This is a genomic window from Corynebacterium confusum (assembly GCF_030408715.1).
Lineage (GTDB): Bacteria > Actinomycetota > Actinomycetes > Mycobacteriales > Mycobacteriaceae > Corynebacterium > Corynebacterium confusum.
Map to the genome: position 1 here is coordinate 2,351,347 of NZ_CP047202.1, position 56,550 is coordinate 2,407,896.

At 64.7% G+C, this 56,550-nt stretch carries 53 protein-coding genes, 3 rRNA genes and 1 pseudogene (1 of these 57 only partly in view); 24 read left to right on the top strand and 33 right to left on the bottom strand.

Annotation, left to right across the window (positions count from 1 at the left end):
* The first annotated feature begins 221 nt into the window (after positions 1-221).
* The gene (locus CCONF_RS10835) at positions 222-2,135 is read left to right on the top strand and encodes an N-acetylmuramoyl-L-alanine amidase (RefSeq protein ID WP_290223634.1); all 1,914 of its coding nucleotides are present in this window, start codon (positions 222-224) and stop codon (positions 2,133-2,135) included.
* 163 nt (positions 2,136-2,298) lie between these two features.
* On the opposite strand, the gene CCONF_RS10840 is transcribed toward CCONF_RS10835, so the two are convergent.
* The 5 genes from CCONF_RS10840 to serS all read right to left on the bottom strand — a co-directional run bounded on the left by CCONF_RS10840 (position 2,299) and on the right by serS (position 7,947).
* Entirely contained in the window at positions 2,299-3,342 is a 1,044-nt protein-coding gene (locus CCONF_RS10840; protein WP_290223637.1) for an HNH endonuclease signature motif containing protein, read from the bottom strand.
* An 84-nt stretch (positions 3,343-3,426) separates the two neighbouring features.
* A complete protein-coding gene (gene glpK / locus CCONF_RS10845) occupies positions 3,427-4,893 on the bottom strand; it encodes a glycerol kinase GlpK (protein WP_290223639.1) in 1,467 nt (488 codons plus the stop codon).
* Between the two features lie 3 nt (positions 4,894-4,896).
* Positions 4,897-5,712 (bottom strand): Cof-type HAD-IIB family hydrolase, encoded by an 816-nt coding sequence (locus tag CCONF_RS10850; protein ID WP_290226392.1) that lies wholly within the window; start codon positions 5,710-5,712, stop codon positions 4,897-4,899.
* Positions 5,713-5,717: 5 nt separating this feature from the next.
* Positions 5,718-6,665: a lysophospholipid acyltransferase family protein gene (locus tag CCONF_RS10855; RefSeq protein ID WP_290223641.1), complete on the bottom strand. Its 948-nt coding sequence runs from the start codon at positions 6,663-6,665 to the stop codon at positions 5,718-5,720.
* 22 nt (positions 6,666-6,687) lie between these two features.
* Positions 6,688-7,947: a serine--tRNA ligase gene (gene serS, locus CCONF_RS10860; protein ID WP_290223643.1), complete on the bottom strand. Its 1,260-nt coding sequence runs from the start codon at positions 7,945-7,947 to the stop codon at positions 6,688-6,690.
* Positions 7,948-8,049: 102 nt separating this feature from the next.
* Between serS and CCONF_RS10865 the strand changes: the two genes are divergently transcribed.
* The 3 genes from CCONF_RS10865 to CCONF_RS10875 are packed head-to-tail and all read left to right on the top strand — an operon-like array spanning position 8,050 to position 10,235.
* Entirely contained in the window at positions 8,050-8,802 is a 753-nt protein-coding gene (locus CCONF_RS10865) for a GntR family transcriptional regulator (RefSeq protein ID WP_290223645.1), read from the top strand.
* A 24-nt stretch (positions 8,803-8,826) separates the two neighbouring features.
* Positions 8,827-9,876, top strand: coding sequence for a septum formation family protein (locus tag CCONF_RS10870; RefSeq protein WP_290223647.1), 1,050 nt, complete (start codon positions 8,827-8,829; stop codon positions 9,874-9,876).
* Positions 9,877-9,887: 11 nt separating this feature from the next.
* A complete protein-coding gene (locus CCONF_RS10875; protein ID WP_290223649.1) occupies positions 9,888-10,235 on the top strand; it encodes a metallopeptidase family protein in 348 nt (115 codons plus the stop codon).
* On the opposite strand, the gene CCONF_RS10880 is transcribed toward CCONF_RS10875, so the two are convergent.
* Entirely contained in the window at positions 10,232-10,909 is a 678-nt protein-coding gene (locus tag CCONF_RS10880; protein ID WP_290223651.1) for a histidine phosphatase family protein, read from the bottom strand. The genes CCONF_RS10875 and CCONF_RS10880 overlap by 4 nt on opposite strands.
* Before the next feature lie 19 nt (positions 10,910-10,928).
* Positions 10,929-11,833, bottom strand: a pseudogene (gene pheA / locus CCONF_RS10885) (prephenate dehydratase).
* A 33-nt stretch (positions 11,834-11,866) separates the two neighbouring features.
* Here pheA and CCONF_RS10890 point away from each other — a divergent pair.
* The 3 genes from CCONF_RS10890 to CCONF_RS10900 are packed head-to-tail and all read left to right on the top strand — an operon-like array spanning position 11,867 to position 15,135.
* The gene (locus CCONF_RS10890) at positions 11,867-13,018 is read left to right on the top strand and encodes an amidase (RefSeq protein ID WP_290223656.1); all 1,152 of its coding nucleotides are present in this window, start codon (positions 11,867-11,869) and stop codon (positions 13,016-13,018) included.
* A complete protein-coding gene (locus tag CCONF_RS10895; protein ID WP_290223659.1) occupies positions 13,015-13,785 on the top strand; it encodes a CPBP family intramembrane glutamic endopeptidase in 771 nt (256 codons plus the stop codon). The genes CCONF_RS10890 and CCONF_RS10895 overlap by 4 nt, the downstream gene beginning before the upstream one ends.
* Before the next feature lie 33 nt (positions 13,786-13,818).
* Positions 13,819-15,135, top strand: coding sequence for an LCP family protein (locus CCONF_RS10900; RefSeq protein ID WP_290223660.1), 1,317 nt, complete (start codon positions 13,819-13,821; stop codon positions 15,133-15,135).
* Here the strand turns inward: CCONF_RS10900 and CCONF_RS10905 are convergent.
* Positions 15,132-16,049: a DUF5926 family protein gene (locus CCONF_RS10905; protein ID WP_290223663.1), complete on the bottom strand. Its 918-nt coding sequence runs from the start codon at positions 16,047-16,049 to the stop codon at positions 15,132-15,134. The genes CCONF_RS10900 and CCONF_RS10905 overlap by 4 nt on opposite strands.
* A gap of 21 nt (positions 16,050-16,070) precedes the next feature.
* On the bottom strand, positions 16,071-16,775 hold the full coding sequence (locus tag CCONF_RS10910; RefSeq protein WP_290223666.1) for a glycerophosphodiester phosphodiesterase family protein: 705 nt from the start codon (positions 16,773-16,775) through the stop codon (positions 16,071-16,073).
* Positions 16,776-16,885: 110 nt separating this feature from the next.
* Here CCONF_RS10910 and CCONF_RS10915 point away from each other — a divergent pair, with 110 nt between their 5' ends.
* Complete coding sequence (locus CCONF_RS10915; protein ID WP_290223668.1) at positions 16,886-18,685, top strand: alpha/beta-hydrolase family protein; 1,800 nt, start codon at positions 16,886-16,888, stop codon at positions 18,683-18,685.
* A 25-nt stretch (positions 18,686-18,710) separates the two neighbouring features.
* Here the strand turns inward: CCONF_RS10915 and msrA are convergent, their stop codons facing one another.
* Positions 18,711-19,364 carry a peptide-methionine (S)-S-oxide reductase MsrA gene (gene msrA / locus CCONF_RS10920; RefSeq protein WP_290223670.1) on the bottom strand — a complete coding sequence of 218 codons (654 nt, stop codon included), beginning with the start codon at positions 19,362-19,364 and terminating at the stop codon, positions 18,711-18,713.
* A 151-nt stretch (positions 19,365-19,515) separates the two neighbouring features.
* On the opposite strand from msrA, the gene CCONF_RS10925 reads away from it, so the two are divergent.
* The 3 genes from CCONF_RS10925 to CCONF_RS10935 all read left to right on the top strand — a co-directional run bounded on the left by CCONF_RS10925 (position 19,516) and on the right by CCONF_RS10935 (position 21,084).
* Positions 19,516-20,118: a superoxide dismutase gene (locus tag CCONF_RS10925; RefSeq protein ID WP_290223673.1), complete on the top strand. Its 603-nt coding sequence runs from the start codon at positions 19,516-19,518 to the stop codon at positions 20,116-20,118.
* Positions 20,119-20,428: 310 nt separating this feature from the next.
* Complete coding sequence (locus CCONF_RS10930) at positions 20,429-20,887, top strand: hypothetical protein (RefSeq protein ID WP_290223675.1); 459 nt, start codon at positions 20,429-20,431, stop codon at positions 20,885-20,887.
* Positions 20,888-20,892: 5 nt separating this feature from the next.
* Positions 20,893-21,084 (top strand): helix-turn-helix transcriptional regulator, encoded by a 192-nt coding sequence (locus tag CCONF_RS10935; RefSeq protein WP_070769141.1) that lies wholly within the window; start codon positions 20,893-20,895, stop codon positions 21,082-21,084.
* Between the two features lie 19 nt (positions 21,085-21,103).
* Here CCONF_RS10935 and CCONF_RS10940 read toward each other — a convergent pair whose 3' ends face one another.
* Entirely contained in the window at positions 21,104-21,979 is an 876-nt protein-coding gene (locus CCONF_RS10940) for a LysR family transcriptional regulator (protein ID WP_290223678.1), read from the bottom strand.
* Positions 21,980-22,061: 82 nt separating this feature from the next.
* Between CCONF_RS10940 and CCONF_RS10945 the strand changes: the two genes are divergently transcribed.
* Positions 22,062-23,219, top strand: coding sequence for an MFS transporter (locus CCONF_RS10945; protein ID WP_290223680.1), 1,158 nt, complete (start codon positions 22,062-22,064; stop codon positions 23,217-23,219).
* Between the two features lie 12 nt (positions 23,220-23,231).
* Positions 23,232-24,563 carry a copper oxidase gene (locus tag CCONF_RS10950; protein WP_290223682.1) on the top strand — a complete coding sequence of 444 codons (1,332 nt, stop codon included), beginning with the start codon at positions 23,232-23,234 and terminating at the stop codon, positions 24,561-24,563.
* Here CCONF_RS10950 and CCONF_RS10955 read toward each other — a convergent pair.
* A complete protein-coding gene (locus CCONF_RS10955; RefSeq protein ID WP_290223683.1) occupies positions 24,508-25,992 on the bottom strand; it encodes a TM0106 family RecB-like putative nuclease in 1,485 nt (494 codons plus the stop codon). The two genes, CCONF_RS10950 and CCONF_RS10955, sit on opposite strands and share 56 nt — an antisense overlap.
* 106 nt (positions 25,993-26,098) lie before the next feature.
* On the opposite strand from CCONF_RS10955, the gene CCONF_RS10960 reads away from it, so the two are divergent.
* The gene (locus CCONF_RS10960) at positions 26,099-26,734 is read left to right on the top strand and encodes a DUF6474 family protein (RefSeq protein WP_290223684.1); all 636 of its coding nucleotides are present in this window, start codon (positions 26,099-26,101) and stop codon (positions 26,732-26,734) included.
* 113 nt (positions 26,735-26,847) lie between these two features.
* Here CCONF_RS10960 and CCONF_RS10965 read toward each other — a convergent pair whose 3' ends face one another.
* Both CCONF_RS10965 and CCONF_RS10970 read right to left on the bottom strand, forming a co-directional pair.
* Positions 26,848-27,486, bottom strand: a complete 639-nt coding sequence (locus tag CCONF_RS10965) for a LuxR C-terminal-related transcriptional regulator (protein WP_070769145.1) — start codon at positions 27,484-27,486, stop codon at positions 26,848-26,850.
* 43 nt (positions 27,487-27,529) lie between these two features.
* On the bottom strand, positions 27,530-28,726 hold the full coding sequence (locus tag CCONF_RS10970; protein ID WP_290223686.1) for a sensor histidine kinase: 1,197 nt from the start codon (positions 28,724-28,726) through the stop codon (positions 27,530-27,532).
* Between CCONF_RS10970 and CCONF_RS10975 the strand changes: the two genes are divergently transcribed.
* Entirely contained in the window at positions 28,725-29,315 is a 591-nt protein-coding gene (locus CCONF_RS10975) for a DUF2020 domain-containing protein (protein ID WP_290223689.1), read from the top strand. The two genes, CCONF_RS10970 and CCONF_RS10975, sit on opposite strands and share 2 nt — an antisense overlap.
* Positions 29,316-29,329: 14 nt before the next feature.
* Here CCONF_RS10975 and CCONF_RS10980 read toward each other — a convergent pair whose 3' ends face one another.
* Both CCONF_RS10980 and CCONF_RS10985 read right to left on the bottom strand, forming a co-directional pair.
* Positions 29,330-29,482: a hypothetical protein gene (locus CCONF_RS10980; RefSeq protein WP_168166959.1), complete on the bottom strand. Its 153-nt coding sequence runs from the start codon at positions 29,480-29,482 to the stop codon at positions 29,330-29,332.
* 5 nt (positions 29,483-29,487) lie between these two features.
* Positions 29,488-30,231: a class E sortase gene (locus CCONF_RS10985; RefSeq protein WP_290223692.1), complete on the bottom strand. Its 744-nt coding sequence runs from the start codon at positions 30,229-30,231 to the stop codon at positions 29,488-29,490.
* Positions 30,232-30,300: 69 nt separating this feature from the next.
* Between CCONF_RS10985 and yidC the strand changes: the two genes are divergently transcribed.
* Positions 30,301-31,410, top strand: a complete 1,110-nt coding sequence (gene yidC, locus CCONF_RS10990; protein ID WP_290223694.1) for a membrane protein insertase YidC — start codon at positions 30,301-30,303, stop codon at positions 31,408-31,410.
* A 12-nt stretch (positions 31,411-31,422) separates the two neighbouring features.
* On the opposite strand, the gene CCONF_RS10995 is transcribed toward yidC, so the two are convergent.
* From CCONF_RS10995 to CCONF_RS11010, 4 genes are all read right to left on the bottom strand, one after another.
* Positions 31,423-32,031 carry a TetR/AcrR family transcriptional regulator gene (locus tag CCONF_RS10995; RefSeq protein WP_290223696.1) on the bottom strand — a complete coding sequence of 203 codons (609 nt, stop codon included), beginning with the start codon at positions 32,029-32,031 and terminating at the stop codon, positions 31,423-31,425.
* A gap of 74 nt (positions 32,032-32,105) precedes the next feature.
* Positions 32,106-32,372 carry a GlsB/YeaQ/YmgE family stress response membrane protein gene (locus tag CCONF_RS11000; protein WP_290223698.1) on the bottom strand — a complete coding sequence of 89 codons (267 nt, stop codon included), beginning with the start codon at positions 32,370-32,372 and terminating at the stop codon, positions 32,106-32,108.
* Positions 32,373-32,541: 169 nt separating this feature from the next.
* Entirely contained in the window at positions 32,542-33,438 is an 897-nt protein-coding gene (locus tag CCONF_RS11005) for a universal stress protein (protein ID WP_290223701.1), read from the bottom strand.
* Between the two features lie 82 nt (positions 33,439-33,520).
* Positions 33,521-33,658: a hypothetical protein gene (locus tag CCONF_RS11010; protein WP_290223703.1), complete on the bottom strand. Its 138-nt coding sequence runs from the start codon at positions 33,656-33,658 to the stop codon at positions 33,521-33,523.
* Between CCONF_RS11010 and CCONF_RS11015 the strand changes: the two genes are divergently transcribed.
* Positions 33,657-34,637 (top strand): pseudouridine synthase, encoded by a 981-nt coding sequence (locus tag CCONF_RS11015; protein WP_290223706.1) that lies wholly within the window; start codon positions 33,657-33,659, stop codon positions 34,635-34,637. The two genes, CCONF_RS11010 and CCONF_RS11015, sit on opposite strands and share 2 nt — an antisense overlap.
* Before the next feature lie 181 nt (positions 34,638-34,818).
* Here CCONF_RS11015 and rrf read toward each other — a convergent pair.
* From rrf to CCONF_RS11045, 6 genes are all read right to left on the bottom strand, one after another.
* Positions 34,819-34,937: ribosomal RNA gene (rrf, locus tag CCONF_RS11020) — 5S ribosomal RNA — on the bottom strand.
* 123 nt (positions 34,938-35,060) lie between these two features.
* A 23S ribosomal RNA gene (locus CCONF_RS11025) occupies positions 35,061-38,144 on the bottom strand.
* Positions 38,145-38,579: 435 nt separating this feature from the next.
* Positions 38,580-40,097 (bottom strand): 16S ribosomal RNA (locus CCONF_RS11030).
* The 16S, 23S and 5S rRNA genes sit together here, the layout of an rRNA operon.
* Positions 40,098-40,552: 455 nt before the next feature.
* Positions 40,553-41,560, bottom strand: a complete 1,008-nt coding sequence (locus tag CCONF_RS11035; RefSeq protein ID WP_290223708.1) for a hypothetical protein — start codon at positions 41,558-41,560, stop codon at positions 40,553-40,555.
* A complete protein-coding gene (locus tag CCONF_RS11040; RefSeq protein ID WP_353959504.1) occupies positions 41,553-42,377 on the bottom strand; it encodes an ATP-binding cassette domain-containing protein in 825 nt (274 codons plus the stop codon). Before CCONF_RS11040 ends, CCONF_RS11035 begins: the two co-directional genes overlap by 8 nt.
* Positions 42,378-42,398: 21 nt before the next feature.
* On the bottom strand, positions 42,399-42,773 hold the full coding sequence (locus tag CCONF_RS11045) for a GntR family transcriptional regulator (RefSeq protein WP_290223710.1): 375 nt from the start codon (positions 42,771-42,773) through the stop codon (positions 42,399-42,401).
* Between the two features lie 254 nt (positions 42,774-43,027).
* Here CCONF_RS11045 and CCONF_RS11050 point away from each other — a divergent pair, with 254 nt between their 5' ends.
* Entirely contained in the window at positions 43,028-44,197 is a 1,170-nt protein-coding gene (locus tag CCONF_RS11050; RefSeq protein WP_290223713.1) for an NYN domain-containing protein, read from the top strand.
* Between the two features lie 13 nt (positions 44,198-44,210).
* On the opposite strand, the gene CCONF_RS11055 is transcribed toward CCONF_RS11050, so the two are convergent.
* Positions 44,211-45,032: a PspA/IM30 family protein gene (locus tag CCONF_RS11055; protein ID WP_290223715.1), complete on the bottom strand. Its 822-nt coding sequence runs from the start codon at positions 45,030-45,032 to the stop codon at positions 44,211-44,213.
* A gap of 100 nt (positions 45,033-45,132) precedes the next feature.
* Positions 45,133-45,516, bottom strand: a complete 384-nt coding sequence (gene trxA, locus CCONF_RS11060; protein ID WP_290223717.1) for a thioredoxin — start codon at positions 45,514-45,516, stop codon at positions 45,133-45,135.
* 182 nt (positions 45,517-45,698) lie between these two features.
* On the opposite strand from trxA, the gene CCONF_RS11065 reads away from it, so the two are divergent.
* The 4 genes from CCONF_RS11065 (at position 45,699) to CCONF_RS11080 (ending at position 50,202) form a co-directional block, all read left to right on the top strand.
* On the top strand, positions 45,699-45,899 hold the full coding sequence (locus tag CCONF_RS11065) for a heavy-metal-associated domain-containing protein (RefSeq protein ID WP_070768798.1): 201 nt from the start codon (positions 45,699-45,701) through the stop codon (positions 45,897-45,899).
* Positions 45,900-48,185 carry a heavy metal translocating P-type ATPase gene (locus CCONF_RS11070; protein WP_290223723.1) on the top strand — a complete coding sequence of 762 codons (2,286 nt, stop codon included), beginning with the start codon at positions 45,900-45,902 and terminating at the stop codon, positions 48,183-48,185. It abuts the gene before it with no gap.
* Positions 48,186-48,259: 74 nt separating this feature from the next.
* Positions 48,260-49,600, top strand: coding sequence for an MFS transporter (locus CCONF_RS11075; RefSeq protein WP_290223726.1), 1,341 nt, complete (start codon positions 48,260-48,262; stop codon positions 49,598-49,600).
* Between the two features lie 59 nt (positions 49,601-49,659).
* Positions 49,660-50,202, top strand: a complete 543-nt coding sequence (locus tag CCONF_RS11080) for a VanZ family protein (protein ID WP_290223728.1) — start codon at positions 49,660-49,662, stop codon at positions 50,200-50,202.
* Here the strand turns inward: CCONF_RS11080 and dnaB are convergent.
* The 5 genes from dnaB to CCONF_RS11105 all read right to left on the bottom strand — a co-directional run bounded on the left by dnaB (position 50,169) and on the right by CCONF_RS11105 (position 55,055).
* Entirely contained in the window at positions 50,169-51,626 is a 1,458-nt protein-coding gene (gene dnaB / locus CCONF_RS11085; RefSeq protein WP_290223730.1) for a replicative DNA helicase, read from the bottom strand. The genes CCONF_RS11080 and dnaB overlap by 34 nt on opposite strands.
* Positions 51,627-51,832: 206 nt before the next feature.
* A complete protein-coding gene (locus tag CCONF_RS11090; RefSeq protein ID WP_290223732.1) occupies positions 51,833-52,333 on the bottom strand; it encodes a hypothetical protein in 501 nt (166 codons plus the stop codon).
* Between the two features lie 33 nt (positions 52,334-52,366).
* Positions 52,367-53,335 carry a universal stress protein gene (locus tag CCONF_RS11095; RefSeq protein ID WP_290223734.1) on the bottom strand — a complete coding sequence of 323 codons (969 nt, stop codon included), beginning with the start codon at positions 53,333-53,335 and terminating at the stop codon, positions 52,367-52,369.
* A gap of 62 nt (positions 53,336-53,397) precedes the next feature.
* A complete protein-coding gene (locus tag CCONF_RS11100) occupies positions 53,398-53,886 on the bottom strand; it encodes a MarR family winged helix-turn-helix transcriptional regulator (protein WP_290223736.1) in 489 nt (162 codons plus the stop codon).
* Positions 53,887-53,960: 74 nt separating this feature from the next.
* Positions 53,961-55,055, bottom strand: a complete 1,095-nt coding sequence (locus tag CCONF_RS11105; protein WP_290223738.1) for an inositol-3-phosphate synthase — start codon at positions 55,053-55,055, stop codon at positions 53,961-53,963.
* A 234-nt stretch (positions 55,056-55,289) separates the two neighbouring features.
* Here CCONF_RS11105 and CCONF_RS11110 point away from each other — a divergent pair, with 234 nt between their 5' ends.
* Positions 55,290-55,664 (top strand): DUF5318 family protein, encoded by a 375-nt coding sequence (locus tag CCONF_RS11110; RefSeq protein WP_290223740.1) that lies wholly within the window; start codon positions 55,290-55,292, stop codon positions 55,662-55,664.
* A gap of 105 nt (positions 55,665-55,769) precedes the next feature.
* A protein-coding gene (locus tag CCONF_RS11115) for a transglycosylase domain-containing protein (RefSeq protein WP_435384079.1) crosses the window boundary here: on the top strand, positions 55,770-56,550 show its beginning. 1,478 nt of this gene lie beyond the right edge of the window; 781 of the gene's 2,259 nt are visible here — the first part of the coding sequence; the start codon lies at positions 55,770-55,772; the stop codon falls past the right edge of the window.

Here is a 56,550-nt window from a genome sequence, read left to right on the forward strand (position 1 = left end):
GCGCCGCACTGTTCCCACTCGTCACATTTGTCTCTCGGGTATCATTTTTCTCAATTGTTTACTATGCTTTACTGCGGACTCAGATCTGACTGATGCTTGCCGCCACCCCCTAGGCCCGGCAGGCACCACAATTTTAGGGAGAATTACCAGTGCAACTACGACGTCGACTTGTCCCCACGCAGTCGAAGTGGGCCACCCCGGTGGTGGCTATTATCGCTTCGGTGTCTGTGGTTGCTGCCGCAGTTTTTGCCGGCAACGACATCCTGAATACCCAATCTGCGGGTAACGGGCCCATCGAGACCACCACCAGCCAGGCGAACTTCGGCGACGGCGAGACCGTCGTCGTCGACGACCCGGCCATTGCCGCCCAAGGCGGCGAGGGTGGCCCCCGCGCAGTGAAGGAGTTCCACCAGGATGAGCCCTTCTCCCAGTTCGCGCTGACCTGGGAAGGCGGCGACAAGGATCTCGCAGCCTTCGTGCGCCCGCAGCTTGCCGATGGCACCTGGGGCGAGTGGTACGACGCCGAGCCGCTGGGCATCGAGACCGGCGGCACCAACGGCACAGAGCTCATCTTCATCGGCGAGACCCAGGCCGTCCAGGTCTCCGTCGGCAACGTCAACCTCGGTGCCCCGTCCGAGGAGGAAGTCGCCGAGGCCGGCGGCCAGGCCAACCCCGCCCCGTCCGCGGAAAACGACGAGGAAAAGGGCTCTGAGGCGCCGGCCAAGGAAACCACGAGCCCGCTGCCGACCAACTACGGCGATATTGCTCCCGTCGCCGAGACGGTCGACCAGTCCGCGGGCATCGATGCCGCAGATCTGAACGCCGTCTTCATCGACGGCAACGCGCAGGAAGGCGGCATCGAGCCGACTGCCTTCGCTTCCAACGGCGCACCGCAGGTGGTTTCCCGCGCCGGTTGGGGTGCCAACGAGGGCATCCGCTGCCAGGGCCCGACCTACGACGACCGCGTCAAGGCGCTGACTCTGCACCACACCGCGGGTAGCAACAACTACACCCGTGCCCAGGCAGCCGCCCAGGTCCGCGGCATCTTTAGCTACCACGCCCAGACGCTGGGCTGGTGCGACATCGGATACAACGCGCTGGTCGACAAGTATGGCACCATCTACGAGGGCCGCTACGGCGGGCTGGACAAGGCCGTCCAGGGCGCCCACGTCGGCGGCTTCAACTCGAATACCTGGGGCATTTCGATGATCGGCAACTACTCCACCGCCGAACCGACCCAGGCGATGCTCAATTCCGTCTCCGATATCGCCGGCTGGAAGGCCGCCATCTCCGGTTTCGATCCGGCCGGCAAGTCCGTCGGCCTGTACTCCGGTGGCTTCAGCGGCTCCAAGTTCGCCGCCGGCACCACCGCCAACGTGCCCGCCTTCCACGGCCACAACGACCTGCACAACACCGAGTGCCCGGGCAACAACACAAAGAAGTACTGGCCCCAGATCCGCTCCAACGCGCACAAGAAGTACGAGGCCGTCAAGAGCGGCGGCAGTTACCAGCCATCGACGCCTGCCCCGTCCACCAACAATTCGGGCAATTCCGGTAATTCCGGCAACGGCGGTAACGGGGGCGCGGGCGATACCGGCGCGCCGCTCGAATACGCCGTGGGCGGTTCCTCGATGTCGACCGCCGACATCCAGGCCGCCGCCACCATCGCCGCCGCCGTCACTGGCCTGGCGATTACCTCCGGCGCCCTGACCGTGCCGAACAAGGACCAGGAGGTCGTCGAGGGCCTGACCCTGGGCCAGGTGCCCGAGATCATCTCGAAGGTCGTCAGCTTCCTGGGCGACCCGGCGCTGCAGCAGTCGTGGGGTTCCATACTCAACGCCTTCGGTCCCCTGCTGGGCCTGCCGCAGGGCGGACTCGAGGTGCTGGATCAGGACACGTTCTACCAGCTCTTCGAGAACGGCGTCGTGCTCTCCTCGGGCGATAACTCGCAGGCCTATGCCCTGGTGGGTGAAATCGCCAAGGCCTGGTCCGAGGGCGACAATGCCCAGCAGCTGGGTATGCCGACCACGAACCAGTACTCCATCGGTGGCAAGGCCGTCCGCGTCGACTTCGAAGGTGGCTACATCACCTACGACCCGGATACCCAGCAGGTTCAGCTCCACACCAACGAGTAGCCTCCGGCAGGCACGCTGAATGGGCGTTCACGGTCTTAAAACCGTGGACGCCTCTTCGCGTGTTCTTGGTGTGTGCCGAGCCTTGTCGTCCGAACGGCCGCTGGCTTGTTTTGCCGTTGCCAAAGTGGCAGCCGGGCTGGCTGCTGGGTGGGCCGCCGGCGCGCTAGGCCGGCACGCGTTCGGGCGGTATCCACACCACCCGGCCACCAACCCTCGCCATTCGGCCCCTGCTCTGCGCCGGCCCGGGCCCGTCCTCGTTGGCCCCATTATGGTGCGGACACAACGTCGCCAGGTTCGCCGCATTCGTCGGCCCACCCGACTCCCACGACTGCAGGTGATGGACCTGGCACTCATCCGCACCGGCCAAACACTCCGGCCAAGCACACACCGGATGCTCCATCAACGCCAAGCGCCGCTGCTTCCACGAGGCCAAACGCTCATCCCGGTAACAATTAACCGGCCCGGCCACCGGGTCGAAAACCCCCACGTAGCCAACCTGCTCAAACGCCCGAGTCACCAACTCGGCACCACTGATTACCGCGCCATTGGTCAGTTGCACGGTAATATCCGCGGCATCCCTACCGCCGACCAGGTGGCCGAAATCCTGAAGGTTAAGGACCACGTTCGTGATAACCGACGCGCGCACCCCGCCGCGAGGTCTACTACCGGCACCAGCGGCAGCACCGGCACCTTCGCCAGCACCATCACCGGTGCCGTGACCGCCGGTGAAGACCGCGCGGGCATCCTCGACGGTGCGCACCTGGGCTTTAATATCGGCGACGAGGCCGGCATCGGCGATAAGACGCATCGACCACAACCCCTCAGCCGAACGCCGATAGATCACCCCTGGCTGCGGCGCCGGGGCGGGGTGGGCCTCCTGGATTTTACGCCGCGCAGTCGCGGCCATCTCCTTGGCATCAACCGGCTGGGCGGATAGTTCTTCCATGATGCGCCAGGCATCGTTTTTGTTCTTCACCCGCCGCAGCACCCCGCGCAGTACGTCGAGCACGGGCAGGCAGTGCCCGTGGCGGGCGGCATTCGCGCGCACCCGGCGCTGGCGGCCGGCGTGCCTGACCGGGCCGAAAAACACCCCTGCCAGGTCGAAGAGGCGCTCCAACTCGTCGCGGCCGGAGCCGGCGGCCGCGCGCTCGGCATCCCAATCGGCGTGCCAAGCGCCCTCCACGATCTCGATTCCGGGCTGGGTCACGGCAGCCACGAACCTAGAAAAACAATCCCCCGATGTCATGCCCCACACACTAAGGCAGACCCCACCACCCCGCAACCGGAACGGCTAGTCCTCCCAGCCCAGGGTGCGCTCGACAGCCTCGTTCCAGCGGGAAAAGAGCTGGTCGCGGGTGCCGGCATCCATCTGCGGCTCCCAGCAGGTATCCACGTGCACCAGCGATTCGAGCTCGTCCAAGCTCGACCACGTCCCGCAGCCCAGGCCGGCGGCGAAGGCGGCACCCAGCGCGGTGGTTTCAATTTCCTGTGGCCGCACCACGGTCGCGCCGAGGATGTCGGACTGCAGCTGCATCAGCAGCTCGTTTTCCACCATCCCGCCGTCTACGCGCAGCTCCTCGATGTCCACCCCGGAGTCTTGGACCATTGCCTCGACGACCTCGCGGGTCTGGAAACACGTCGCCTCCAAGGCGGCGCGGGTGATGTGGGTCCGGTCGGCGAAACGGGTAAGCCCCACGATGACGCCGCGTGCATCGGGGCGCCAGCGCGGCGCGAACAGCCCTGAAAACGCCGGCACGATGTAGACCCCGCCGTTATCGTCGGCCGCGATCTCCTCCGAGCTGGCGGCGTCCGGGATGATCCCTAGCTGGTCCCTCAGCCACTGGATGAGCGAGCCGCCCACAGCGACCGAGCCCTCCAGCGCGTAGACCGGGTCGCTGCCCGCGCACTGGTAGGCCACGGTGGTCAGCATGCCGTGCTGGGAGTATTTGCGCTCCGCACCGGTATTGAGCAGCAAAAATAGCCCCGTCCCGTAGGTGTTTTTCGCGTGCCCGGCGGAAAACCCGGCCTGCCCGAACAGGGCGGATTGCTGGTCCCCCAGCACGCCCGTAATGGGCACGTCCATGAGCGTGCCGCGGTGGCGAACGGTACCGAAATCCCCGATGGAGGCCCGGATCTCCGGCAGGATGCACCGCGGCACGCCGATGGCCTCGCACAGCTCGTCGTCCCAGTCCAGGGTGTCTAAATCCATGAGCAGGGTGCGCGAGGCGTTGGTCACGTCGGTCGCGTGCACGCGCCCGGCGGTCAGGTTCCACAGCAACCAGCTATCGATGGTCCCGGCCAACAGCTCGCCCGCCTCGGCCCGCTCGCGCGCCCCGTCGACGTGGTCCAGAATCCACGCGATCTTCGGCCCGGCCGGGTAGGAGTTGGCCAGCACGCCGGTCTTGCGCAGCCACTTGTCGGGATCGTCGAAGCGGTTGGCGGTGCGGGTGTCCTGCCAGACGATGGCCCGGTAAATGGGCTGGCCGGTCTCCTTCTCCCAAACCACGGCGGTTTCGCGCTGGTTGGTGATCCCCAGGGCATCGATGTCGCTGGCGGCGATGTCGACGTCGACCAGCGCCGCCGAAACCGCCCGGCGCGTGTTCCGCCAGATCTCCCGGGCATCGTGCTCGACCCAGCCTTGCTGGGGCATCAGCTGCCGATGCTCGTACTGCGCCGACCCACAAATCTTGCCGTTGACGTCCACGATGACGCACCGGGTGGAGGTGGTCCCTTGGTCAATGGCGGCGATATACGTCATGGGCTAGAACCACCTTTCCAGTACGCGGGCAACACCCGCCTGACCGTTGGTTTCGGTAACGATGTCGGCGGCTTCTTTGACGTCGTCGTGCGCGTTGCCCATGGCCACCCCGCAGCCGGCCCAGCGCAACATCTCGATGTCGTTGGGCATATCCCCGAAGGCGATGACCTCGCTGGCCGCCACTCCGTAGTGTTCGGCCAGGTAGGACACGCCGCGTTCCTTGGTCACGCCGGGGGCGGCGATTTCGAGGAGCCCATCGGGCATGGAATAGGTGACGTGGGCGTCGGTGGCATCGACAAGCGGGGCCAGGCGGGCGTACATCTGCGCCGAGGTCATGTCCAGGTTGCGGACGATGAGCTTGACCGCGGGCTCGGCGACGACCTCGGCGCGGTCGACCACGCCGAAGCCGGGGTAGTCGGTGCGGGCGGCAAACGGGGCGTCGACGACGTACATGTCTTCGGTCGGATCGGCCGCCGAGGTCCCGGCGCGCTCGGCGGCCACGGCGATAGATCCCAGCACCTCCTCGGCGCACTCGACGATGCCCGCCATCACCGCCGGCGCCAATTCCTCGGCGCGTACGACGCGGTCGGCCAGGGAGTCGTAGACCACCGCGCCGTTGGAGGTCACGCACAACGGCCGGACGGGCAGTTGCTCGAGGACCGGCGCTATCCAGCGGTAGGGCCGGCCGGTGGCCAGGGCGAAGTGGGCGCCGGACTCGATGGCGCGGACCACGACGTCGCGGGTGCGGGCGGTCACCCGGTGCGCGGGATCGATGAAGGTGCCGTCAATGTCGCTGGCGATAAAATGCGGGGCGGAGATCACAACTAGGCCTGCTCTTTGCGGCCTAGGCGGGACAGCCGCCGCAGCTGTCGGTTGGCTTTCTTGGCCAGCTTGTCGTCGGCCTTGCGCAGCTCCTTGGCGGTTTTGCGCTCGGCCTTCTGCTTGCGCTTGCGGGCCTTTTCGGCCTTGTCCGCGGCGTCCATGCGGTCGGCTTCGGCCAGGGTGGGCGCGACCCCGCCGTTAGCGGCCGGACGCCACGCCAGGCCGTCCTCGAAGGGGCCGTGGTCGCGGTCGTAGTCCGCGCGCACCTGGTCCAGCAGGGCCTGCATGGCGGATTTGAGCCGGTCCATGTCGGCGGCGACGTCGCCGGTGACCTCGATGGGCGCGCCGACCTTGACGTGCACCGGCAGGTGGTTGCGGCCCAGGTTCTTCTTCCCGCCCTTGGTCCAGATGCGCTGGGAGCCCCAGCAGATCATCGGGATCAGCGGAACCTCGGCGGCCGCGGCGATGCGGGCCGCGCCGTTTTTGAACTCCTTGAGTTCGAACGAGCGCGAGATGGTCGCCTCCGGGAAGATGCCGACCAGGTGTCCGGCGTTGAGGCGCTCGACGGCGGCATCGACGGCACCGGCGCCGCGGGCGCGGTCGACGGGCACGTGCTTCATCCCGCGTATGAAACGCCCCACGACGGGTACGTCGAAGATTTCCTTCTTCGCCATAAACCGCACCAGGCGGCGTCCGCGCAGGTGGGCCGGCATGGATCCGAAGATGAAATCGTAGTAGCCGGTGTGGTTCATCGCCAGCAGGGCGCCGCCGTAGGCCGGGATGTTTTCCATCCCTTCCACGGTGGTGACTACGCCCTGCCAGTGCAGGACGTGGCGGCCTAGGCTGACGATGCCCTGGTACATCGCCTCCGCGGCTTCGGCGTGCAGCCGCGTGTGCTCGGTGCCTTCCGGGATCCGGAACATCCCGGAGCGCAGCTCATACTTGGTCATCGGGTGGCGTCTTTCCGGGACTTTACTTCTTGGGCTCGAGAACGTCCTTGCCCACAAACGGGCGCAGGGCCTCGGGCACGACGACGGAGCCGTCGGCCTGCTGGTGGTTTTCCAGGATGGCCACGAGCCAGCGGGTGGTAGCCAACGTGCCGTTGAGCGTCGCGGCGATGCGAGCCTTACCACTGTCGTCGCGGTAGCGGGTCTGCAGGCGACGGCCCTGGAAGGTGGTGCAGTTCGAGGTCGAGGTCAGCTCGCGGAAGGTGTCCTGGGTGGGGATCCAGGCCTCGGTGTCGAACTTGCGGGCGGCCGAGGAGCCCAGGTCGCCGCCGGCGACGTCGATGATGCGGTAGGGCACCTCGACGGCCGCGAGCATCTCGCGCTCCATGTTCAGCAGTTTCTGATGCTGCTGCTCAGCCTCTTCCGGCTTGCAGTAGACGAACATCTCCAGCTTGTCGAACTGGTGCACGCGCAGGATGCCGCGGGTGTCCTTGCCGTAGGAGCCGGCCTCGCGGCGGAAGCAGGACGACCAGCCGGCGTAGCGGATGGGGCCGTCGGAAAGGTCAATGATTTCGTCCTTGTGGTAGCCGGCCAGGGCCACCTCGGAGGTGCCGACCAGGTAGAGATCGTCGCGCTCGAGGTAATAGATCTCGTCCGAGTGCGCGCCCAAAAAGCCGGTGCCGGCCATGATTTCGGGGCGGACCAGAACCGGCGGGATCATCAGCTGGAAGCCGTGCTCGCGGGCCTTCTGGGCCGCCAGCATCATCATACCCAGCTGCAGGAAGGCGCCGTCGCCGGTGAGGTAGTAGAAGCGGGCGCCGCCGACCTTGGTGCCGCGGGTGGTGTCGATGAGCCCGAGGGACTCGCCCAGGTCCAGGTGATCTTTGGGCTCGAAGTCGAAGGTCGGGACCTCGCCGACGTGTTCGAGCACCACGAAGTCGTCCTCGCCGCCGGCGGGAGCGCCCTCGACGACGTTGGACAGCTGGTACTGCAGCTCGTTGACCTTCTCCTCGGCCGCCTTCTGCTCGTCTTCGGCGGCCTTGACCTTGGCCTTGAGCTCGTTGGAGCCTTCCAGCAGCGCGGGGCGCTCCTCCGGGGAAGCCTGGCCGATCTTCTTGCCGAAGGCCTTTTGCTCGGAGCGCAGGTCATCGGCCCGGGAGATGGCGGAGCGGCGGCGCTCGTCGGCGGCCAGGAGGGCATCGACAAGCGCGGGATCCTCACCTCGGGTGACCTGAGAGGCACGGACGACGTCTGGGTTTTCGCGGAGGAATTTTAGATCAATCACGCATTTAATCCTACCCCACGACCCTATGGTTTGTATCCCCAACTCGACACCAAAATCCCATTTGCTTGCGGTGGTCATAACCAGGGCCTTACGATGGGAAATATGACCAGCCATCCGCACCTGCCACCGCGGAACATCGTGGACGGGCCCATCCCCAAGCACGCGCAGCTGCGCGACATCCTGGACGAGGTCTGCCGGACCACACTGAAACCGGGGGATTTGCTCCCCGGCGAGCGCCTGCTCGAGGAGACCTACGGGGTCTCGCGCATCACCGTGCGGCGGGCCATCGGCGACCTGGTGGCCGCCGGCCGGCTTCGCCGCGTCCGCGGCAAGGGCACCTTCGTCGCCCCCAACCCGCTGGTCTCCCGGCTGCACCTGGCGTCCTTTTCCGACGAGATGGGCGCCCAGGACGTGACGGCCTCGTCGAAGATCCTGCTGTCCGGGCGCACCGCCGCCCCCGATGAGGTGGCCGAGTTCTTCGGCACCGAGCCACACGTGCCACACACCCACCTTCGCCGCCTGCGGCTGGGCGACGGCGAGCCCTATTCCATCGACGACGGCTGGTACAACGCGGCCTACGTGCCCAACCTGCTGGAAAACGACGTCTATAACTCCGTCTACAACATCCTCGACACCGACTTCGACGTCCCCATCACCGAGGCCGACCAGACCGTCACCGCCATTGCCGCCGATGCCGAGGTCGCCGACCTCCTCGAAGTCGATCTCGGCACCCCGCTGCTACACATCATCCGGCAGTCGCGCTCGCGGGATAAGCCCGTCGAGTGGTGTTCCTCGGTCTACCGCACCGACCGCTATCGGCTTACCACCCGCGTGGTCCGTGCGCTCGAACCTTAACGGGAAGGTAAACTGGCAATCCTTATGAGCACTGTGAAGACTTGGCGTTCCGCCGCCGCCATCCAGATCGCGCTGTGCGCTGCGCTCATCGCGGCGGTTTTCGTGGGCTCCTACGAGGTCGTTAGCAATTCCCAGGACTCTGCGTCCCAGGCCGGTGGCGGCGGGACCGGCGGCGAGGCCGGCTCCGAAACCGCGGGCCCCGCCCCGACCTTTACTACCGCCGACAAGGGCTCCTGCGTGACGTGGAACTTCAGCGGCTCCGGCGAGGTCACCAACTTCGAGCAGACCGACTGCGGCGAGGAGCACCGCTTCGAGGTCGCCTCCCGCGAGGACCTGAGCATCTACCCCACCAGCGAGTTCGGTGAGTCGGCCCCGCGGCCCGACATCGAGCGCCAGGCCAAGCTGCGCGAGGAGCTCTGCCACGGCGCCGTGCTGCAATACTTGGACGGCCAGTACGACCCGTCCGGGCGTTTTTCCATCGCCCCCATCCTGCCGCCGAAGGCCGCGTGGGACGAGGGCGACCGCACCATGCTCTGCGGCCTGCAGACCACCGACGAGCGGGGCACCCCGCTGGAGACCAAGGGCAAGGTCGCCGAGGTGGATCAGGCCAACATCGCTAAGCCGGGCGAGTGCCGCTACATCGACGACAACCAGGTGCTGCACACCGTCGACTGCGCGGATCCGCACCAGCTGGAGACCACCCAGATCGTGGACCTGTCGTCCCAGTTCTCGGACTCCTACCCCGCCGACGAGGACCAGAACAGCTTCCTCGAAAAGACCTGCACCGATGCCGCCATCGAGTACCTGGGCAGCGAGGAGGCCCTCTACCAGTCCACACTGCAGCCGTACTGGGGCTCCATCTCGGAGGCCTCCTGGAACGGCGGGACGTCTTCGGTTAACTGCGCGCTGATGCACCCCAATGACCAGGCCGGGTTCTCGGAGATCACCGGTTCCGCCCGCGACGGCCGCGACGCCTTGCTCATCGATGGCCAGCCGCCCAAGGAGCAGCCCAAGCGCAATCCGCGCCGCGAGGACGCCGGCGCCTCCACCCCGGCACCGGCGCCGGCGCAGTAAAAGCTGGAAGAATGTACGCCGTCAGCGAGGAGCGCTTCGACGAGCTAGTCGACGACGCGCTGGATAAAATCCCCGAGGAATTCGCGCGTCGCATGCGCAACCTGGTCATCCTCGTGCGCGATTACCACGAGGACGACCCCTACACGCTGGGCCTCTACGAGGGTGTGGCCCTGACCGAGCGCACCCACGACCACACCGGCTTCCTTCCGGACGCCATCTTCATCTACCGCGGCGCGCTCCAGGACTACTGCAACAGCGAGGAAGAACTAGCCCACGAGGTGGAGGTCACTGTCTTCCACGAGCTGGGCCATTATTTCGGCATCGAGGAAGAAGACCTCCACCGCCTCGGCTGGGGCTAGACCAGGTCGGTGTCCGCCCACTGGGTGGCGGTCCAGTGGCCGAAGTCCTCGCCGCGCGGCTCGAGGACGGTGTAACGGCAGTTCGGTAGGTAGCCGGTGAAGGCGAAATCGGCATCGATGCCGGCGGCGTGCCGGGTCATCACGCGGATGGCCGCGCCGTGGGAGACGACGATGGCGTCTTTTTCGGCGCCTGCGGATTCGGCATCGGCGAGCTGGGCGGCCAGGTCCTCGAGGACTGGGCGGTAGCGGCCGTCGACGTCCGGGTAGGTCTCGCCGCTGGGCAGGCAGGCCGCGGGATCGCCGTCGATCCAGCCGCGCAGGGCGACCTGGAAGCTGCGGTGGGCGTCCTCACTGTTGTCCATCTCGAAGTCGCCGACGAAGATCTCGTGCAGGCCAGGCACCACGTCCACGGCGATGGAGAACTCGGGCAGGTCGGCCTCCACCTCAAAGGCGCGCATGGCCAGCTGCGCGGTCTGCTGGGCGCGCAGAGCCACGGAGCAATACACCGGCCCCAGGCGTTCCGCGCCGACGATGCCCGCCAGCTCCCGGCCGGCGTCCTGGGCCTGGTAGCGGCCCCGTTCGGACAGCTCCGCGCCCGGCGGGCGGGTGTCGAGGCGCCGGTTGATATTAGATAAGGTCTGGCCGTGCCGAAGCAGGATGATTCTACCGCTCATACCTGCCTACTTTAGGGTCTTATGCCCCGGTTTGCAGGGCGCGGACCCAGGCATCGGCGGCGGTGAGATCCGGCATCGTGGGCGCGGGGCATCGGCCTGCCCGGCGGGCCAGGATCCCAGGAAGACGATCTTCTCGCAGCGCAACCACAACGCGCGCAGGGCCTCGGCGACGGGGCGGTCGTCGATGTGGCCGTACAGGTCCACGTAGAAGCGGTACGTGCCCATCTTCCGGCGGGTCGGCCGCGACTCGATGCGTGTCATGTCCACCCCGCGGTGTGCGAACTCCTGCAGGGCGCCAACCAGGGTGCCGGGCCGGTTGGGCAGGGTGAAAATGACGCTGGTCCGGTCGTGCCCGGTGCGCGGGGCCGGCCGCCCCGGCGGGCCAACCAACACGAAGCGGGTGGCGGCCCCGGCCACGTCTGCGACCTCGGCAGCGTGGGTGTGCAGGCCGAAGAGCTCGGCGGCCCGGGCGGGCACGGCCGCGCAGTCGACGTCGCCGGCGGCCACGGCCTGCGCCGCCGCGGCGTTCGAGCTCGCGGGCTGGAAGTCCACCTCCGGCAGGTTCTCGCGCAGCCAGCCGCGCACCTGCCGGTAGGCCACCAGGTGGGTGCTAAACGTGCGGCACGCGGCCAGCTCCACCCCGGGCCGCGTCACGATGGAAAAGACCACCGGGATGTCGACCTCGCGGTAGATCTGCAGCGGGGAGCCCTCGACGACGGCATCGAAGGTCGCGGTCACCGCGCCGTCCACGGAATTCTCGATGGCCACGCAGGCGCGCTCGGCCCCGCCGGTGCGGACTAAGGCGCAGGCGGCGTGGGGGGAATCAACGGCGACCGGCTCGACCTCGCTGCCGGCCGTGAGCTCGCCCAGCGCGGCCTCGGTAAAGGTACCCGCCGGTCCTAGGAATGCAACCTTCATCGTCATGCGCTCTAGCCTAGCCGGTTAGGCTGTAGACCTATGGAATTCTCCCACGCGCAATTAGCCGCGGACCTGGCCGGGCTCGGCCCCCGCGAGCACGGCTTTACCTATATCGACCACGAGCGCCTCGCCCACCCGCAGCAGCTGCGCCCCGGTCGGTTGAGCGGCTGGGTGTTAAGCGCGAAGGACCTCAACGACGTGGCCGGGATGCCCACTACGCTCGGCTCGGCCAAGCGCACCTACCTGGCCGCCGAGACCGATCCCTTCATCGCGGAGCTGGAGGCGGCCGGCGCCGACATCGTGGGCAAGTCCGCCGCTCCGGAGCTGGGGCTGCGCGTGGATACGGAGCCGGTGGACCTGCCGCACCCGGACAACCCCCGCTACCCCGGCTGCACCCCGGGCGGGTCCTCCGGCGGGGCGGCCATCCAGGTCGCCCGCGGGCTGGTGCGTGCGGCCCAGGCCAGCGACGGCGGCGGGTCTATCCGCGTGCCGGCCGCCGCGTGCGGGGCCGTCGGCTTCAAGCAGTCCGGCACGGAGCTGGGCGTGCCCGGTTTTATCACCCGCTCGGTCGCCGATACCGCCCTGCTCCACGACCTGCCGCTGAAAACGCCCGGCCGCTGGCGCGTCGGCGTGCTGACCCAGCCGCTGTTCGCCGGCGTGCGGGTAGCCGACCACATCCTGCGCGCGGTCGCCGAGGCGGCCGCAGCACTCAAGGCCGCCGGCTTTGAGCTCATCGAGGTCTCGCCCTACCCGCATTCGGAGGAGACCTTCGCCGCCTTTACCCGCATCTTCTCCTCCCGGATGGCGGGCCTGGGCCCGCAGGAGGGCTACGCCGAGTGGATCCGCCAGCTGGGGCGCGGCTTCAGCGACGCGGAGGTCGACCGCGCCCACCAACACGCCGCCCAGCTGCCGCAGCTGTTGTCCGGCTACTGGGCCGTCGATGTCCTGCTCACGCCCATGCTGGCCTTCGATCCGCCGCGCATCGGCGCGTTTAACCGCCTGCCGCACGCGGAGAATTTCGCGGAGCAGACCCGCTGGTCGCCGTGGGGTTCACTGTTTAACGTCGCGCACCTGCCGGCGATTAGCCTGCCCTGGCAGGTGCCCAACCACCCGCCCGTCGGCGTGCAGCTCGGCGGCATCACGCTTGCCGATGCCGAACTCCTCGCCCTAGCCCACCTCCTCCACCCATGACGCCGCCACTGACGACGCCGGCGGCCACCGCCCGGCGCGCGCTGGTGGCCGAGGTCATCATCGTCTTGGCGCTGTCTTTTGGTGTCTCCGGCGTGCGCTCGCTGCTGCGCCTGGTGGATTCGCTGCTGGATCCGGCGCCGCTTTCCGGGCAGTCGGTGACGCTGAATTCCTCCCAGTCCGTCATCGCGTGGCTCGACGTCGGCCTGCAGCTGTGCTCGGCCGGCGTGCTCTTTGCCTACGGCGCCCTAGCGCTCTACCTGCTGCGGGTGGGCCCGGCGCCGGTGCGGCGGGCATCGCTGAGCGTAGGCGGGGATAGTCTGCGCGGGGCGGGGCTGGCCGCGCTGATTGGCCTGCCGGGCCTGGCCCTCTACGTCGCGGCGGTGCACCTAGGGCTGTCCAAGGTGATCGTGCCCGCGGAGTTTTCCCACCCGCTGGTGGAAGCCCCGGTACTACTGCTGTGGTCGGCGGCGAACGCCTTCGGCGAGGAAATCGTCGTGGTGGCCTGGCTGATGACCCGGCTGAAACAGCTGGGCTGGAAGCTGCCCGCCGTGCTGGCCGCGACTTCTATTCTGCGCGGTTCCTACCACCTCTACCAGGGGATTTCCGCCGGTTTCGGCAACCTGATCATGGGCGTGGTCTTTGGGTACTATTACCACCGCACCGGCAAGGTTGCACCCCTTGTCATCGCGCATTTTCTCATCGATGCCGTAGCGTTTATCGGCTATTCCCTACTCGGGGATCCGTCGCTTTTCGGTTTGTTGGGCTAGGTCTGGGGGCGGGCGCCTTGTAGGCTATAGCGCATGAATTATTCAGGACGCGACCATGACCGGGAATCCCGCCGCGCCGGCGATGACTTCGTGCGCGGGGCGGACGGTCGCATCCTGAAAGACCGCTACGGCCGGCCCATCCACAAGCGGCCCGCGGGCTCGCAGGCCGCCTCGCACGCCGCCCCGCCACGGCAAAAGCCCCCGCGGCAAACGCCGCCACGGCAAACGCCGCCACCGCGGCAGGTTCCCCCGGCGCAACCCAAGCAGCAGGCGCAGCAACAGCCACCGCGCCAGACACCCCTGCCGGCCTACGCACAGCCGCACTACCAGCAGCAGTACCGCCAAGAACACCGCCAGGACTACCCGCCGCAGCCGGAGGCCCCGCGCCGCTACCGGGTGCCGGCGCCGCCGGAGGGGCATCGTCCGCACCGGCGCCGCAAGCGCACCAGCCCGGTCAAGGGCTGCCTGGGCTGCGCCGGCTGGGTGCTGGCCATCGTGGTGGTGGCCAGCCTGGTGCTGATGCTGTGGGCCGACACGCGGCTGACCCGCGTGGAAGCCATGCCCGAGCAGCAGGTGGCCAAGACCGCCGGCACCAACTGGCTGCTGGTCGGCTCGGATTCGCGCCAAGGCCTCACCGAGGAACAGCAGGCGGAACTAGGCACCGGCGGCGACGTCGGGGTGGGCCGTACGGACACCATCATGCTGCTGCACATCCCGTCCAGCGGGAAGGCGCAACTGATCTCCATCCCGCGCGACTCTTATGTCTCCGTGCCGGGCTTCGGCCAAGACAAGGTCAACGCCGCCTTCACCTACGGCGGCCCGCAGCTGCTGACCGAAACCGTCGAGGGCGCCACGGGCCTGCACATCGACCACTATGCCGAGATCGGCATGGGCGGGCTGGCCAACGTGGTCGACTCCGTCGGCGGCGTAGACATCTGCGTGGCCGAGCCCATCAACGACCCGCTGGCCAACCTGGACGTCCAGCCCGGCTGCCAGAAGCTTGATGGCCCGACCGCCCTGGGCTACGTGCGCACCCGCGCCAGCGCCATGGGCGACCTGGACCGCGTGGCCCGCCAGCGCGAATTCTTCGCCGCGCTGCTGGACAAGATCACCTCGCCGGCCACGCTAATCAACCCGTTTAGGACGGTCTCGCTGGTCAACCACACGGCCTCGTCCTTCATCGTGGGCGAGGACGAGCACGTCTGGCACCTGGCCCGCGTGGCGCTGGCCATGGGCACCGGCGTGGAGACCCAGACCATCCCCATCGGCGGCTTCATGGACACCGAGGTCGGCAACGTGGTCCTGTGGGACGACGCGCAGGCCCAACAGCTCTTCGACTCGCTGCGTTAGCGCAGGGTGACCTGACGGGACTTCAGGTTCTGCAGCTGCTTGCGCTCGTCGGGGCTCAGCTGGGCATCGTTAGGGATTTCGGATTCCAGGGCGGCGTCGACGCGCTGAAGTTCGGATTCGAAGGAGGCCGGGTCGGCATCAGCCGGCAGGTCGAAGACCGGGGCGATGACGCCGTGGGTGCGGAAGACGCCGGCGAACTTGGTGCCCTCGCCGAGGTTCATCTCCTCACGGGCGGCCACGCGGGCGATCGCGTTGAGGAAGGCGGACTCGTCCTCGGTGGGGCGGACCCAGCGAATATAGGACTTGTCCCCGCCGGCGGACCAGAAGGCGGTGCCGCTAATATCGGCGCCGACCGGGTGGGTTGCCACCACGGACTGGTTGGCGGCCTGCAGGGACTGCTGGACGGCCGGGTTGCTGGGAGCGCCCTCGGGGATCCACCAGGAAAAGTCCTGGAAGACCTCGACGTCTACGTCCGCGGAGGCATCGATAAGCTCGCTCAGCTGCGGCTCCGTGCCGTCCGCGGCCGTGGACTCGAGGGTCTCGCCCGCGCCGTGGTTTTTCACCCAGTTCAGGGCGAAGGCCAGGTCGCGGCCCGGGTTGTGGGTGTGCGACTGGACCTGCAGGGCCACGAAGGCGGCCCCGCCGTACTCGTCGTCGCGGATGAGGGCGGCCGATGCGCCGGGCAGCACCGTGGCCAGGTAGACGTCGCGATCGATGCCCTTGACCGGCAGCTTCGCGTACGCCGAGGGGACGAACTCCTGCATGGCCACCAGGGTGGCCTCCGCCTGCAGCCCGCCGAAGGGGCGCGGGTCCTTCTCTAGGGCAGCGCGCTCGGCCGCGCGGGCGGCGAGCTTGGCCTGCCGGCGGGACATGCCCTTCGGCAGATCTTCCTTTTTCTTCTTCTTTTTAGCCATGCCCCCTAAGATACCTGGCGTTTAGTACTTAATGGCATGGAGGGCGACTTCCGGTTGGTTCGTGGCCAGCACGTCCACGCCGTTGGCCCACGCCCACTTAATATCGGCCTGCCGGTCCACGGTCCACAGGTAGGTCGGCAGCCCGTGCGCCCCGATAGCCGAGGGCTGCAGCTTGGCGCGCATGAGCGACATGCCCAGCCCCGTCGCGTCCGGCAGCAGCATGTCCCGCCGGTTGACGTGGCGCTCCCAGTCGCGGCGCAGGTAGATGCGATCCACCTGCGGCGCCAGCTGCCGCATGCGGCCGATCGCCCGGCGCGAGAAAGAAATGACGTGGATGCGCGGATCATCCAGCATGCCAGCGTACCGCAGGCGCAGCACGACCTGCTCTTCCAGCACGTCGCCCGGAGTGCCGGGGTGCTTGGTCTCGATGTAGAGGTGCCGGTCGGTGGCACGGACCAGCTCGAGCAGTTCATCGAGGAGCAGCGGCCGCTGCCCGCCGCCGATGTCGGCGCGGGCGACCTCCGCCCACTTCATGCGGGAAATCACGCCCGTGCGGTCCGCGGTCCGGTCCAGCTTGGCGTCGTGGATGACCACCACGTAGCCGTCCTGGGTCAGGCGCACGTCGCATTCGATGCCCCAGATATCCAACCGCAGCGCCGCCGCGAAGGACGCTTCGGAATTTTCCGGGTATTTGCCGGAATACCCGCGGTGAGCCACGATATCCACGCGCGCAAGCCACCTCTTTTCTTCTGCCGCCCGGTTAGTTCTCTGGAGCCGACCTTTCACACTCTAACCCCGTTCCGGCTTTCCTGCAGAGGGGCCGAGGTTCTGCAATGATGGCAGGCATGAAACGCTTCCTCCGGCGCACGGGTTACCGCTTCACTAGCGGTGCGCTGCGCGCGGGCATCTTCTCGCTCGAGGTGTTAAATGATCTCACGCCGGGGGTGCGTATGACCGGGCGGCGCCGACTGCCGCAGAACATGGCCGGCGGGATCCTAGGCGCGGAACTGGCCACGTGGGCGGCCATTTCGCCCTCGCTGCTGCCGCGGCCGTGGTGGGTGACCGCCGCGAACGTGGCCATCGGGCAGGCGGCCGGGCACTGGGCGGGGGCGACCGCGGCTTATGTGGCGAAGGAATTCCTGCGTTCTATCGGCAAGCGCCCGCAGGACCGGCTGACCTACCAGTACCGGCACCGGATCGCGTTGGGGCTGGCGGCGGTGACGGCGGGTATGACCGCGCTGTCGGTGCGCAACCAGCGCAAGCAGGCGGCTCTGGTGGACAAGGACAACGACCGCGGCCCAGCCCAGGCGCTGACCGGCACCGTCGTGGGCACCCTGGGCTACGGCAGCCTACTGCTTCTGGGCGAGGCGGTGCAGGCCTCCGTCGACCAGCTGTCCAAGGGGCTGCGGCGCTGGCTTCCAGCGCTGGTGGCCTGGCCGCTGGGTGCGGCCGGCCTGGCGGCAGTGGTCTTCGTCTTGTCCAACCGTGTGCTGTTTAAGACCTGGATCCGCAACGTGACCGCCCGCGCCCAGGGGCTCAACCGGACGGTCTTCCCCGGCTCCACGATGCCCTGGGAGCCGGAGCGCTCCGGCTCGCCGTGGTCCTACGAGCCGTGGACGGCGGTCGGGCTGCAGGGACGTTCATTCCTGTCCAGCGGGCCGCGCGCGGACGACATCAAGGCAGCGATGGACTGCGAGCGCGCCCACGAGCCGATCCGCATCTACGCCGGGCTGGTGCCGGGCCGTTCCATCCGCAACGCCGCCCGCCAGGTCATCGCGGAGATGGAGCGCACCGGCGCGTTCTGGCGCAACACGATTGTCATCCAGATGCCCGCCGGCTCCGGCTGGCTCAACAACTGGTCCACCTGCTCTTATGAGTTCCTCACCCGCGGCAACTGCGCCACGGTCACGCTTCAGTACGACGTGCTGGCCAGCGTGTTTTCCTACGTGGTGAATCCGGACGGGCCCGTGCGGGCCGCCTGGGAGCTCATCACGGCGGTCAAGCACCACCTGGAAGACCTGCCGGAGGGCGACCGCCCGCGGCTCTACTTCGCCGGCGAGTCCCTGGGGGCCTACGCCATCCTGGACAACTTCGAGTCCGTGGAGGATCTGCTCGCCGCCTGCGAGGGCGCGGTCTTTTCCGGCCCGCCGCGCATGACCCGGTTTACCTCCGAGCTCCAGCGCGACCCCGGCTCCCTGGAGCGCGTGCCCGTCATCGACGGCGGCAGGCACATCCGTTTCGCCGCCGCCACCCCGCACACCCGCCACGACGCCTTCGGCCACAGCTACCCGCAGACCTGGCAGCGCCCGCGCGTGCTCATCGCCCAGCACGCTTCCGACGCCATCGTGTGGTGGGACAAGGCGCTGGCCTTCCGGCGGCCGGGGTGGATCCACGAGCCGCAGCCGGACACGGCGTACGCCGACACCTTCAAAGAGATGTTCTGGGCGCCGTTTATCACCTTCTGGCAGATCGGGCTTGACCAGGTCAACTCCCTCAACGTGCCGGGCGGGCACGGGCACAACTATTTTTCTGAGATGTTCTGGTACTGGGACAGCGTGCTGGGCTCGCAGTCCCGCGTGGCGCTCACGCCTAGCCGCGCGCGCCGGATGGAGGAATTCCTCCGCCGCGACGCCTAAGTCTTCGCCCCCGCGTTGAAGCGCGCTAGCCGCACTTGACGCCGGTGCTGTGGTGCGGGCAGTAGCCGTTCGGGTTCTTGGCCAGGTACTGCTGGTGCTCGTCCTCGGCTAGGTAGTACTGACCGGACGGGGTATCCCCAAGCAGCTTTACCTCGGTGGTGGTCTCGCCGAAGCCGGCGTCGGCGAGCTTGTCCGCGTAACGCTCTACCAGCTTCTCGATGACCTCCCTGTCCTCCTGCGTGCGCGGGTAGAACGCGGAGCGGTACTGGGTGCCGACGTCGTTGCCCTGGCGGTAGCCCTGCGTAGGGTCGTGGGCCTCCAAGGCCTTGACCACTAAGTCTTCCAGGCTGACCCGCTGCGGGTCGTAGGTGACCTCGACGACCTCGGCGTGGTTGGTCAGGCCGCGGCAGACCTCGTAGTAGGTCGGGTTCGGGGTATTACCGCCGGCGTAACCGACCGAGGTGGACTCCACCCCGTCGGTTTCCCAGTACATCTTCTCTACGCCCCAGAAGCAGCCGATGCCCAGCAGGAGGGAGCGCTGCCCCTCCTTCCACGGGCCGGTAATCGGCGTGCCGAGGACGGCGTGCGGCTGTGGTACGGGAAGCACCGGCTCAGCGCGACCCGGCAGGGTTTCTTGTGCGTCAACAATCTTCGGCGCCGGTCCAAACAACCATGACATGGTTTAGTTCCTTTCCGGATTTATTTCAGGGCAATTTCAACGGATAATTTTGACGTTGTACTGCGGGTTTATAGATTTTTGCAAGAATTTCGTTGCGAAATCTACAAACCAGCCTATTATGGGGCCCGTACCCAACGAAAGGAATTTAATCATGGCTGTTTACGAACTTCCCGACCTGCCGTACGACTACGACGCTCTGGAGCCGCACATCTCCACCGAGATTATGCAGCTGCACCACGACAAGCACCACAACACCTACGTGCAGGGTGCTAACGCTGCTCTCGAAGCTCTCGAGGCCGAGCGCAACGGCGAGGCTAACGCGGACCGCATCCGCGCCCTGTCCAAGAACCTGGCTTTCAACCTGGGTGGCCACACCAACCACTCCATCTTCTGGAAGAACATGTCCCCGAACGGCGGCGGCCAGCCGACCGGCGAGCTGGCTGAGGCCATCGAGCGCGACTTCGGCTCCTTCGAGAAGTTCCAGGCTCACTTCGCTGGCGCTGCTACCAGCCTGCAGGGCTCCGGCTGGGCCGTGCTGGGTTACGACCACATCGCCGGCAAGCTCATCATCGAGCAGCTGACCGACCAGCAGGGCAACGTTTCCGTTAACTTCACCCCGCTGCTGATGCTAGATATGTGGGAGCACGCATACTACCTGCAGTACAAGAACGTGAAGGCCGACTACGTCAAGGCCTTCTGGAACGTCGTCAACTGGGACGACGTCGCCGAGCGCCTGGCTGCCGCTGAGAAGTAAGAGAAGCAACTTAGCGCTTTCCAGCGTTCCTCACTAAAGGGCCGGCCCCGCGCGGGGCTCGGCCCTTTCTCGATCCCGCGGGATGTGCGGAAAAATCGGCTTCTACCACCGAGTCTGCGCGTATCCCCAGGGCACCGTTCGCCTTCAGGCGCAAAGGCCGATGGGTTGACATAGCAAAGCCCCCTTGACAGTAAAGCATGCTTAACATATGCTCATAGACGTAAAGCAGACTTGACTAAAGCGCGGCCAGAGCAAGGCCAGAAGCCGAAGCAAGCCGGCGATGCCACTCAGGCCAGGAAAGGGGTAAACCATGGAAACGAAAACACGCCTCGGCCGGATGCGTTCCGGCGGCAGCCAGCGCAAGCTGATGTTGACCTCCGCTGCGGCTGGTGCGATGACCGCGGTCATAGTTGGCGCGGTTCTGACCGCACTGACGGATCACACGGGAGTATCCGCCGGGTTGGCCGTCGTGATATACGCCGCGTGCCTGTTCCCGGTGGGGTTCGTCGCATGGTGGGCTGTGTTGGTAGACCGCTCAACCATCGCGGGGGCGCCGGCCCAGCCGGAGGAGTCAATCGAGTCTCGCTGGTACGACCAGGCAGCCCAAAGCACTTTCCACGTCTGCCTGTGGGCAGTAGGCGCGCTCGGAGTGGTCTCGGTATTCTGGGATTTCCAGGTCTCCGCCTCCTGGTTAACCATCGGTCTAGGCACGTTCCTAGCGGTTGTTTTCTGGGTTTCGTACCTGCTCCACAAGCGACGCGAGTCCTAAGCGCTATGAACAACCGGCTACGCGAGTACCGCGCTACACACAACCTATCCCAACAAAAACTGGCCGACGCCTTAGGCGTATCCCGCCAGACGGTCATCAGCCTGGAAAAAGGTCGCTACGATCCGTCGCTGCCGTTAGCGTTCCAGCTGGCAGCCTTCTTCGACTGCACGATCGAGGACCTTTTCATCCCGGATTAGCTCCGCCTGTCAGCCTCCGCTAGCACCCAGCCTGGCAGACGAAGTCGCGGAACTGGGCGACGGCCGGGGCGTCGTCCCCGGGGCGCCATACCAGGCCGAGCTCGCGGTACGCCGGCGGGTCCAACGGGATTACGTTGCGAGCTTGCAGGTACGGGTCTTCCAGCGGCAATAGGGCGCTGCCCAGGCCGGATTCGACGAGTCCCGCGACGGTGGTCAGCTCCATCGACTCGAAGACGAAGCGCGGGGTGACGCCGGCCGCGGCGGCGAGGTCGTCCAGCAGCATGCGGGTCCCGTAGCCCGGCAGCATGCCGATAAAGGGCTCGCCGTCAAACTGCGCCATCGTGACGGTATCGGCGGTTCCCGCCCAGTGCTCGGCGGGCACGGCAATGCCTAGGCGCTGGCGCTCGAGCACCGCCCAGCTCAGCGCGTGTGGGGCGGCATTGAGCGGGCGCGGTCCCACGAGCGCGAGGTCGGCTTCGCCGGCTAGGACGCGGTCGACCAGCTCTCGGGCGGCCCCTTGGTGCAGCTGGAACTCGACGTTCGGGTAGCGCGCGCGGTAAGTGCGCAAGAGGTCGGGGACCATCCAGGTTCCCAGCGAGTGCATGAAATCCAGGCGCACCGTGCCCCGGTCGGGGTCCATCAGGCGGGCGACCTCCGCGGCCCCGCGGGAAAGCTCCGCCAGGGCTGTGCGCGCGTGGGGCAGGAAGCCCGCACCGCGGCTGTTGAGCACCACGCGGTGGCCGGCGCGGTCGAAGAGGCTCGCGTCAACGGCCCTTTCCACCCGTTGGATGCGCCGGCTGAGGGTGGGCTGGCTAATTCCTAACCGGTCGGCGGCCGCCCCGACGGCGCCGGTCTCCGCGGTGGCGATGAAACCGCGCAGGTCATCCACATTCATGCACAAAGTGTATCAAGTCCTGCCATTTCCCACATTTTACACATAGCCCCCGCGCGGGCATGCTGAGGATATGCTGAGAGCCATGCCCCGAAATACCCGCGCTACCATCGCCATGCTCTGCGTCGGGCTGGCAGTCTTTTCCTGCCTGTATTCCACCCAGGCCATCCTGCCGGAGCTGGTCAGCGAGGTGGGCTTGAGCTCCACGGCGGCCGCGCTGACAGTCTCCGCGGCGACGGGCGCGCTGGCGGTCTGCGTCGTACCCGCCTCCATCGTCTCCGAACGCTTCGGCCGCGGGCGGATCCTCCTGGTCTCCTGCCTGGCGGCCACGCTGGTTGGCTTCGCGGTGCCGTGGGCGTCCAGCCCCGCGCTACTGATTGGGCTGCGCGCCGTCCAGGGCGCCCTCATGGCGGGAGCTCCTGCGGTGGCGATGGCCTGGCTCTCGGAAGAGCTGAACGCCCGCGCGCTGCCGCGGGCGATGGGCCTGTATATCGCCGGCACCTCCATCGGCGGCCTGATGGGGCGCCTTATCCCCTCCGGCCTGCTGGAGCTGACCTCGTGGCACTGGGCACTGGCCGGTTCCACGCTGGTGTCCTTCCTCTTCGCCGTCGCGGCGGCGTTCCTGCTGCCCAAGCAGCACAACTTCACAGCCAAAACGCTCAATCCCCGGCGCGAATTCGCCGCCATGCTCGAGCACTGGCGGACCAAGGAACTCGGCCTGCTCTTCCTGGTCGCCCTGCTGGCGATGGGCTCTTTCGTCTCCATTTACAACTTCATTTCTTTCCGGCTCATCGAGACCTTCGGACTGCCGCAGGCGCTGGTCAGCTTCGTCTTCCTGCTGTATCTCTTCGGCACCTGGTCGTCTGCCCAGGCCGGCAAGCTGGCCGCCGAGCACGGCCGGGGGACCACCCTGCTGGGCGCGTGCGTGCTCTTCGGCGTCGGCATCGCGCTCACGCTCGGGCCCCTGGTGGCAACGATTGCTGGCATGCTGCTGCTGACCGTGGGCTTTTTCGCCGCCCACTCCACGGCCAGCGGCTGGGTCGGCGCCGTGGCTAACCACGACCGGGCGGAGGCCTCCAGCATGTACGTCTTCTGCTATTACTTCGGCTCCTCGGTGCTGGGCGCTTTCGCGGGAACGCTGTTCGGGGCGTTCAGCTGGGCCATCTTCGTGGGCTTCTACGTGCTGGTTTCCGTGATCCTTATCGCCATCGCCGCAACGCTGAAGCGGCGCGCGGTGGGATAAACTAGGGAAATTATGGAGAAAATACCCAACAAGAAGTGGTCGGGGAAGACCTGGCACCGGCGCGCCAGCAAACCAATCACGCTGTGGATGATGATCTTCATCCTGGCCGGGGCGGTGCACACCCTCATCCCCAACTACCGCTGGGTGCTCATCCACCTGTTCACGCTGGGCGTGGTGACCAACAACATCGTCGTCTGGTCGCAGTACCTGACCGAGAAATTCGTCCAGGCCCGGCTGCCCGACTCGGCCCGCCCCAACCAACTGCGGCGGATCTACATCCTCAACGCGGGCGTGGTTCTGGCCATCATCGGCCAGGCCCTCGACGACATCTGGAACCTGCACTTTATCCTCACGCAGCTGGGCGCGCTCATCGTCGGCGCCATGCTGCTCTGGCATGGCGCCAGCCTGACCCAGCAGTGGCGCGGGGTCGATAGCGCCAAGCGCTTCCGCCCCATCATCCTGGGCTATGTCGGCTCGGCGCTGTGCCTGCCCGTCGGCGCCTTCTTCGGCGCCATCTTGTCCATGGGCCTGTCCGAGCCCTGGTACGGGCGCTTGCTGACCGCGCACGTGGTGACCAATATCGGCGGTTTCATCGGCCTGGCCGCCGCGGCCAGCCTGACGGTGCTTTTCCCCACCATGTGGCGGACCAAGGGCATCACCACGCGGATGAACCCGACGCTTGCCCTCCTCGCGGTGGGCACCGCCGTGACCATCGCGGGCGCGCTCAGCAGCCTCGCGTGGCTAACCGGTGCGGGCCTGGTGGTCTACGCCGCCGGCTGGCTGGCCAGCCTCCAGCAGTGGCTACGCAACGTCGGCGCCGTGCTAGCCGAGCCGCGCGACCGGGTCAGCTACCCGGCGGTCTCCGTGCTGGCGGCGGTGACGTGGCTGGCGCTGACCATCGTCTACCTGGCCGTCCAGGTCTTTATCAGCGGCAACCCAGAGCCGCTGCCGACGCTGCCGCTGCTCATCGGCTTCGCCGGCCAACTGCTCATCGGCGTACTCAGCTACATCATGCCCACAACGATGGGTGGCGGCCCCTCGGCCGTACGCGCCGGCCTGAAGGAAATGAACCGCGGCGGCCTGTTCCGCTCCACGCTGATTAACGGCGGCCTCATCGTCTGGCTGATTACGGAAAAGTCCTGGCTAGCGGTCTTTTCTTCGGTCCTGTGCATCATCCCGCTGGCCGCCTTCCCCGTGTTCATGATCCGCGCGGTCAAGGCGCAGAAGGCCGTCCTGATGAAGCAGGCGGAGGGCCCAGCTCCGGAGACCGAATCCCAGTGGGGGCAGATCACCGCCGGTCTGGTGACCCTGGCGCTGCTGCTGGCGGTTTTTGGAGGTATCTAACGCCCGGCGCGCCCGCGCTCATCCAGTCACGGACCGCGCGGGTAGCCTGCACATCGTCCTCGTTATACGTCAGCAACGCCTCGCGCACGGCGGTATCCCCGCGCAACGCCGCCCGGCGCGCGGCCACGGATTCCTCGCCGGCGAAATCACCCTGCCGCCAGTGAAAACCCGCGTGCGGGGCCACCACCTTGAGCCCCAACCCGGACGGCCCAAGGAAATGGGCCCTGACGTGGGCGAACAAGTCGACCCACTCGGGCGAGGAAAGGAAGCTTTCCACCTCGGCCAACGCGGGCTGACCGAAGCGCTTGGCGGACATGCGTATCCAGTGATTCTCGCCGTGCGCGGAGTAGCAATAGGCCGCAAAGGTCTGGCCCGCCGCATGGGCGCGAGCCCGGATGCCCATCAGCCAGTCCCAGAACGCGGCGAAGTTGCGGGCCTCGGCGCGCCCGCCCAGCGGCTCCCAGGTCACGAAGGGGTAGTATTCGCCGGCATACCACGCACCCCAGAGGTAGGCTCCCTGGTCCAGGTAGGCCTCCATGTCCACGTCGACCTCCACGTCGGCGCGGGGGATGGCGGGCGCGTCGCGGGCCAGCAGCGTTATCCCCTCCCGCCACGCTGCGGCCAGCTGGGAGGCCGGGTAGTAGTCAGCATCGATAAGCGCCTGGACGCTGTCGATGCCCTGCTCCCGGTACGGGTCGGCCTTGTCACCGGGCAAGAACAGGCTGATGTCGTCGACGGCAGTCAGCTCCGGCTCGCAGACGGGCCAGAAGCGGCAGCTGGCGCATTCTTTGACCCGGCGCGGCGCCTGGGGCAGCGGGCGGGCCAGGGCGGTATCCAGCGCGGCCTGGTAGCGCTGCGTTTCGGTGAAGAAGGTCAGCTGGCGGTCCTGGCCGATGATCCCGGCCCGACCCGCGTACTGCTCGCCGAGGGCCCGCTCCGCGAGCGCCAGCCGATAGCCGTCGGCCACGTGGTGGCGTGCCTGGTACGGCAGCGGCAGGGGGCGGCTGAGCCCGAGGCGATGGGTGGGCACGCCCGGCAGGGTCTTGCCGGGCTTCTTCCGCGCCACGCGGTGGTTGGAGACCAGCACTGGGACGACCCCGTCCGGGGTGCGCAACAAGAGGTCCACGTTGACCGCTACTCCCTCGGCGATGAGCACGCCGCCGGTGATGTGGGTGTGCGCGCCGCTAAGCGCGCGCTGGGTGGCGGCGGCGCGCTGGGAGGCATCGTCAGCCGGCAGGGGCCCTAAGTCCTTGCGGCGGACCTTTTTGCCCTGCTGGGGCAGCTGTTCGGCGACGGCCTCGCGGGCGGCGCGCAGCCTGTCGGCCCGCGCGGCGGCGGAGGCAGGGGCGGGGATTTCGGGGAAGCGCCGGGCCTGAACCCGCCGGTACTGGCACCCCACCAGATCCGACGCCGTCAACCAATCGCTCACCCGTCCGAGCTTAATAGACTAGGACAGGTAATGTTGAATGCAGCACTACACTGCAAACAAATAGTTCCCAAGACAACGACCTTCAACCACAGTGAGGACTAACGTCATGAGCCTGCTCAAGAAAGCTCGTAAGCTCCGCGCCCAAGCCAAGGCAGAAGCCAAGGCCGCCAAGGCCCGCGCCCGGGCCGAGGTCAAGGAGGCCTCCAAGGCGGAGCGCCGCCAGCAGAAGCTGCTGGCCAAGCAGGAAAAGAACTTGCTGAAGTCGGAAGAAAAGGGCCTGAAGAAGCGCCGCAAGCACGAGGAAAAGATGGCCAAGCAGGAGCTGGAGAAGCTCAAGGCCGGCCGCTTTAACTCCGACAATGTCAAGCGCTACGCCGGCGCCGCCCGCGTGGCCGTCCCGCTGCTGCTGCCGCTGGCCTACCGCGGCCTGGTGGCCCTGCGCGAAAACAACGAGAAGCGCCAGGCTAAAAAGGCCGGCGTCTCCCGCGACCAGCTCGCCTCCTTTGCCGGCCACGGCGCCTCCCTGAAGGCCCGCACCCAGGGCATCCGCAACTCACTGGAGGGTACCGACCTGCCGGCCGGTTTCAAGCGCGACGTGCGCGACCGCCTCGACGAGCTCGACGCGGCCACCGACAACGCGGAATTCATGACCGCCGATCAGCGCCGCCGCGCGCACTCGTCGATCAACACCGACATCGACGGCATCACCTACGACATCCAGCAGCGCCTCACCACCGCCTAGAACGCGGCGTCCCTAAGCCCACAGCACAACCCCGGATCCCAGCATCTACCTGCCGGACCGGGGTTGAGCTTTGTCCGCGCCGAAGTAGGCGGCGCGGGGCGCGGGACCGCGGGCTAGAGCACGCCCTGCTCGCGGGCGGCGGCGACGGCCGAGGTGCGCGATCGCACGCCCAGCTTGTCGTAGATGTGCACCAGGTGGGACTTCACGGTGGCCTCCGAGAGCATGAGGTCCTGGCCGATCTGGCGGTTCGAGGCGCCGGCGGCCACCAGCTTGAGCACCTCCAGCTCGCGCGGGGTCAGCGAGGTGCGCGGCGTGCGCACGCGCGTCATCAGGCGGTCGGCGACCATGGGCGACAGGGCCGAGTCCCCGTCCGCGGCCGAGCGCACCGCGGCGAGCAGCTCCGCCGGCGGGGCGTCCTTGAGCAGGTAGCCCAAGGCGCCGGCTTCGATGGCGCCTAGGATGTCCGCGTCCGTGTCGTAATTGGTCACGACCAGCACCTTCGGCGGGTGCTCCATGTGGGAGCGGATAGCAGCGGTGGCCTCCGCCCCGCCCATCACCCGGGTGCCTTCCACGCCCGCGCCAAAGCGCAGGTCCATCAGCAGCACGTCGATGCCGCCGGCCTGGGCCGCCGAGATCGCGGCCTCGGCCGTGGCCACCTCCCCGACTACCTCGATGTCGTCGGCCTCCTCTAGCACGGCGCGCAGCCCTAGTCGGACGATTTCGTGGTCGTCAGCTAGCAGAACCCTAATCACGTGGAGCCTCTCCTTTTTGTGGAAACACGTATCCTCCGAAAGTTTAATCTACCAAGGGAACGCTAACAGATACAGCCGTGCCGCACCCAGGCGTGGATTCCACCGAGATCGTCCCGCCGAGCTCCTCCGCGCGGCGCTGCAGGGCGCTGAGCCCGATGTGCCCCAGCCCGGCGGGCCGGTCGCGGACTTCCTCCGGGTCGAAGCCGCGCCCGTTGTCCACCACGTCTAAGCGGACCTCGTCGTCCTCGTAGGTCACGGTCACGCGCGCCCGGCTCGCGTGCGCGTGCTTGACGACGTTGCCCGCCGCGCCCTGGGCGATGCGCAGCAGCGCGGCCTCGACCTTCATCGGCAGCTGGCGGGGCTCGCCGTCGGTTTCGACCTCCATCTCCAGCTCGCCGGTGGCGGCGTAGCCCTCCGCCATGCGCGTGAGCGCGCCCGCCAGGGAGGTCTCCGACAGGCCGGCCGGCTGCAGCGCGGCGATCATGGCGCGGGCCTCCTTGAGGTTCTCGGCCGCGGTCGAGCGCGCCAAGTCCATGCGCTGGCTGGCGCGGACTGGGTCCTCGCTAGCGATGTCGCGCTGCGCGGCGTGCAGCAGCATCTGGATGGAGGACAGCCCCTGGGCCAGCGTGTCGTGGATTTCGTGGGCGATGCGCTGGCGCTCCGCGCTGATACCGGCCTCGCGCTCCGTCTGGGCCAGCTGCGCGCGGGTCTCGACGAGCTCGGCGATGAGCTCCTCGCGCTCCAGGTTGATGCGGTGGAGCGTGTCGAAGGCGTAGTAAATGGCGATGGTGACCACCGCGGAGACCCCCGGGCCCATCACGCCGCCGAAGGTCAGGCCGTCCGGGATCTGCACGACCACGGAGATCACCCCGGCGACTATCACCATGATGACGCCCCAGAACATCGACAGCACGCGCAGATAGAGGAAGAACAGGCTAAAGACCAGGTAGATGCCCGCCGGGGCGATGGTCAGGTCCAGCACCCACAGGGCGGTCAGCGCGGCCAGCCACAAAAGCTTGACCGTAAACAGCCAGAGGTGCATGTAGATGGAGCCGGCGAAGTAGACGGCGGCGAAGGCAGACAGCAGCACAAGGTTCGCGGCGGCGTCCCCCAGCGGCATCCGCACGGAGGCGAAGATGGCGATCACCAGCAAGGTGGCGGTGAGGATGTGGATGCCGTTGCGCAGGACATCCGCATCGCTCAGGTTCTCCGCGGACGGGTGCTCTAGACTGGTACTCATGCCCAAAAGCCTACTTCCCGCCGTGCTCGTCGTAGCGCTTGGCCTCGCGGCCTGCAGCAGCGAGTCCAGCGACGCACCCGAAAGCGACAACTCGGCCCAGCCCGCCGCCGAGCAGCCGGCCGACAGCAACGACACCGCCCCGGAAAACGCAGCGGCCGAGCAGCCCGGCGACGGCCTGCCGGTGGAGACCACGGCCGAGGCGACCGAGCCCGGCGAGTGCCCTTACCTGGACGGCCAGTGGCTGGCGGAAACCAACGGCCAGCGCCTGACCGATCAGGCCATCGATCCCCGGTTTAGCACGCCTGCCTGCATCTTCTGGTCCTACCCGGAGGACCCGCAGGCCACCGTCATCATCCGCGAGATGCCCGACCGCGACGCCGCCATGGACGTCGTGGACTGGGCCGCGCCCGTCGATGCCACGGAGCTCGCCGAGTTCGACGGCTGGTCCGGCGGCCGCGGGATCCTGGGCGACCAGGCGGTCTTCGCGGTGCAGAAGGACAACCACGCGGTGGCAGTCTGGACCAACCAGCTGCAGACCATCAAAGCCGAGTCCATCGCCCGAGAAGCGATCACCAACCTCGGGCTCTAGGCTGCGAGGCGGGCCTAGACAGAGACGTCGTTGTACGGCATCAACGGGGAGATGGCCGGGAAGACGACCTCCATGAGGAGGAAGAACACGCCCACGGCGATGGCGATAGCCAGCAGCACCTTCACGGGGGTAGGGCCCGGCAAGAGGTTCCAGAGTGCTCGGTACATGGTTTCTATTCCTCCTCCATCGCGGCCGGGCGCGTTGGGCTCGAGTCTACTTTCATCGCGTGCACGATCATTCGCTCCGCGTTGGAGAACTGCGGGTGGCAGGTGGTCAGCGTCAGCAGAGCCTCGCTGGGCTCCGGCCCGCCGGCGGCCATCCCAGGGATGGGAGCGATAACGCCGATGTCCCCGGGCAGCGTGATGTGGCGGCCGGGCGCCCCGGCATAAGGGCCGCCATAGATCTTTTCCTGTTGTTCCGGCGTGAAGCAGTCCGCCGGCTGCCCGTCGATGGGCAAGACCCGGTAGGTCACCCACTCGCCTTGGGTTTCGATGACGATGGAGTCGCAGGTTTCCAGCTTGCCCAGGTCGTTGAAGGGCGCGCCCTTGCCCACGCGGTGGCCGGCGACGGCGAAGTTTCCGTTCTCGCCCGGCATCTGGCTATCGACGTAGCGCCCCGGACCCTTGAGCAGGTCGTCCTCGTCGGTGCCTTCCAGGATGGCGAAGTGGTAGTCGGAAGCGAAGCTGGGGATGTACATCCGGGCAAAGGCCTCGCCCAGCTCCGGGTGGAGCTTGCCGCGCGGGTTGGTCCGTTCGTTCCAGCGCTGCTCCAGGTTCTGGTTAGCCTCGTCCTGGAGCTCGGCGGACTTCAGGTTGGTCCAATAGGCCTCATAAAAGGCGAACAACAGCAGCAGCACCCCGACGGTCATAAAGATTTCTCCCATAACCTGCTGCCAACTGAGGCGCGTGTGATTCATGCGCAATAGTGTAGCGCCTGTAGGCTGGATCTGCCTCATTCACCAGAGACTGCGGAAAGGCCTGCGCGCATGCTGACTATCTTCATGTACCCCGTGTCCGGAATCATGAAGCTGTGGCACTTCATCACCCACAGCTTCCTTGATGACCAGACCGCGTGGTTGGTCTCCATCGTGCTGCTCGTCCTCACCATCCGGGGGCTGATCGCGCCGCTGTCCTGGTCCTCGGTGAAGATGGGCCGCACCGGCGCGCTCATGCGCCCGGCCAAGCGCGACATCGAGCGCCGCACCGAGGAAGCCACGACCATCGAGGAGTACAAGGCTCTCCAGGTTGAGACCGAGGAGCTGAACAAGAAGTTCAACTACCGGCCGCTCATCGGCTGTATCCCGCCGCTTATCATGATGCCCTTCTTCCTGGGCCTGTACCAGGTGGTACTGCGCATGGCGCGGCCCTCGACGGGCGACACCGTGGGTCTGCTCAGCGCCGCGGAGGTCGAGGCCTTCCGCGAGACGACGTTCATGGGCATCCCGCTGCCGGCCTTCGTCTCGATGCCGCACGACTGGGCCGCGGAACTCGGCATCACCGGCGAAGAGGTCCGCCACGTCATCATGCCGTGGCTGGTCGCCGCCCTCATCTTTACCACCGTGAACATGGTGATCACCGGCTACCGCGCGTTCTTGACCACGCAGTTCGACCAGAAGGTGCCGCGGCGCATGTTCTACTTCGTTGTGATCATCATCCCGTTCGTGCCGTTTATGCTCTGGCACCTGGCAATGACCGGCCCGATCCCGGTGGCCATCATCTTGTACTGGGCCTGCACGAACCTGTTCACCCTGTGCCAGACGCTGGTCTTCGAGGTCTTCCTGCGGCGCCGGATGCCGCTGGGCACCGACGTCCACGAGCTGCGCCGCCAGAGCTGGAAAGACTTCCGGGCCAACCGGAAGAACAAGCTGAGCCGCGCCGAGAAGAAGGAAGAAAAGGGAAAGAAGCAGGCCCGGCGCAAGATGCAGCAGCAGGCCAGCCGCGAGCTCATGGCGGAGCGCCGCGCCGCTCGGAAGGAAGTCGGCAGACAGCAGGGGGCATCGGCAGCCAACGCAGGGGAAACGGTGGAAGGCGAAGCCGCCGAGGCCTCCCCAGCCCCCGAGGAAGACATAGAAAAAGGCCCCCGGGAAGGGGCCTAGCGAGACAAAGCCTTAGATGGAGTAGTCCGCCGGCGGGGCCGAGAGCATCTCCTGGGCCAGGTCGCGGGCGGTCTTGAGCGGGGTGACGTCGCGCTCCAAACGGGCCCCGGCGAGCCCGCCGTCGAGGAAGATGAGCAGCTGGCTGGCCTGCGCGTCCGAGGGGTAGCCGTTCTTCTCATTGAGCAGGGCGGTCATGGTGGAATGCATCCAGCGGCGGTGCTCCAGACAGGCCGCGACGATGCCGTGCTCGGACTCCGTTTCCGGACGCGGGTACTCGCCGGCGGCGTTGAGGAAGTGGGAGCCGCGGAATTCCTTGGCCGGTTCCTGCTCGATGGCCATGTCGTAGAAGGCCAGGATCTTCTCCTGCGGGTCCTTCGCGTTAGCGGTCCGTTCGTTCCACTCGGCGCGGTACTGCTCGTCGAGGTTTTCCAGGTAGGCGATAACGAGCGCGTCCTTGGAACCGAAGAGGGAGTACAGGGATGCCTTGGCGACGTCCGCCTCCCGGAGGATTCGGTCGATTCCGATGACCCGAATACCTTCCGTAGTAAACAGGCGGGTGGCGGAGTCGAGAAGTCGATTGCGCGGGCTCGGACGGTTCCGACGCGATTTCTTTTCTGCCACGGCTATCCTTTCCACAAACAAAAAACCGGTTCATCTACACAATATAGACGAACCGGTTTGTATGCGAATTTAGATTATTCCTTCTTGCTGCCCCCGCGGATCATGCCGACGATCCACAGCAGGATGCAGGCACCGGCGGTAGCCGTAATAATCTGCAGGAAGATGTTGCTCGGGTTGCCCTGGTTGATAAGCGACAGGATGCCGCCACCAATCAGACCACCAATGACACCGACGATCAGGTTAGTGACCAGCCCGTGATCCTTCTTCATAATCTTTTCTGCCAGCCAGCCGGCAATGATACCTACGATGATGGACATGAAAAAGCTTAGCCCCAGTCCCATAATATTCCTTCCAAAAGAACGCTTGACTTAGTAATTTACCGTGGGCGGGCCTACACTGTCGCCCGCCTACTTCCCATTGTGCCCGTTAAAACAGCAAAAGCCACAGATGCCCTGTCATAATTTCGGGCAACTATGGCTTAATAGCTTTCGCCTAGGGCGACTACTCAGACTACTCGGAGTCGGGGCGCACGACCATCATCGGGCACGGCGCGGACTGCAGCAGCGCGCGGGAGGTCGAGCCGAGCAGCATGCCCTTGAAGCCGCCGCGGCCGTGGGAGCCGACGACCAGCAACTGGGCACCCTCGGAGTTGTCCGACAGGGCGCGGACTGGGCGGTCACGCGCGATGATTTTCTTGACCGGCACGTCCGGGTACTTCTCCTGGAAGGAGGACAGGCGCTCAGCCAGCAGCTCGCCCTGCTCCTTTTCCACGTCTGCCCACTCGGCCTGTGCGGCGGACAGACCGGCCAGGGAAGCCTGGACCTGCATGTCCATCCAGGTGTGCACGGCGACCAGCTCGGAGGAGCGGGCGTTGGCTTCCTGGAAGGCGTACTCGGTGGCCTTCTGGGAGACCTCGGAGCCATCCACACCGACGACGACTGGGCCGTACTTGTTGGCCTCGTTGACGGCGTTGTCATCGCGCACGACAACCACCGGGCAGGCAGCGTGGGAGACCACGGAAGCGGAGACAGAGCCCATCACCATGCCGGACAGGCCGCCCATGCCGCGGGAGCCCATGACGATCATGGTGACGTCGTGCGACATCTCCAGCAGCATGTCGATGGGGGAACCCTCAGCCACGGTGTGGCCGATCTTCAGGTCGGGGAAGGACTCGTGCGCGATAGCGCGGGCTTCCTCGATCTTTTCCAGGGTCTCGTTCTGCAGGTCGTCGTAAAGCTCCTTCGGCGGAACCATGCCCTCGGCGTAGAGGAACTGCGGCATGGTGTAGCTGGAGGCAATCCGCAGCGGGATTCCACGCTTGGTGGCGGTGTTGGCCGCCCACCGAACGGCGTTGTGGGAAGCCTCAGAACCATCTACTGCAACGACAACAATGTCTTCTTTAGCCATTATCTTTAGTCCTTTCTCCGGTGGGCCTTACACAACCAATTATAGCCGGTTATAACAACTTACACGCGCGGCTAACCCCGAACTAGTCGATGATATGAGCAGCGTCGGAATTAGCCGGGAACAAGAAGGTGTACAAACCCACCAATATGTCGCGGAGAACGGCTCCGATACCATTGGAGGAAAATTCCAGAGCCGGCGCGAGGAGTGCATCAAAGTCCATGTCACAAAGGATAGCCCATCATCGGAAGGGATACAGCCCGTTAGGGATACAAAATGGACTAAACCCCACCCGCGTGCGGGTACCGGAAAGTGGCATCACGGCATGGGACTTCCTCGCCCACGTCATCACCAGCCAGCGCCACCGCCACCCAGCTGACGATGCCACCGCGCTCCAGCGCCGCTTCGACGACCACGCCGTCGTGCTCCGCGATGGCACGGTGCTCAGTCCGCGCTCTATCCTCCGCGCCGGCCAAGACGTCTACTTCTACCGCATGCCGGCTCAAGAAGAGCCCATCCCCTACGACATCCCCGTCGTCTACGAGGACGACAACCTCCTGGTGGCCAACAAGCCACCGTTCATGGCGACGATGCCCCGCGCCCGCCACATCGTACAGACCGCGACGGTCCAGCTGCGCCGCACGACCGGGATTGACGAGCTCGCCCCCGCCCACCGCCTGGACCGGCTCACCTCAGGGATCTTGTTATTCACCAAACGCCGCGAGATCCGCGGGGCCTACCAGACCATGTTCGCCGAGCGGAAGGTCCACAAGGTCTACCAAGCCATCGCCCCCGACGTTGGAATACAAGCAGGCACCGTCTGGCGCAGCCGGCTGGAGAAGACCCCAGGCGAAATCCAGGGGCGAATCGTAGAAGGCGAGCCCAACGCCGAAACCCACGTCGTCAAAGCCGAGCTCATCACCAACAAGCTAGGCGTCGAAGCCGTCCATGGGTCGCAGCCACCATTGACGCGTTATACGCTAGTGCCCACCACCGGCAAAACGCACCAGCTCAGGCTCCATCTATGGTCCGCCGGCGCACCCATCCTGGGCGATCCCATCTACCCGGACATCCTCTCGGAGGACGCCGAGGACTTCCGCGTCCCCATGCACCTGACCGCCACACAGCTCAGCTTCACCGACCCGCTCGACGGCATCGAGCGCACCTTCGAGACCACTCCGATCGACGTACGAATCTCATAAGGCGACCAGGCCCACCACGAATACTTAGCCCCTTAAAGCATCCACATGCACTGGGCACACAGCGGGTATTGGCAACGCGGGTATTGGCAGCATCCGCGAATACGACAGCACCCGGTAGAAACCTTGCTTATGGCTTCTACCGGGTGTTTTCTTGGTTATTGAATTTTATGTTGTTGTTTGGTGTCGGCGGTAACCTACTCTCCCACAACCTCCCGGTTGCAGTACCATCGGCGCGACGCAGGCTTAGCTTCCGGGTTCGGAATGGGTCCGGGCGTTTCCCTGCCGCTATTGACCACCGACAAACATCCGGGACACACATGTGGTGTCTGGTCCGGGGTGTTGTGTCAGATACTGCATAGTGGACGCGAACACGACAAAGTGACGATATCTTGTGTTTTGTTTTGTTCCACACAATAGTTTGTGTGGTGTTGGTTGTTTGGCCGATTAGTACCAGTAGCCTCCACATCTTACGATGCGCCCAGGTCTGGCCTATCAACCCGGTAGTCTTCCGGGGGCCTAATAATGAAACCTCATCTTAAAACAGGCTTCCCGCTTAGATGCTTTCAGCGGTTATCCCTCCCGTACGTAGCCAACCAGCCCTGCCACTGGCGTGACAACTGGCACACTAGAGGTACGTCCGTCCCGGTCCTCTCGTACTAGGGACAGCCTTCTTCAAGTTTCAACGCGCGCGGCGGATAGAGACCGAACTGTCTCACGACGTTCTGAACCCAGCTCGCGTGCCGCTTTAATGGGCGAACAGCCCAACCCTTGGGACCTACTCCAGCCCCAGGATGCGACGAGCCGACATCGAGGTGCCAAACCATCCCGTCGATATGGACTCTTGGGGAAGATCAGCCTGTTATCCCCGGGGTACCTTTTATCCGTTGAGCGACACCACATCCACAAGTAGGTGCCGGATCACTAGTCCCGACTTTCGTCCCTGCTCGAGCCGTCACTCTCACAGTCAAGCTCCCTTGTGCACTTACACTCACCACCTGATTGCCAACCAGGCTGAGGGAACCTTTGGGCGCCTCCGTTACATTTTGGGAGGCAACCGCCCCAGTTAAACTACCCACCAGGCACTGTCCCCAACCCAGATCATGGGCCAAGGTTCAGGCATTCACTACCATCAGAGTGGTATTTCACCAACGACTCCACCACCACTAGCGTGATAGCTTCACAGTCTCCCACCTATCCTACACAAACGATAGTAAATACCAATACCAAGCTATAGTGAAGGTCCCGGGGTCTTTTCGTCCTGCCGCGCGTAACGAGCATCTTTACTCGTAATGCAATTTCACCGGGCCTGTGGTTGAGACAGCAGAGGTCTCGTTACGCCATTCGTGCAGGTCGGAACTTACCCGACAAGGAATTTCGCTACCTTAGGATGGTTATAGTTACCACCGCCGTTTACTGGGGCTTAAATTCTCCGCTTCGGAACCAAAGGTTCCTAACAGGTCCTCTTAACCTTCCAGCACCGGGCAGGCGTCAGTCCATATACATCAACTTCACGTCTTCGCATGGACCTGTGTTTTTGATAAACAGTCGGACCCCTCTATTCTCTGCGACCACCACCAGCACACACACCGCAAAGAGTATGGCACCAGCAGTGGCCCCCCTTCTCCCGAAGTTACGGGGGCATTTTGCCGAATTCCTTAACCACAGTTCACCCGAACGCCTTAGTATACTCAACCTGACTACCTGTGTCGGTTTAGGGTACGGGCCGTACACCCACTCACTAGAGGCTTTTCTCGACAGTACAGGATCACCAACTTCACCCTCACGGGCTACGCATCACGCCTCGACCATACATGGTGCGGATTTAACCTACACCACAGTCTGCACGCTTACACCAACAATCCAATAAGTGGCATGGCTACCAACCTGTGTCACCCCATCGCTTGGACCACAGTTCAGGCCCCACGCATATCAACCACGACAATGCCCTCGAAAGGGCGAGTACATGGCGATATGGGTGGTTAGTATCACTGCTTTACCATTGGGCGCGGATATACGGGTACCAGAATATCAACTGGTTATCCATCGACTACGCCTGTCGGCCTCGCCTTAGGTCCCGACTCACCCTGGGAAGACGAACTTGACCCAGGAACCCTTAGTCATCCGGCGGGTAGGATTCTCACCTACCAATTCGTTACTCATGCCTGCATTCTCACTCGCACACACTCCACAGCGCCTTACGATACTGCTTCCACACGTGCACGACGCTCCCCTACCCAACAAAACATTGTTGCCGCGGCTTCGGCGGTATGCTTGAGCCCCACTACATTGTCGGCGCAGAACCACTCGACCAGTGAGCTATTACGCACTCTTTCAAGGATGGCTGCTTCTAAGCCAACCTCCTGGCTGTCTTCGCGATCCCACATCCTTTTCCACTTAGCATACCCTTAGGGGCCTTAACCGGCGATCTGGGCTGTTTCCCTCTCGACTATGAAGCTTATCCCCCACAGTCTCACTGCCACGCACACACTAGCGGCATTCGGAGTTTGGCTGATGTTGCTAAGATTGTAGTCCCGCTCAACCAACCAGTAGCTCTACCTCCACTAGGCTTAAAACGTAACGCTGCACCTAAATGCATTTCGGGGAGAACCAGCTATCACGGAGTTTGATTGGCCTTTCACCCCTACCCACAACTCATCCCCGCAGTTTTCAACCTACGTGGGTTCGCGCCTCCACAACCTCTTACAGCTGCTTCACACTGGCCATGGGTAGATCACCCCGCTTCGGGTCCAGGACATGCCACTGACAACACCCCATTAGGATTCGGTTTCCCTACGGCTACCCCACACGGGTTAACCTCGCGACATGCCGCTGACTCGCAGGCTCATTCTTCAAAAGGCACGCCATCACACACAAACAAGTGCTCTGACGGATTGTAAGCACATGGTTTCAGGAACTATTTCACTCCCCTCCCGGGGTACTTTTCACCATTCCCTCACGGTACTCAATACACTATCGGTTATTGCACGTATTTAGGCTTACCGGGTGGTCCCGGCAGATTCACAACAGATTCCACGAGCCCGTTGCTACTCGGGGACAACAACAATCATGACAAGTATGCCTTCACCTACAGGACTCTCACCTACTCCGGTTGACCATTCCAAGCCAATTCAGCTAACACACACACCACAACGAAGCACTGGTAGACACTTCAACGTTGAAACCCCACAACACCGCATGCGCAACCCCTACCAAGTATCACACACACACGGTTTAGCCTCATCCACGTTCGCTCGCCGCTACTAGCAGAATCATTATTATTTTCCTCTCCTACGGGTACTGAGATGTTTCACTTCCCCGCGTAACCCCCACACCCACTATGAATTCATGGGCAGGTACCACCCCACAACGAGTGGCAGGTTTCCCCATTCGGACATCCTCGGATCAACGCTTACTTGACAACTCCCCGAGGCTTAACGCAGCCTGACACGTCCTTCATCGGCACACAATACCAAGGCATCCACCATGCGCCCTTCACACAACGAACACACACCACCACAAACACAGCCCACAAAGACTGCCCTCATGGCGGGTGAACACACAAAAATTAAGAAAAACAAGAAATCACATCACACCACACACAAACAACCACAACAGTTGCTCACATGCAGTACATGCTCGCGTCCACTATACAGTTCTCACACAACACCCAACACACACCACAACCAACCACACCATGGCCAACTGCTAGTCGTGTGTTAGCACCAGGACAACACTAATGCCCCAGACACCCAACAATGCACCAACATACCCAAAACAAACCAACACATGGAATATAAGCATTTGCGAAAAAGAATGATTGCACCCAGCCTCATTCACTGGGGGCATGCGTCCACCCGATTAAACAAATGATGACAGTGCCATACACAGACACATCAGCCACCAACACCCACAACCGTGGGCCAATAAATGAAAACTCCTTAGAAAGGAGGTGATCCAGCCGCACCTTCCGGTACGGCTACCTTGTTACGACTTCGTCCCAATCGCCGATCCCACCTTCGACGGCTCCCTAACACGTTTGGGCCACCGCCTTCGGGTGTTACCAACTTTCATGACGTGACGGGCGGTGTGTACAAGGCCCGGGAACGTATTCACCGCAGCATTGCTGATCTGCGATTACTAGCGACTCCGACTTCATGGGGTCGAGTTGCAGACCCCAATCCGAACTAAGGCCAACTTTAAGCGATTAGCTCCACCTCACAGTGTCGCAACGCATTGTATTGACCATTGTAGCATGTGTGAAGCCCTGGACATAAGGGGCATGATGATTTGACGTCATCCCCACCTTCCTCCGAGTTAACCCCGGCAGTCTCTCATGAGTCCCCAACCAAATGCTGGCAACATAAGACAAGGGTTGCGCTCGTTGCGGGACTTAACCCAACATCTCACGACACGAGCTGACGACAACCATGCACCACCTGTATAAAGGCCACAAAGGGAAACGACATCTCTGCCGCGAACCTAAATATGTCAAGCCCAGGTAAGGTTCTTCGCGTTGCATCGAATTAATCCACATGCTCCGCCGCTTGTGCGGGCCCCCGTCAATTCCTTTGAGTTTTAGCCTTGCGGCCGTACTCCCCAGGCGGGGCGCTTAATGCGTTAGCTACGGCACAAAACCCGTGGAAGGGTCTCACACCTAGCGCCCACCGTTTACGGCATGGACTACCAGGGTATCTAATCCTGTTCGCTACCCATGCTTTCGCTCCTCAGCGTCAGTAACTGCCCAGTAACCTGCCTTCGCCATCGGTGTTCCTCCTGATATCTGCGCATTTCACCGCTACACCAGGAATTCCAGTTACCCCTACAGTACTCAAGCCTGCCCGTATCGCCTGCACGCCCGGAGTTAAGCCCCGGAATTTCACAGACGACGCGACAAACCACCTACGAGCTCTTTACGCCCAGTAATTCCGGACAACGCTCGCACCCTACGTATTACCGCGGCTGCTGGCACGTAGTTAGCCGGTGCTTCTTATCCAGGTACCGTCACAAAACGCTTCGTCCCTGGCGAAAGGAGTTTACAACCCGAAGGCCGTCATCCCCCACGCGGCGTCGCTGCATCAGGCTTCCGCCCATTGTGCAATATTCCCCACTGCTGCCTCCCGTAGGAGTCTGGGCCGTATCTCAGTCCCAATGTGGCCGTCCACCCTCTCAGGCCGGCTACCCGTCGCCGCCTTGGTAGGCCATTACCCCACCAACAAGCTGATAGGCCGCGGGCTCATCCTACACCGAAAAAACTTTCCACCACACACACCAAAGTGCGGTCCTATCCGGTATTAGACCCAGTTTCCCAGGCTTATCCCGAAGTGCAGGGCAGATCACCCACGTGTTACTCACCCGTTCGCCACTCGAGTACTCCAGCAAGCTGAAGCCTTTCCGTTCGACTTGCATGTGTTAAGCACGCCGCCAGCGTTCGTCCTGAGCCAGGATCAAACTCTCCACAAAAAGGCTCGTGAAAAGCCCAAACCTAACAAACAAAACCAACACACAACACACAAACCATGCGCTGCATACTGACCAAAAAAGAATTACTACAAAGAAAAAATGAAAAATTCACAAAACATGAACAATCACATCAATGCAGCCAGAAAGAAACAATTATATTTCAATGACACCCCAACTGAAAGCGCCATCCGGCACACACCAACACAACCATCCACACAAATGCAAAAAGTACATTGGCACACTATTGAGTTCTCAAACATCACTGGCACCCAAACAAACACACACAAAAAGCACGTGCTCATTTAAGAGCTTTGAAAAGATTTTTGTCAGGGCCGTTTTCCTACCGCCTCGCTGCCTTGGACTTTGTCTCAAGGAGGGGCGCTGTCGGTCGCGCTGACCCATATGAATTTACACACCGGTATTAGATTCCACAAATCGCCAGGCAGTACCGCTTTTTAAACCGCTTTTTCGAGACCCAGTTTGCACACTATTCCGCCGCCCAGGCTAGCGCCGACAGCGGAGACCCGGAACAGGCCCCAAGCGATTAAGTAGGCCGCGAGGGGAAAGCCGTGCAGCGCCACTCCCCATCCGGGGAACTTCACCCAGGCGGCAATGCTTACGGAAAGCATGACCAAGACCGCGGCGAACGCCCACCAGTTCTTTTTGGAGATCAGTTCTAGCGTGACGGCAATGGGCGCAATCCAGGAAGCCACAAAAACCACCTGCCAGATATCGCTGTAACCGAGGAGAAATTCCAGGCCTCCCAAGAACAACGCCAACGCTACGCTCAACCAGCCGGTCAGCCATACGGCATTTGCCCAAGACCGGCGCGTGCCACCGAAGGCGAGATTGTCCCGCCAGGTCTGCCGGACGGTGTCCATCACGATCGGCACCTGTACTCCGGTGACCCCTGCCGCCACCGCAATAGGGTTCGTCCAGCTCCAAAAGTGGTCGATGATGCCGAGGGTGATGACTACCAGACCCGCTACCGCCCAGACCGTAAGCCAGCTGCGAACCAAGGGCCGATAGACAATTTGTGCCGCCGGCGTGCCCGGGAAAATCCCATTGTCGGTCCGCCCCTCCGTTTCCGGTAGGCGTTCCGACAAAGACTTTCGCTCCGGTTCGCCAGGTCTGAACCAGATCAAACCGACGATCGCGACGGTCGGCAGGGCAATCCACCATTGGGCGACCAGAGCTGAGATGCCAGCCGGCAGCAGAAAGAAACCGGCATGGACTTTGCGAAGCTTCTGCCACTCGCGGGCCGGCAGCCCCAACAATTGGAACGGCGCGAATTCGGGGACCGTTAGCGACGCCGACACCGCGATATTGGCACTAACGAGTACCGATTCCCAAACACTCGCGTTCGGAAGCAGGGCTGCTCCCCAAAACAGGAAGAGAACTCCGTAGGCGACAAGCTTCCATTTCGCACTAATTGTCCAAAGAAGACGGAATCGGTTAGGCATTGTGCTCGCCTCCCACCTGGGCCAGGGCCGCCACGGCGCGGGCGAGTGTGACCTCGCTGGCGCGCAGCCCGAGCTCCCGGGCCTGCTCGAAGACGGCGTCGGTGAGGTTCGGGCGGGCATCGACAAGCGCCTTGGAACCGAGCTTTCCTTCGTGGCGCTCCAGGACGGGCACGTCCAGGCGCGACAGGGCCCGGTCGAGCTGTTCCGGATTGCCGGTGAGCTCGAGTACGCCTTCCAAGATCTCCTCGACCCGGCCCGTAACCGGGTTCTCGCCCATCAGGGAGACGGTATCCAGGTAGGCAGCCAAGTCGTCGAGATGGTGGGTGGAGACAATGATTGTTCGCCCATGCTCTTCCTGTAGGATCTCATAGAAGACCTCCTGGTTGCGCGCATCGAGGCCCAGGTAGGGCTCGTCGAGAAGCATGTTCTCGCAGCCCGAGGCCACCGCGAAGACGATGCCGAGGGCCGACTTCTGGCCGCGCGACAGGTTCGCGTAGTTCGTGCTCGGCAGGTCAAAGCGCGCAATCAACTCCTCGGCACGGTGGGCATCCCAGGTGTGCCAGCGAGCTTTACCAATGGTCATGAGCTTGCGCGTATTCCAGCCGTCGATGAGCGGGGTATCGATCCCCATGAGAATGGTCTTGTCCAGCACGGCTGGGTTGTCGAAAGGCGTTTGCCCGTCCACCCGCACACCCTCGGAGGGGAGGTGGCCCGCGATCCGGCGCAGCAACGTGGTTTTGCCAATGCCGTTGCGGCCCACCAGACCATGGGTTAGGCCGGGCTCGAAGGTGAACTCGGAGGTCGTAATCATCGTCATACTCCTTTGGGTTCTGCGGGTCTAGTGGTAGAGGCCTCGGCTTTCGGCCACGCGCACGATGAGGTCGAGGAGACCCTCGCGGTCGTAGCCGAGCCGCACTGCCTCATCAATGAGCGGGGCAACATACTCCGCGGCGAAGTCCCCGCGGCGTCGCTTGCGAATGAGTTCGGTTGCTCCGCCCGCCACGAACATGCCGATCCCGCGGTGCTTTTCCAGGATCCCGAGGTCAACCAGCACGGTCAGGCCCTTGCGGGCGGTAGCCGGGTTGATGTTGTGGAAAGCGGCCAGCTCGTTGGTCGAGGGCGCTTGCGCGCCTTCCGCCAGCGTGCCGTCCACGATGGAGTCCTCGACCAATGTGGCGATCTGCCGGAACAACGGTTGGGTCGCGTTATCCATGTCCACCTCAGGATCTGTCGTGTTTTCGTTGTTGAAGGTTGGTTAGTTAGTTAATCGGTTAGTTACTCACATGACTAACCTATATCGAAGCGTCCGTTTTCCACAACCCCTGGGGCAAAATTCTGGCGCTAACTTCCAGATTCCATGCCTCCACCTGCAGTTTTGAAAAAGGAGATCGACGTTAGCACGTGAATGAGGCAGACTGGGAGGTACCGAAATTTAGTTAGAACAAAGAGAAACGGATTTTAGGAGCCATGCTTGAACGCACAGTTGTATTCGTCGACACCTCGTATTTGTTGGCTAGCTTTTACAACTCCTGGGAAATTGGAGCTCGCGCACAGCTAGAAATCGACCTTCCCGAGGTGGTATCCACCCTCGGGTCCATGATTGAAAACCAGGTTGGCAACCCCGTCCACCGCCAAAACTGGTACGACGGCATCCCGGACACCGGCCCCCACCGCTACCAGCGCGCGCTGCGCACCTGCGACGGCGTGCAGCTGCGGACGGGCCAGCTCATCGAGTGGGGCGAACGCCGCACGCAAAAGGCCGTCGACACCCGCTTGGTAGCCGACATGGTCATCGCCGGCTATGGCCGCCAGTTCACGGATTTCGTGCTGGTCTCCGGCGACGCGGACATGATCCCCGGCGTCCAGGAAGCAACGGAAAACGGCGTGCGCGTCCACCTCTACGGCTTCGGCTGGGACTCCATGTCCTCCGCCCTGCGCCACGCCTGCGACTCGACCACCATCCTGGACCCGCGCGAAGACTTCGCCGACGCGATGGAATTGCAGGTCCTCGAGGGCCCGCTGCCGCCCGCCGTCCGGGACACCAGCTCGACCGAGGACAGCACCGACCCTTGTACCGAGGGAGCAGATGCCGAGCCGGAGCAGGCCGACGCACCGCTGCCGCCGGAGGAAGACTCGCGGGTCGAAAAGGAGCTCGGCGGCGACGCGGTCAAACCGCAGCCGGACCCCAAGCTGGATCAAGCCCAGGCACCGGCCGGCGCCCCCGCCCCCAAGCCAGGCGCCCCGAAGCCCGGGGACCAGCTGTCCGCCAACAAGAAGCCCGAAAACAAGAAGCCGGCCCCGAAGCCGTCCATGATGGCGCCGCGGCGGAAGCTGCGCTCCCGCTACGTGCCGCTCCCAGAGGAGGTGTGGACTTCCGCCGGATTCCAGACCCCGTTCGACGTGGGCCAGCAGTACGCGTCGTGGTGGTTCGACAATGCCGCCAACGGGGAGCAGCGCGACCAGGCCCACCTGCTCTCAGGCGGCGGGCTTCCCCCGGAAATCGACCGCCCGCTGCTGCAGTTCGCGTGCGAGACGCTGCACGAATACACGTTGAGTGAAAGCCAGCGCGTCAATCTGCGCGATGGCTTCCACTCGGGGATTCGCGGCGTCCTCATCAACATCCGCCGCGATAACTAGCTTTCGCTAGGGCTTAGTCCTTCGCGGAGTCGGTGGACTCTGCGGAGTCGGCCTCGCCCTCCTTGCCGGATTCCCGCTCGGCGGTGGCATCCGCGCCAGACTCGACCTGCTTGTTGCTGTTCATCGAAGCGCGGATCTCGTCCAGGCGGGCGGCCGCCTTCATGTCCGTGCCGCTGGCGGCGATTTCCTGCATGTGTGCACCGGCGGAGTCCTGGTAGAGCTCCTGCGCGCCGAGGGCATCGGTGTAGCGCTTTTCAATCTTGGCCCGCACCGAATCCAGGGTCGGGGTGTCCCCGTCTGGGGCCAGCTCGTTCATGGAGTTCAGCGCCTCGGAGTTCTTTTCCTGCATTTCTGCCTGGTCGGCCTGGGCCATCAGCTGGTCCACTTGGGCCAGTTGTTCCTTCAGGCGGGCGGCGGACTCCTTCTGCTGGCGCTGCGCCTGCTCCGCGGCCTGCTCGGCAGCCGCGTGCTGGGTCTTCAGGTTCTCCAGCTCGCTTTCGGCGGAGACCAGCTGGGAGGCCAGGACCTCAGCGGCATCGTTGTACTCTTGCGCCTTTTGGCTATCGCCTTCCGCGGTAGCCTTGTCCGCCAGATCCAGCGCACGCTTGGTCTGGTCCTGGTACTCTTCCCGGGTCTTGACCAGGCGGTTCAGCTGCATTTCCAGCTTGTTGCGGTTGCCAATGATCTCCGCGGCCTGGTCGGAGATTTCCTGGTGCTGCTTCTTGGCCCCCTCGACGGCCTGCTGGATCTGGACCTTGGGATCAGCGTTCTCATCAATCTTCTGATCGAGGGAACTCATCAGGTACTTCCAGCCCTTGCTGAACGGATTAGCCATAGCTTTTAAGTCACTCCTCGGGTACATCGAGCATAAAAATCGCTTTCTCGCGAGTTTAGCGTTACTCGCGGGAAAGCGTGGGGTGAAAGCTGCGAAAGCCCTAGTTGTTCTCGGCGTCTGCCTGGGCGTTCTGCTCTGCAACTTGCTCACGGACTTCGTCCATGTCGAGACCCTTGACCTGCTCAATCAGGTCCTCCAGGGCGGCCGGCGGCAGGGCGCCTGCCTCGCGGAAGACCATGATGGAATCACGGAAAATCATCAGGGTCGGGATGGACTGGATCTGCAGGGCGGCAGCCAGTCCCTGGTTGGCCTCGGTGTCCAGCTTGGCGAAAGTGAGATCGGTGTGCTTTTCCGAAGCCTCCTCGTAAATCGGGGCAAAGCGCTTGCACGGGCCGCACCAATCGGCCCAGGCGTCCACGAGGACGATACCCTCTTCGGTAACGGTCTTCTCAAAGCTATCTTCGGTCACATCGATGGTCGCCATCTGTAACGTTCTCCTTAGTTTCGCGGTACGGGTACGTTGGCCACAACGGTACCGGACGCGCCTTTATTCCGTTTCTTCCGGTGTGGACTCTGCCGGGTCAATCTTGGGAAAACCCGCCCTTGCCAGATACCCCCTGGGGGTATAGCATGAGGGGTGAAAAGCAACCGAGGAAAGGAGCCACCATGGCTACCAAGAACTACACCGTTGAAGGCATGACCTGCGGGCACTGCGAGCTCTCCGTGCAGGAAGAGGTCAGCGAGATTGCCGGCGTGACCGAGGCTAACGCCGATCACACCACCGGCACGCTCACCGTCACGGGCGAGGACTTCAGCGACGAGCAGGTCGCCGCCGCCGTGACCGAGGCCGGATACCAGGTGAAGTAAATGACCGCCCCCGATCTTGCCCGCTCCGCTGACACCACCCACCTTGATCTCGGCGTCACGGGGATGACCTGTACCTCCTGCTCCTCGCGGGTGCAGCGCAAGCTCAACAAGGTCGAGGGCGTTGACGCCCAGGTCAATTTCGCCACGGAGACCGCCGCTATCGACTTCGACCCGGAACTATCCACGCCACAGTCGCTCATCGATGTCGTCCGGGCCGCCGGCTACGACGCCTTCGATCTCTCCGACGCCGGCGACAACAGCACCGGTGGCGCGGCGGGTGATTCCCCCACGGACGCGCTGTCCGCGGCCCGCGACGACGAGGCCCGGCAGCTGGCCCGCCGGACTATCTGGGCGGCGGTGCTGTCCGCGCCCGTCATGGTCGTCTCCATGGTGCCGGCCTGGCAGTTCATGCACTGGCAATGGGCCGCCGCCATCCTGGCCACGGTGGTCTACGTGGTCGGCGGCACCCCCTTCCACACCGCCGCCTGGGCGAACCTCAAGCACGGCGCGTTCACCATGGACACGCTCATCTCCTTGGGCACCTCCGCGGCCTATTTCTGGTCGCTGTACGTCATGTTCTTCGGCAACGCCGGCATGCCCGGCATGACCATGCACATGACGTTTAGCTCCAACCACGCCGAGATGGACCACATCTACTTCGAGTCGGTGGGCATGGTCATCACCTTCCTGCTGCTGGGCCGCTGGTTCGAGACCCGCGCCAAGGGCCAATCCTCCGCGGCCCTCAACGAGCTGCTGACCCTCGGGGCAAAAGACGCCACGGTCCTGCGCGACGGTAAGGAGGTGCGCGTGCCCATCGAGGAGCTGGCCGAGGGCGATATCTTCGTCGTCCGGCCCGGCGAGAAGATCGCCACCGACGGCGTGGTCATCGCGGGCAGTTCCGCGGTCGACGAATCCATGCTCACGGGCGAGTCCCTGCCCGTCGAGGTCACCGAGGGCTCGACGGTCACGGGAGCGACCATCAACTCCTCCGGGCGCCTGGAGGTCAAGGCCACGCGCGTCGGCAAGGACACGACCCTGCAGCAGATGGCCGAGCTGGTCACCGCCGCGCAGGCCTCCAAGGCCCCGGTGCAGCGGCTGGTCGACCGCATCGCGCAGGTTTTCGTCCCCGTGGTGCTGGCTGTCTCCGCGCTGACCCTCGTGGTCCACCTCTTCTTCGGCGGCGTGGCTGCGGCCTTCGTCGCCGCGGTCTCCGTGCTCATCATCGCCTGCCCCTGCGCCATGGGCCTGGCCACCCCCACCGCCATGCTGGTGGGCACCGGGCGCGGCGCCCAGCTGGGCCTGCTCATTAAGGGCCCGGAGATCCTGGAGTCGACCAAGCAGGTCGACACCATCGTGCTGGACAAGACCGGCACCGTCACCGAGGGCGCCATGCGGGTGGCCCAGGTCTTCAGCGCCGACGGCACCGCCAGCCAGGCAGAGGTCCTCGGCTTGGCCGCGGCCGTGGAGGCCGGCTCCGAGCACCCCATCGCTCGCGCGATCTGCGCCGCCGCGGAGACCGACTCGGCCGTCCCGACTGCTACCGACTTCACCACCGTGGCCGGGCAGGGCGCGCAGGCCCAGGTCGCCGGCCACACCATCCGCGTCGGCCGCCCGGCCGCGCAGCTTTCCGATGCCCAGAGCCTGGCCAGCGCCTTTGCCCGGGCGGAGGAAGCCGGCGGCACCGCCGTGGTCGTGACCCGCGACGAGGAGGCAATAGGGGTCATCGACGTGCGCGACACCGTCAAGGACACCTCGGCCGCGGCCATCGCGCAGCTGCGCCAGCTGGGCCTGCGCCCGCACCTGCTCACCGGTGACAACGAGGGCGCGGCGAAGGCCGTGGCCGCGCAGGTCGGCATCGATAGCGCGGACGTGACCGCAGGTGTTATGCCGGAAGACAAAGTGGCGGTCATCCGGCGGCTGCAGGAAGGCGGGCGCAACGTGGCGATGGTCGGCGACGGGATCAACGACGCCGCCGCCCTGGCGCAGGCCGACCTGGGCCTGGCCATGGGCGCGGGCACGGACGTGGCCATCGAGGCCTCCGACATCACCCTGATGAACAGCGACCTGCGCGCCGCGGTGGATGCGATCCGCCTGTCGCGCCGCACGCTGCGCACCATCCAGGGGAACCTGTTTTGGGCCTTTGCCTACAACGTAGTGCTCATCCCCGTGGCCGCCTTCGGCCTGCTCAATCCGCTTTTCGCTGGGCTGGCGATGGCGCTAAGCTCCGTCTTCGTGGTCAGCAGTTCCCTGCGGCTGCGCAGTTTTAGCAGCACTATCCGGGGGTAGGAGGAAAGAAAAATCCTGGGCAGGAGCATAAAACTCTGGATTCGGACGGGGGCAGGTCCTACAGTTAAGTTTCCATGACCCCTATCACTCCTGCTTCCCTCACCCGCAACCAACGCCTAGACCGCCTGCCGGTGACCCCTAAACACCGCCGGCTCATCCTTGGCTCCGGGCTCGGCTGGGCGCTCGACGCGATGGACGTCGGGCTGATTTCCTTCATCATGGCCGCACTAGCCCTGCACTGGGACCTGAGCAGCACCCAGACCTCCTGGCTGGCCTCGGCCGGCTTTATCGGCATGGCCATCGGCGCCTCCGTCGGCGGGCTTCTCGCCGACAAGCTGGGCCGCCGCCAAGTCTTCGCCGCCACCCTGCTCGTCTACGGCCTGGCTACGGGCGCCTCCGCCATGGCAACGGGGCTGGCGGTGCTCATCGTCCTGCGCTTCATCATCGGCTTGGGACTGGGCGCCGAGCTGCCCGTGGCCTCCACGCTCGTCTCGGAGTTCTCGCCGCGGCGCATCCGCGGCCGGTTGGTGGTGATCCTCGAGGCCTTCTGGGCGCTGGGCTGGATCGCCGCCGCCGTCATCGGCACCTTCGTCGTCGGCGCCTCCGACTCCGGCTGGCGCTGGGCCCTCCTCATCGGCATGGTCCCCGCCGCCTACGCCGCCTACGTGCGCCTGGGACTTCCGGAATCCGTGCGCTTCCTGGAGGCCCGCGGCCGCCACTCGGAAGCCGAGGAGATCGTCCGCTCCTTCGAAGACTCCGCCGAAAAATCCGGCGCCACCGTAGAAACCGCGCCGCCCGCCGCGGTGGAAACGGCCCCGGAGGATGAGAAAGAGTCCTTGTTCTCGCCGCGCCTGCGCCGGCGCACCGCGGCCTTCTGGACCGTGTGGTTCTGCGTCAACCTGTCCTACTACGGCGCGTTCATCTGGATCCCCTCCCTGCTGGTGGCCGACGGTTTCGGCCTGGTGAAGTCCTTCAGCTTCACGCTAATTATCACCCTGGCGCAGCTGCCCGGTTACGCCGCGGCCGCCTGGCTCATTGAGGTCTGGGGGCGGCGGGCCACCCTCACCGTCTTCCTGGTGGGATCCGCGCTTGCCGCCGGTCTCTACGGCTGGGCCAGCACCGAGGTGCTCATCATCCTCGCCGGCTGCCTGCTGTCGTTTTTCAACCTGGGCGCCTGGGGCGCGCTCTACGCCATCGGCCCGGAGCTCTACCCCACCCGCCTGCGCGGCCGCGGCACGGGGGCGGCCGCCGGCTTCGGCCGGCTGGCCTCCATCGCCGCCCCGCTCATCGTGCCACCCATCGTGGCCGCCGCCGGAGCGCCCTGGCTCTTTGTCCTTTTCGCAGTCTCCTTCGCCATCGCCGCTGCGGCGGCCTGGGCCCTGCCGGAACAAGCAAACAAGGAACTGGCCAACTAGCCGCCACCACCGTCCACCCGGTCCGGACTTAATCGGGAAAACGTGCTTTACTGGATTCCATGCGTAACTGGTTGTCGCTCGTGTGCTACCTCGCCGTGATGGTGGCCATCACTACCCTTAAGCCCTTCTACCAGATCGGCTATCTCTGGGACCCGGCGCGCCAGCGGGTGCGGGAGCTGCACCTGGTCCCCTTCGACGAATTCGCCGGCTCCACGTGGTTTGCCCCGCTTTTCGAGTACGCCGGCAACACGGCGTTCTTCGTCCCCTTCGGGGTGCTGGCCTTCATCCTGGTACCCAGCGTTAGCCGGGTGACCGCGTGGGGCTTCGCGGTGAGCCTGGCCGTCGAGGTGGTCCAGTACCTGGGTGCGCTGGGGCGGACCGACATCGATGATTTATTGTTTAACACCCTGGGGGCGCTCATAGGCGCGCTGATTGCGCGCGCCTGCGGCCGTAGGGCCTACCCCGCCTGGCGGGGGCTCTCCTTCGCCCTGACCGCGGTTTTCGTCGTGCTGGTGGCCCTGGGCCCGCGCCTGGGCGACGCGGACAAGGTGGTCGACTTGGCCGGTGCCTATCCGTGCCCCATGTTGACGAACCGGGAGTAGTGCAGCTGGTGGGCGACGCCGACGTCGCCGATGGGGCCGCCACGGTGCTTGGCCAGGATGATGTCGGCCTCGCCGGCGCGCTCGTTATCGCGGTCCTGGGAGTCCGGGCGGTAGAGCAGCATGACCATATCCGCGTCCTGCTCAAGGGAGCCGGACTCACGCAGGTCGGCCAGCTGCGGGCGCTTGTCGGTACGGGCCTCCGGGCCACGGTTCAGCTGGGAGATGGCGATGACGGGCACTTCTAGCTCCTTGGCCAAAAGCTTCAGGGAGCGGGAGAACTCACTGACCTCTTGCTGGCGGGACTCGACTTTCTTGCCCGAGGACATCAGCTGCAGGTAGTCCAGCACGATAAGATCCAGGCCATGCTGCTGCTTGAGGCGGCGGGCCTTGGTGCGGATCTCCATCATCGTCAGGTTCGGTGAGTCATCGATAAACAGCGGCGCGTCCTGAATGCGGTTCAGGGTGTCATTGATTTTGGTCCAGTCATCACCACTGACGTTGCCGCCGCGCATGTCCGACAGCTTGACCTCGGACTCGGCAGAGAGCAAGCGCATGACGATCTCGGACGCGGACATCTCCAGAGAGAAGATGACGGAGGTGCGGCCGTGGGCCAGGGAGGCCGAGCGCATGAAGTCCATGGCCAGCGTCGACTTACCGACACCCGGGCGGGCCGCGATGATGATCATCTGCCCGGCGCGCAGGCCGTGGGTGAGCTTGTCCAGGTCGTAGAAGCCGGTCGGCACGCCGGTTTCCTGGCCGCCGTTTTGCAGCTCCGTGAGCTCATCGATGGTGGGCGTAATCAGATCGCCCAGGACGTGGTAGTCCTCCGCGGTCTTCTTCTGCGCGACCGCGAATACCTGCTGCTGGGCGCTGTCCAGCAGCCCCTCCAGCTCCTGGTCTTCGGTGCCCTCGAAGCCGAGCTCCACCACGCGGGTGCCGGCGTCCACCAGGCGGCGCAGCACGGCCTTCTCCGCCACGATTTCGGCGTAGTAGCGCGCGTTAGCAGCGGTCGGCACGCTGGACAGCAGCGTGTGCAGGTATGGCGCGCCGCCGACGCGCTCCAGATCGTGCGAGCGGTCCAGCCGGGAGGCCAGGATGACCGGGTCGATCCGCTTGTTCTCCGAGTACAGGTCCAGCATGGCGTGGTAGATGATGCTGTGCGCCGGGTAGTAGAAGTCCTCTGGGTCCAGCTCCTCGATGACCTCGATGAGCGTGCTGGGGTTGAGCAGCATGGAGCCCAGAACGCCCTGCTCGGCGTCCTTGTTGGCTGGCGGGTGCCGGTACTCCGCCAGCTGGTTGAAATCCTCCCGGCCGCCACGCTTGGCCGGACGGGAATAGCTGCGGTAGCCGCCCTCGTCCGGTGGTTCCGGCGGGATGTACCCGTCGTCAAAGCTGTCGAAACTCGCGTTCGCCTCAGCCGCCATGGTCGTCTTGCTCCCCTTCAGAAAATAATGTCCGCAGTAGTCTCGGTAGTCTCTTTAGTGTCGGTAATCTCAGTCATCTCTGTCAGCGCGGTCAACTCAGTTTAACCGCCACCGCAGACACTGGCTCAGGCACTGCCCCTTCCGGGCCTCTTCCTGCTCTTTTGCCTTTGTCCTGGAATCCCTGGCGGGACGCCCTTGGCCGGCGCCTACATGGTCGCCACGATGACGTACTGGAGGCCGGTAAAGATCCAGATCATGCAGTTGGGGATGAGCACCCACATTACCCCCATCCACGGCCGCCAGCGGATATAGCCGCGGTATTTGCGCACCAGGATGGCCCCGCCGCCCAGCATGCCGAAGACTGGCACCACGAGCACGGCGAAGCCCCAGAAGATCTGCTGGCCGGGGCTGCACAGCCAGGTGGCCTCCCCGGCCTCGCACAGGGATCCGCCTATCAGCCGCATGATGATGCCGAGGACGAAGGCCACCGCGAAAGAGGCCACCAGTACCGCCCCGACGTACCACAGGGCCTGGCGGCTGGACTGCTCGTTCTTCTGGGCGATCACGGCCGGGTCCGGCTCGTCCGCGAGCTCGTCGAAGTTGTGCGGCTCCGGCCGAGGCACGTTGCTGAAATCGGCGTCTGTAGACAGATCGTTTTCCGGGTGCTCGAAGCTGCGCGAATTATGTGACCGCCAATGATAGGACATAGTGGGCCCTAGTGTAGCCCAGCCGCTAGCCGCTTAGTGACCAGCCGGATAGACCAAGACCGGCACGCGCATGTGCGGCAGGAGTTCCGTGGCGGTGGAGCCGATAAATACCCGGGCGATCGGGCCCATCGGGTTAGACCCCATCACCATGAAATCGCCCTTCTTCCACTTCAGAGCATCGACCGCACCGCGCCAGCCACTGCCGATGCCGATGTCGGTGCGCACGTCCAGCTCCGGGTAGCGCTCGATGACCCAGTCGCGGGCGACGTCCAGCAGCGCCAGCGATTGCTCGCGCCACTGGTTGGTCAGCTCGTCGGCGACATCGCGGTGATTGTCGAAGGGGGCGTGGATGATGCCGGACGGGGAAAAGGCGAGGATGCGCAGCGGCACTCCCCATTTGTCGGCCATCTCCGCCGCGCGCCCCAGCGCCGGATCGTCCTTCTGCCCGCCCTCTTCGGTGAAGGCGAAGTTCACGCGTGTCACCCCGTGCTTGGAGAGCTTGACCTCCTTCGGCGCCAGCCCGACCGGCACGGGCGAATAGTGCAGCAGGGTATCCGCGGTGGAGCCGGCCATGAAGCGGCCCTTCGGCGCTGCCTGGTTGGGGCCGAGCAGAATCATGTCCGCCGCGAAATCGTTCGCCGCCTCCGTGATGAGCTGCGGCTTGGACGAGCCGTTGGACAGCCACGAGACCTCATCGTCCCAGCAGGATTCATCCAGCCCTGCGGCCGCCAAGGCCTTTTCCACCTCGGCGCGGCAGGCCTCGGCTTCCTTGCGGAAGTATTTCTTGTATTTCTTGCCCAGCTTGAACAAAGGCGTGGCCGCCCAGGGCTGCAAAAGAGTAGACAAAACCCGCACCTTGACCGGCATGGTCCGCGACAACCAGGCGGCAAAATCGATCGCCTCGGTGCCGGAGTAGCTCGGCGTCCACGAGACCAAAATGCGCATGGTCTGCGGCAATTCTGCTACTTCGGCGAGATCGTCAGGGAGGTTGTCTGTGGGCATGAACCTAATTCATTACGGGGGATTGCTGTCTGACCATTTTATAAATGTCGCTCCCCTATTACCTAATCCCGGTTGGGCCGGTAGATCTCCGCCAGCTGGTTAATCAGGCCGCCGACCTCCTCGGCAGTCTGGAGGCCGTCCTTGTCCAGCCAGCGCAGAATCTCCGCCAGAGCGTGCGCGCGCTGGCTCGAGACCTCCTCGAGCTCCCGGTCTCCTTCCGGGGTGAGCGCGACCAGGACGCCGCGGCGGTCGCTTTCGTCGCGCATGCGCTTGACTAGCCCGCGCCGCTCCAGCTGGTACAGCGCGTTCGAGGCGGTGGGCATGCGGATGAGCTCCGCCTGTGCAATCTGGCTGACGCGGGACGGCCCCCGCTCCTTGAGCTGGTTCATGATGGAGACCTGCGAGGTGGTCAGGCTCGATCCTTCGGTCGTGCGCTGGAAAATCACCATCAGCTTGTTCAGGGCCGGTTGAATCTTCGCAGCGACAGCGAAAGCCTCCTCCGCGCTGGACGGGAACTCTTGGGGCTTTTCAGCGGGGCTAGATTCATTCATGAAACCTAAGTTTAGCGGTTTTGTACAGCAAACGTTAACACCTTCCCGCTCCCGCCGGAGGCCCGCTTGCCCGGCTAGGACTGCCCGCCGCGGATGAACTCCTCCAGCTGAGCACGCGCGATATCGTCCGGCAGCTGCTGCGGCGGGGACTTCATCAGGTAGGAGCTGGCCGGCAGGATCGGCCCGCCCAGGCCGCGGTCGAGGGCGATCTTGGCCGCGCGCACCGCGTCGATGATGATGCCGGCGGAATTCGGCGAATCCCAGACCTCCAGCTTGTATTCCAGGTTGAGCGGGACCTCGCCGAAGGCGGAGCCTTCCAGGCGGACGTAGGCCCACTTGCGATCGTCCAGCCACTCCACGTAGTCCGACGGGCCGATGTGGACGTTCCGGTTCTCCTTCTTGCCGGCCAGCGGGCCGGACTGCAGGTTGGAGGTCACCGCCTGCGTCTTGGAGATCTTCTTGGATTCCAGGCGGTTGCGGTCCAGCATGTTCTTGAAGTCCATGTTGCCGCCGACGTTGAGCTGCATGGTGCGATCCAGGCGCACGCCACGGTCCTCAAAGAGCTTGGCCATGACGCGGTGGGTGATGGTGGCGCCCACCTGCGACTTGATGTCGTCGCCGACGATGGGCACACCCGCGTCGGTGAATTTCTTGGCCCACTCCGGGTCGGAGGCGATGAACACGGGCAGGGCGTTGACGAAGGCACAGCCGGCATCGATAGCCGCCTGGGCGTAGAACTTGTCGGCCTCCTCCGACCCCACAGGCAGGTAGCTGACCAGCACCTCCGCCCCGGCCTCGCGCAGGGCCTGAGCGACGTCGACGGCCGGCTCGGCAGATTCCTCGATACTGTCCAGGTAGTGCGTGCCCAGCCCGTCCAGGGTGGGGCCGCGTTGGACGCTAACCCCCAGGTCCGGGACCTCGGCGATGGTGATGGTGCAGTTGCGGGAGGCGCGGGTGGCGGCGGCCAGATCCGCGCCCACCTTGGTGGCATCCACGTCGAAGGCAGCGACGAATTCGATGTCGCCGACGTGGTAGTCGCCTAGCCGCGCGTGCATGAGGCCGGGAATTTTCTCGTCCTCGGCGGCGTTACGGTAGTACTCCACGCCTTGAATGAGGGAGGTGGCGCAGTTGCCGACGCCCACGATGGCGACTTTGACTTTTCCATTCACGATCGGGTCTAGCTCCTTGGTTCGGCTGAAAAATGTGACTGAAGTTCAAAGGCGGCAGGGTGCCGCCGGTTCACCTCGCCGAGCCTAGGCCGCGGCCCAGCGCGGTTGTGGGCAGGACAGCAAGTGGATCGATCAAGATGGCGCAAAACCCACTAGATTGGGGCGCCACCGGCCGCCGGGACGATAGATTTCCGTTTCCTGGCGCCGGGGCTTTGAGACAGGAAGGGACAGTTGATGGCCGGACTCGTGTTCACCCAGGCGGTCTCCCACCAGTGGGAGCGCGCCCAGTGCATCCGCGATCTGCGGGCAGGAAGGATCCTGCGCGAGGAGGTCTGCGACGCCGATTTCCTACTGCGGGCCGCCGCCCAGCACCACGGGGTCGACCTGCCCAAGGCCTGCCCGGTCTGCGGGGCGGAGAGCATGCGGCTGACCCGTTGGGTCTACGGGGATAGTTTGGGGCGCCGGGCCGGCAGCGCGCGGCGGCTGAGCGAGATTGCCGAGTTCGCGGCGGAAGGCTTGGAATTCACCGTGCATACCGTGGAGGTATGCACGGCGTGTCGGTGGAATTACCTGCTGGAAACGGCAGAAGCCCGGCACCGCACAGCTTGACCGAAACTGTGAGTTGTGCGTGTTAGTTTTCTGCGGGCCCCACTAGCCGGTAAGCTGCGAATATTGAAGTCTAGGTTTACAAGTTAAGTAAGGGCTAAGGTCGCAGTGACTGACAATAGTGGATCCCGCACCCGCGATGACCAGGGCGCGGCTAAACCAGCCTCCGCTGGCCAGGCGAAAAACAAGCGCCGTTGGCCGTGGATCGTCCTCGCGGTCGTCGGCGTAATCGTCTTCCTTCCCCTGGCGATTTTCGCGTACGCCTACGCGCAGTACGACGTCCCGGAGCCGGAGGAGCTGACTAACAACCAGATCTCCTATATCTACGCCAACGACTCGTCGACGCAGCTGGCGCGCATCGTGCCCCCGGAGGGCAACCGCAGCCAGGTCAAGCTCGACGAGATCCCGGATCACACCGAAAACGCTGCCCTAGCAGCCGAGGATCGCGAGTTCTGGACCAACTCCGGTTTCTCCCTGAGCGGTTTCGCCCGCGCCGTGCTCGGTGAAATCACCGGCAACTCCTCCGCGGGCGGCGGTTCCACCATCACGCAGCAGTACGTGAAGAACACCCTGGTCGGCGACGAGCGTTCCTACGTGCGCAAGGCGCGCGAGCTCGTCTATTCGATCAAGATGACCAACGAGTGGTCCAAGGAAGACATCCTTAACGCCTACCTCAACACCGTCTACTTCGGCCGCAACGCCTACGGCATCCAGGCCGCCTCCAACGCCTACTTCGACAAGAACGTCGAGGACCTGACGATCGAGGAGTCTGCCCTGCTGGCCGGCGTCATCCAGGCGCCCAGCGCCCTGGACCCGGCGGTGGATGAGAACGCGGCACAGGCCCGCTGGAACTACGTCATGGACGGCCTGGTCGACATGGGCGAGCTCG

Coding starts and splice junctions, on each gene's coding strand:
- CCONF_RS11045 (WP_290223710.1), bottom strand. CDS start 42,773: ATGGATAACGCGACCCAACCGTTGTTCCGGCAGATCGCCACATTGGTC.
- CCONF_RS11100 (WP_290223736.1), bottom strand. CDS start 53,886: ATGAATGAATCTAGCCCCGCTGAAAAGCCCCAAGAGTTCCCGTCCAGC.
- CCONF_RS10875 (WP_290223649.1), top strand. CDS start 9,888: ATGTACGCCGTCAGCGAGGAGCGCTTCGACGAGCTAGTCGACGACGCG.
- CCONF_RS10930 (WP_290223675.1), top strand. CDS start 20,429: ATGGAAACGAAAACACGCCTCGGCCGGATGCGTTCCGGCGGCAGCCAG.
- CCONF_RS11075 (WP_290223726.1), top strand. CDS start 48,260: ATGACCCCTATCACTCCTGCTTCCCTCACCCGCAACCAACGCCTAGAC.
- CCONF_RS10895 (WP_290223659.1), top strand. CDS start 13,015: ATGACGCCGCCACTGACGACGCCGGCGGCCACCGCCCGGCGCGCGCTG.
- CCONF_RS11000 (WP_290223698.1), bottom strand. CDS start 32,372: ATGGGACTGGGGCTAAGCTTTTTCATGTCCATCATCGTAGGTATCATT.
- CCONF_RS10960 (WP_290223684.1), top strand. CDS start 26,099: ATGAGCCTGCTCAAGAAAGCTCGTAAGCTCCGCGCCCAAGCCAAGGCA.
- CCONF_RS10905 (WP_290223663.1), bottom strand. CDS start 16,049: ATGGCTAAAAAGAAGAAGAAAAAGGAAGATCTGCCGAAGGGCATGTCC.
- CCONF_RS11055 (WP_290223715.1), bottom strand. CDS start 45,032: ATGGCTAATCCGTTCAGCAAGGGCTGGAAGTACCTGATGAGTTCCCTC.
- msrA (WP_290223670.1), bottom strand. CDS start 19,364: ATGTCATGGTTGTTTGGACCGGCGCCGAAGATTGTTGACGCACAAGAA.
- CCONF_RS10915 (WP_290223668.1), top strand. CDS start 16,886: ATGGCAGGCATGAAACGCTTCCTCCGGCGCACGGGTTACCGCTTCACT.
- CCONF_RS10900 (WP_290223660.1), top strand. CDS start 13,819: ATGAATTATTCAGGACGCGACCATGACCGGGAATCCCGCCGCGCCGGC.
- CCONF_RS11035 (WP_290223708.1), bottom strand. CDS start 41,560: ATGCCTAACCGATTCCGTCTTCTTTGGACAATTAGTGCGAAATGGAAG.
- CCONF_RS10880 (WP_290223651.1), bottom strand. CDS start 10,909: ATGAGCGGTAGAATCATCCTGCTTCGGCACGGCCAGACCTTATCTAAT.
- CCONF_RS10985 (WP_290223692.1), bottom strand. CDS start 30,231: ATGAATCACACGCGCCTCAGTTGGCAGCAGGTTATGGGAGAAATCTTT.
- CCONF_RS10940 (WP_290223678.1), bottom strand. CDS start 21,979: ATGAATGTGGATGACCTGCGCGGTTTCATCGCCACCGCGGAGACCGGC.
- CCONF_RS11110 (WP_290223740.1), top strand. CDS start 55,290: ATGGCCGGACTCGTGTTCACCCAGGCGGTCTCCCACCAGTGGGAGCGC.
- CCONF_RS11090 (WP_290223732.1), bottom strand. CDS start 52,333: ATGTCCTATCATTGGCGGTCACATAATTCGCGCAGCTTCGAGCACCCG.
- CCONF_RS11080 (WP_290223728.1), top strand. CDS start 49,660: ATGCGTAACTGGTTGTCGCTCGTGTGCTACCTCGCCGTGATGGTGGCC.
- CCONF_RS11095 (WP_290223734.1), bottom strand. CDS start 53,335: ATGCCCACAGACAACCTCCCTGACGATCTCGCCGAAGTAGCAGAATTG.
- CCONF_RS10975 (WP_290223689.1), top strand. CDS start 28,725: ATGCCCAAAAGCCTACTTCCCGCCGTGCTCGTCGTAGCGCTTGGCCTC.
- CCONF_RS10945 (WP_290223680.1), top strand. CDS start 22,062: ATGCCCCGAAATACCCGCGCTACCATCGCCATGCTCTGCGTCGGGCTG.
- CCONF_RS11040 (WP_353959504.1), bottom strand. CDS start 42,377: ATGACGATGATTACGACCTCCGAGTTCACCTTCGAGCCCGGCCTAACC.
- CCONF_RS10970 (WP_290223686.1), bottom strand. CDS start 28,726: ATGAGTACCAGTCTAGAGCACCCGTCCGCGGAGAACCTGAGCGATGCG.
- CCONF_RS10855 (WP_290223641.1), bottom strand. CDS start 6,665: ATGACCAAGTATGAGCTGCGCTCCGGGATGTTCCGGATCCCGGAAGGC.
- glpK (WP_290223639.1), bottom strand. CDS start 4,893: ATGACGTATATCGCCGCCATTGACCAAGGGACCACCTCCACCCGGTGC.
- CCONF_RS11010 (WP_290223703.1), bottom strand. CDS start 33,658: ATGGACTTTGATGCACTCCTCGCGCCGGCTCTGGAATTTTCCTCCAAT.
- CCONF_RS10950 (WP_290223682.1), top strand. CDS start 23,232: ATGGAGAAAATACCCAACAAGAAGTGGTCGGGGAAGACCTGGCACCGG.
- CCONF_RS10935 (WP_070769141.1), top strand. CDS start 20,893: ATGAACAACCGGCTACGCGAGTACCGCGCTACACACAACCTATCCCAA.
- CCONF_RS10925 (WP_290223673.1), top strand. CDS start 19,516: ATGGCTGTTTACGAACTTCCCGACCTGCCGTACGACTACGACGCTCTG.
- CCONF_RS11005 (WP_290223701.1), bottom strand. CDS start 33,438: ATGGCTAAAGAAGACATTGTTGTCGTTGCAGTAGATGGTTCTGAGGCT.
- CCONF_RS10980 (WP_168166959.1), bottom strand. CDS start 29,482: ATGTACCGAGCACTCTGGAACCTCTTGCCGGGCCCTACCCCCGTGAAG.
- CCONF_RS11015 (WP_290223706.1), top strand. CDS start 33,657: ATGTCACAAAGGATAGCCCATCATCGGAAGGGATACAGCCCGTTAGGG.
- CCONF_RS10870 (WP_290223647.1), top strand. CDS start 8,827: ATGAGCACTGTGAAGACTTGGCGTTCCGCCGCCGCCATCCAGATCGCG.
- trxA (WP_290223717.1), bottom strand. CDS start 45,516: ATGGCGACCATCGATGTGACCGAAGATAGCTTTGAGAAGACCGTTACC.
- CCONF_RS11050 (WP_290223713.1), top strand. CDS start 43,028: ATGCTTGAACGCACAGTTGTATTCGTCGACACCTCGTATTTGTTGGCT.
- dnaB (WP_290223730.1), bottom strand. CDS start 51,626: ATGGCGGCTGAGGCGAACGCGAGTTTCGACAGCTTTGACGACGGGTAC.
- CCONF_RS11070 (WP_290223723.1), top strand. CDS start 45,900: ATGACCGCCCCCGATCTTGCCCGCTCCGCTGACACCACCCACCTTGAT.
- yidC (WP_290223694.1), top strand. CDS start 30,301: ATGCTGACTATCTTCATGTACCCCGTGTCCGGAATCATGAAGCTGTGG.
- CCONF_RS10865 (WP_290223645.1), top strand. CDS start 8,050: ATGACCAGCCATCCGCACCTGCCACCGCGGAACATCGTGGACGGGCCC.
- CCONF_RS11065 (WP_070768798.1), top strand. CDS start 45,699: ATGGCTACCAAGAACTACACCGTTGAAGGCATGACCTGCGGGCACTGC.
- CCONF_RS10890 (WP_290223656.1), top strand. CDS start 11,867: ATGGAATTCTCCCACGCGCAATTAGCCGCGGACCTGGCCGGGCTCGGC.